We start from the raw sequence: 57,076 nt of genomic DNA, 5'->3' as shown, positions 1-57,076 counted from the left end.
TATAGGCTGGCTGATGCACAAGCGCTGGGGCGGTATCGTTGCCGGCGCACTGTTTGTGCTGCCTTCGCTGTTTATCCTCGTACTTTTGTCCTGGCTATATATTGCTTTTGGCGAATTGACTGTGGTGGCAGGCCTGTTTTATGGCATCAAGCCCGCCGTCACTGCGATCGTGCTGCAGGCCGCCCACCGCATAGGGATGCGTGCTTTGAAAAACGCATGGCTGTGGTCTATCGCGGTGGCCGCCTTCGTTGCGATCTTCGCGATCAACCTGCCTTTTCCGCTGATTGTGGCTGCTGCTGCCATCGCCGGTTATGTGGGCGGCAAGCTGGCGCCTGAAAAATTTACAGCCGGCGGCGCGCATAGCAAGGGTAAACAGCATTTTGGCCCAGCATTGATCGATGATGATACGCCGACACCTCCGCATGCTGTTTTTTCATGGACAGGATTAGCCGGGGTGATTGTCGCAGGCGCTCTGCTGTGGGCTGCCCCGATGAGCATTTTGATTTTGACTTGGGGCTGGGACCATGCCTACACCCAGATGGCCTGGTTTTTTACCAAGGCAGCTTTGCTCACTTTCGGTGGTGCGTATGCAGTGCTGCCTTACGTGTACCAGGGTGCTGTCACACAGTACGGCTGGCTGTCTGCAACGCAGATGATGGATGGGCTGGCTTTGGGTGAAACAACTCCCGGCCCGCTGATCATGGTCGTGGCCTTCGTCGGCTTTGTCGGCGGCTACCTGAAAGCGCTGCTGGGTCCGGACGCATTGTTCCTGTCAGGGGCCCTGGCCGCACTGCTGGTGACATGGTTCACCTTCCTGCCTTCCTTCCTGTTCATCATGGCGGGTGGACCCCTGATCGAGAGTACGCACAAGGATCTGAAATTTACTGCGCCTCTGATGGCGATCACCGCTGCCGTCGTCGGTGTGATCTTGAATCTGGCTCTATTCTTTGGCTATCACGTGCTGTGGCCGACGGGTTTTCAGGGCCGCTTTGACTGGATATCTGCGCTGATAGCGCTGGCCGCCGCGCTAGCCTTGTTCAAGCTCCAGCGCAAGGTCACGCATGTGATTGCCGTATCTGCGTGCATTGGATTGCTCGTCAAAATCTTGGGGTTTGCATAAAGAAACCCGTTATCTGGAAATAAGACCGGTTGGCAAAAACTGAAGGCATGAAAAAATCCGGCGCATCGCTGCACCGGATTCGATATGTCTGGCTATGTGCTTGTGCGTAGGCCGTCTGTCAGCGCGGCTGGACGAAATGCCACAAAGTCAGCGTCAGCGTAATCAAGGCGATCGCAATCGGGAACACCGCTGCCCAGGGTACGCGCCTCCCGGAATGTCCGTGCAATTTATGACTCATGATATGACCTCTATTCAGTGAAGAATGCTATTAATAACGTCGCGCCGACTGGTTTGGTTTACATCGTGCTGCATCATGCTTGGTGCATTTGATGATGTTTTGTAAAACAAAACCGCCGGCTTCCGGATTTTTATACTTTAGTAGCTTCTTTTAAGCATATATCATGCCTAAAAGCATGTATTTTCCGCCGCGTGTTTCAATAACAAGGCCGGGGGCGTAAAACGGTCCCCATAGCTTTTTTGTAATTCTTCTGCCCGTTCCACGAATTTCTTGATGCCTACGTGGTTCACAAACTGGATCGCTCCGCCGGTCCATGCGGGGAAGCCTATGCCGAAGATGGAGCCTATATTTGCATCACGTACCGATTCCAGCACGTTTTCCTGCAGGCAGCGTATGGTTTCCAAAGCCTGGATGTATAAAATACGGTCCCTGACATCTTCATAGGGCAGGCTGACTTCCGGTTTTACGTAGTGCCTGGTCAGTTCGGGCCACAGGTATTTCTTGCCGCCGTTGACCTTGGGATCGGTAGGATATTCATAAAAACCGGCGCCTGCGGCTTTGCCCGCGCGCTTATATTCCTTGACCATTTGCTCGATGATGGTGCCGGCCGGATAGGGCGGCAGTGGTTTGCCCTCGGCTTCCAGATCCGCGCGGGTCTGGCTGGCGACATGCAAAGACAGGCTCAGCGACACTTCATCCTGTACCGCCAGTGGTCCTACCGGCATGCCGACCGACAGCGCTGCGTTTTCTATCAGCGCAGGCGGCAATCCTTCGGCCAGCATGCTGATGCCTTCATTGACGAAGGTTCCGAAAACACGGCTAGTGAAAAAGCCGCGTGAATCATTGACAACGATGGGTGTCTTGCCTATCTGCTGCACATAGTCATAGGCACGTGCCAAGGTCTCCGCACTGGTGTCGGCTCCCTTGATGATTTCCACCAGTTGCATTTTTTCTACCGGTGAGAAGAAATGCAAGCCGATAAAATTGGGCTGGTTGGCAGATGCTTTTGCCAGGCCGGTAATCGGCAGGGTAGAGGTATTGGATGCCATGATGCCGTTGGCAGCCAGATAGGGTTCCGCTTCCTGCGTTACCTTGGCCTTCAATTCGCGCTGTTCATAAACGGCCTCGATGATCAGGTCGCAGCCGGCGAGGTCCTTGGCATCACCAGTCGCCTGTATCAGCGCTAGTTGTGCTGCCGCCTTGTCTGCTGCGAGGCGACCCTGTTTGACTTTTTTCTCCAGGCCACTCGCGGTTGCCTGCTTGCCTTTTTCTGCCTGTTCCTGGCTGACATCTTTCAGCACGCAAGCGATGCCGCGCGCTGCCGTCACGGCGGCGATGCCTGCCCCCATCATCCCGGCCCCCAGCACGCCGACCTTAGCTGCTTTCCATTTTGGCACGTCTTTCGGGCGGCTCTTGCCGGCGCTGATTTCCTGCATCTGGAAGAAGAAGGTGCCTATCATGTTCTTTGCCACTTGCCCTGTTGCCAGATGTGTGAAGTAGCGTCCTTCTATCTTCAGCGCATTATCAAAGTCGACCTGCGCGCCTTCCACCATCGTCGCCAGGATGGCCTCTGGTGCGGGGAAGTTGCCGCGGGTTTTTTCGCGCAGCATGGCCGGTGCAATCATGATCATTGGCAGCAGCTTGGGCGAATTAGGCGCGCCACCCGGCAGTTTGTAGCCGTCGGTATCCCAGGACTGTTTTGCTTGCGGGTTGGCCAGTATCCAGCCTGCCGCCTGCTGCAGCATTTGCTCGCGGTCGCTGGCGATGGCATGAATCAGGCCTGCTTTCAGTGCGGCGGCTGGTCCTATCTGCTTGCCCTCCAGCAGATAAGGCATGGCTTCCTGCAGTCCCAGCAGGCGCACCGTCCGGATCACGCCGCCGGCGCCCGGCAGCAGGCCCAGAGTCACTTCCGGAAAGCCCAGTTTTGTCTTTGGATTATCCAGCGCTACACGGTAGTGGCAGGCCAGTGCTATTTCCAGGCCGCCACCCAGTGCGCTACCGTTGATCGCCGCGACAACCGGTTTGCCCAGAGTCTCCAGCCTGCGCAGGATGGCCTTGTTTTGCTCGACCATCGCAAAAAACTCCTGCGCCTGCCCGGGCTGCACCTTGACCAGCTCGCGCAGATCGCCGCCTGCGAAGAAAGTCTCCTTGCCGGAGGCGATGATAATGCCGGTGATACTGTCTTTTTCCTGTTCCAGTTGCGTCACGCTGCTATTCAGTGCGGCCTGGAAGGCCGCATTCATCGTGTTGACGGACTGGTTAGGCATGTCTATTGTCAGAGTGACGATGCCGCTGGGGTCTTTGCTGTAGTTGATCATGTTTGTCTCTGTTCGAATTGTTTGATTGGCTTTGCCGAAAGCAGGGGCGGTACTACACCCGCTCAATAATCGTCGCGATACCCATGCCGCCACCCACGCACAGCGTGATCAGGCCGCGCTTCAATTGCCTGGCTTCCAGCTCATCCACCAGATTGCCCAGCAACATGCAGCCGGTGGCGCCCAAAGGATGGCCAAGCGCGATGGAGCCGCCGTTGACGTTCACCTTTTCTTCCGGTACGCCCAGATCCTTCATGAACTTCATGACTACGGCAGCAAATGCTTCGTTAACTTCAAACAAATCTATATCCTTGATCGTCAGCCCGGCCTTGGCCAGGGCCTTGACCGTTGCCGGGCCGGGGCCGGTCAGCATAATGGTGGGATCTGTTCCCGTGACAGCCGATGCAACGATGCGCGCGCGTGGTGTCAGGCCCAGGCGCTTGCCCATCGCTTCGCTGCCTATCAGCGCCAGCGCTGCGCCATCGACAATGCCGGACGAGTTGCCTGCGGTATGTACGTGATTAATGCGCTCGACTTGCGGATACTTGCGTATCGCCACGCTGTCGAAACCCATCTTGCCCGGCATTTCAAACGAGGCTTTCAGCCCGGCCAGTGCTTCCATCGTGGAGTTGGCCTTGATGAATTCATCTTGTGCCAATACCGTCAGGCCGTTGATATCGGTTACCGGGCGCACCGATTTGAAACGGCCGCCGGCACGCGCGGCGGCGGCCTTTAGCTGCGAGCGCAGTGCAAAGGCATCGACGTCTTCACGCGAAAAACCTTCCAGCGTGGCAATCAGGTCCGCGCCTATGCCTTGCGGCAGGAAGTCAGTCTGCAGGCTGGTCTCGGGATCTGCTGCCCAGGCGCCACCGTCGGAACCCATGGGGATGCGCGACATGGACTCTACGCCGCCGGCGACAACCAGATCTTCCCAGCCGGAACGCACTTTCTGTGCTGCCAGGTTCACCGACTCCAGGCCGGATGCGCAAAAACGGTTCAGTTGTACGCCGGCGACTTTCCAATCCCAGCCTGCGGCCAGCGCCGCAGTCTTGGCGATATCCGCGCCCTGGTCACCAATGGGGGTAACGCAGCCGAGCACGACATCGTCGATCAGTGCCGTATCCAGGTTCAGGCGGTGCTGCATGTCGCGCATCAGGCCCGCCAGCAGGCTCACCGGCTTGACGGTGTGCAGGGAGCCGTCTTTCTTGCCTTTGCCGCGTGGGGTACGGGGGGCGTCATACAAATATGCTTCGGTCATTCTTGTCTCCTGTTTTTGGCTGTTTTTATGCTGGCTGAGTCGTTGTTTTATTCCTGCGGGCAAGGCCAGATGCAAGCTTCATGCGCTTTAATGCTAGAGGGCATGGCCCGTTTTTCAAGGACTTATTGGCTTATCTTAAAGTTTTATACTTTACAAAGCAACTGCTTGGTTAGTAGAATGATTCCAGCCTAAACTACCCGTTTCCCCTCCTGGAGAGAGAAAGATATATGGCATATAGAACAATATTTCGGCCGGATTTACTGGCCGGGCAGGCCGTCATCGTGACTGGCGGCGGCTCTGGCATAGGGCGTTGCACCGCGCATGAACTTGCAGCCCTGGGCGCAAAAGTGGCGCTGGTAGGCCGCAAATTGGAAAAGCTGGAGATCGTGAGGGACGAGATTGCCCAGGCCGGTGGGGTTGCAAGCTGCCATGCCTGCGACATCCGGCAGGAAGAGGCTGTAGCCGAGACTGTGCGCGAGGCCCTGGCAATGCATGGACGCATTGATGGCCTGGTTAATAACGCTGGCGGCCAGTTCCCGTCGCCTTTGCAGCATATCTCGCTAAAAGGCTGGGAAGCAGTGGTGAAAACCAATCTGACCGGCGGCTTCCTGATGGCGCGCGAATGCCTGAACCAGTGGATGCAAAATCATGGCGGCAGCATCGTCAATATCGTGGCCGATATGTGGGGCAGCATGCCGGGAATGGGGCATTCGGGCGCTGCGCGTGCCGGCATGGTCAGCTTTACCGAAACGGCAGCACTGGAATGGGCGCATTACGGCGTCCGCGTGAATGCGGTGGCGCCGGGCTATGTCGCTTCCAGCGGCATGGACAGTTATCCTCCCGAAATGGGGCCCATCCTGCGTGGCGCGGCCAAGGGCGTGCCGCTGAAACGCATGTCTACCGAGGCCGAGATTTCGGCAGGCATCGTCTACCTGCTGTCGGAGGCAGCCAGTTTTATCACCGGAACCACGCTGCGCATAGACGGCGGCAGGCCGCAGATGCGGGCGGGTTGGGCCGCGGGGCAGGACGAGATTGCCGCTACCGCCGCAGTCCAGGCCTACAACGGATTTCCACTGGCGATAGTGCCCAAGGTATTGCAGGAAAAATAGGCCGCAATAGATCGCAACGGCGGCAAGAAACCGATACAAGGCTGGCCACCAGAGCCAATAACAAAGTATAAAAACATGGAGACCATATGCAATTCACTCACGACCATCAGGAACTACAGCGCAGCCTGAAGCGCTTCATCGATACTGAAATCAATCCCTATGTCGATCAATGGGAAGAGGCCGAGATATTTCCCGCCAAAGAGCTGTTCAAGAAAATGGGCGACCTCGGTTTTCTGGGCCTGTGCAAACCCGCTGAATACGGCGGGCTCGGCCTGGATTATTCGTATTCGCTGATGATGGCGGAAACGCTGGGTCACATCCATTGCGGCGGAGTGCCCATGGCCATAGGTGTGCAGACTGATATGTGCACGCCGGCGCTGGCGCGTTTCGGCTCCGATTCGCTGAAGAAGCAATTCCTGGCGCCTGCCATCAGCGGCGACATGGTGGGCTGCGTCGGCGTGTCGGAAGCATCCGGCGGGTCGGACGTGGCATCGATCAAGACGACCGCGCGCAAGGACGGCGGCGACTATGTGATCAACGGCAGCAAGATGTGGATCACTAATAGCCTGCAGGCCGACTGGATGTGCCTGCTGGCCAACACTTCTGACGGCGCGCCGCACAAGAACAAGACGCTGATCATGGTGCCTATGGACACCAAGGGTATCAGCGTAGCGAAGAAGATCAAGAAGATAGGCATGAACTCGTCCGATACCGGCCTGATCTATTTTGATGAAGTGCGCGTGCCGCAGCACTATGCGATCGGCCAGGAAGGCATGGGCTTCACCTATCAGATGATGCAGTTCCAGGAAGAGCGCATGTGGGCGGCGGCCAATTCCATCCAGTCGCTGAGCAACTGCATAGAGTGGACGATAGACTGGGCACGCGAGCGCCAGATGTTCGGCGGACGCTTGCTGGACAATCAATACGTGTATTTCAAGCTGACGGAACTGAAGACCGAAGTAGAGAGCTTGCGCGCACTGACTTATCGCGCTTGCGAACTATATATCCAGGGGCAGGACGTCACTGAGCTGGCGTCCATGGCCAAACTGAAAGCCGGGCGGCTGATGCGCACCGTGCCGGATGCTTGCCTGCAATTCTGGGGCGGCATGGGCTATACCTGGGAAAACCTGGTGTCGCGCATGTATCGCGACGGACGTTTGGCTTCGATAGGCGGCGGAGCAGATGAAGTGATGATGGGGATCATTGCCAAGACCATGGGCATACACCCGGGAAAATCGAAATAGGCGGGGTTGGCTGCTGCCTGCTGTTTCGGAACCTGTAACGGCACCGAACGGTTTTTCCGTTCCTATCCTTGCTCATTTGGCTTACATCATGAAACCCAACCCAGCTTATTACAGCCCCGCCCACGAAGATTTTCGCCAGATGCTGCGGCGTTTTGTGGACAAGGAAATTGCGCCCTTTGTGAATGATTGGGATGAGGCGGCCTCCTTTCCAAGGGAGCTATATCAAGAGGCTGCCGCAGTCGGCCTGCTGGGCCTGGGTTTTCCGGAGCAATACGGCGGGGCTCCGGACGTGGATGCTTTTTATCATCTTATCGCGTCGGAAGAGCTGGCAAGGGCCGGTAGCGGTGGCGTGATTGCATCGCTGATGTCGCACAGCATAGGCGCCCCGCCGCTGATGTATGCCGGAAGTGAGGCACTGAAGCGGCGCATATTGCCCGACGTGATAGCCGGGAAAAAGATTTCTGCTCTGGCGATTACCGAACCCGGCGGCGGGTCCGATGTCGCGGCCCTGAAGACTACAGCGGTGCTGGACGGGCATGAGTACGTGGTGAATGGCGAAAAGACCTTTATCACCTCCGGCATGCGGGCAGACTATTTTACGGTTGCCGTGCGCACCAATCCGGACATCAGGGGTGCCGGCGGTATTTCATTATTGCTGATAGAGCGTGACAGGGTCGGCTTTAGCCGTATAGAACTGAAAAAAATGGGTTGGTGGGCATCCGATACCGCACAGCTGCATTTCAACAACTGCCGAGTACCGGCAGCCAACCTGATAGGAGTAGAAGGCCAGGGCTTTCGCACGATTATGCGCAACTTCAATACCGAGCGCTTCGGCATGGCTGCCGGTGCTTATGGCTTTGCCAAGGTCTGCTATGAAGATGCGCTGGCATGGTCGCGCGAGCGCCAGACCTTTGGGCAGCGCCTGCTGGAGCACCAGGTGGTCAGGCATAAGCTGGTGGAGATGGCGACGCAGATCAGTACGACCCGCGCTTTGCTGGAAGACACTGCGTACAGAATGAGCGAACCTGAGCAGCAGGGCAATGAACTGGTGGCGCAAATCTGCATGCTGAAGAATGTAGCGACCCGCACTATGCAGTTCTGCGCCGATGCGGCGGTGCAGACACTGGGAGGCATGGGCTTCATGCGCGGCACGCGTGTGGAGCGGATTTACCGCGAAGTGAAGGTGAACATGATAGGCGGCGGCGCGGAAGAGATCATGAAGGATCTTATCGCAAGGCAATTGGAATACTGATGACGAAAACAATCATAGACAACCCCGAATTTCAGGGCATGCTGAAGCATGTGCTGGAAGAGAAAATTCCCTTTTGCCACTTGCTGGGCATCAAGCTGGAATCCTTCGACCCCGACCACCCACAAATCAGTATCGCGATGCGTGAGCAATTGCTGGGCAATTTTTCGCAGGGCATGCTGCATGGCGGCGTGATCGCGTCCGTGCTGGACAGCATGGCAGGCTTTGCGATCTTGCTGAAGATGGCGCAGCAAAGTCCCAAGGATGACGTGCTGTCGCAAATGAAGGAGTTCTCGCACATGAGCACGATAGATTTGCGCATCGACTATCTGCAGCCGGGGCGGGGCAAGAAATTCTTTGCCACTGCAGAGGTGACGCGGCTGGGCAAGCGGGTGGCAAATGTATTGATGGATTTGAGAAATGATAGCGGCGACAGGATAGCGACCGGGGCGGCGGCTTTCATGTTGCACACCAAGAGCAGCTAGCTTAAGCGACTGTCTTTCATCATGGCTGGCCGGTCTGGAAAAGTTTTCGTCAAAGCAATTGGGGTAAAAAATAAAGTCCATATGACGCTGTAGCCGCATGCCAATAATTGCTGCGTTGCAAAGAGCATAGGTTAGAGAGGCGGTCTTTATCTCTTCCATAGAAAAATGCTGCATCGCTTACAAGAGGGCAGCACAAGATAGGCTCACCAAGCATTTGCTTTTTTGATTTTCGCGAACTAGCATGAATAGAAACTTCCGAGAAACTTAGATCGCAACCTGACATGGAGGAGACAGATTATGGCAACCCATTTGACGAAGGATAAGGGCCTGGCGACGATAGTGTTCGACTATCCGGCGAAATTGAATGTGATGGGGCTCAACGAGATCCGTGAGTTTAGCCGCGTCACTCAGGAGATTGCCGATGATAGCAGCGTCAAGGTAGTGCTGATCAGGGCCAACGGCCCTATCTTCGGTGCCGGCGGCGACCTCGGCAGTTTCGGACCTGATTGCTGCGATCCTCCTGAAATACTGCGCGAAATCGGTAAGGAACTCAATCCTACGATCCTGCGCTTGCGCGGCATGCCGGCCATCGTCGTGGCCGCCGTGCATGGCGCTGTGTCGGGCGGCAGTATGGGGCCGATGAATGCTGCCGACATGGTGATCGCGGCAAAAGGCACCCGTTTCAATACCGCCTATGCGCGGGTTGGCGCAAGCCCCGATGCGGGCAGTACCTGGTTCTTGCCGCGCATTGTCGGTGCGCGCAAAACGATGGAGCTGATGCTGCTGGCTGATAATTTCGATGCTGACACCGCATTGCGCCTGGGTTTGGTGAACCAGGTGGTGCCGCCGGAACAACTGCGCGACGTCACCGATAAACTGGTGGCGCGCCTGCTGCATGGCCCGCATGAGACTTATATCCGCATGAAGCGCCTGATCCACCAGTCCTGCTCTACATCGCTGGCGCAACAACTGGATGATGAGATAGAACATTTTGCGACGGTATCGAAAACCAGGGATTTCGAGGAGGGCATCAGTGCTTTCATGAATAAGCGCGCCCCTCATTTTGGTGCGTGAAGCTTAGACGGAGACCTTGCATCGACAAATCAGCAAGGTGGCCCAAAGAGAGTTGCGCCAATGACCGCAACGCGGTATCCGAGATATCCGGCAGCGCTTGTCGCCGGGCGGCACTGAACATGCGGTTTCAGTGCCGCTTGCCGTTATAATGGCACCCGACCATGAAGACCACACTCGACTCTCAACAACATATAGAACCTGCTGCTCCGCTGAGGAAGCGTACGGTTCGCTCGCGCCCACTGGCTACTGTTACCGATGAGGACGGCAATCGCCGCGCTGACCTGGTGCGCGTGTCTGCCCGCCTGTTCCGTGAAAAAGGTTTTGACGGCACGACAGTGCGTGATATCGCCCACGCCGTAGGGATGCGCTCGGGCAGTCCTTTTTACCATTTCAAGAGCAAGCAGGAAATCCTCGCTGCGGTAATGGAGGAAGGCTTGGTTGCGGGTCTTGGCGAAGTCGAGCGTATCGTTGCCAGCAGCACTCCGCCGCTGGAAAAATTCCGCTCCCTGGTCCGCGCCCACCTGGAAACGGTGTTGGGCGAAGGCCATGATTTTATTCCGGTGCTGCTGTATGACTGGCATGCTTTGACCCCAGACTTGCAGGAACAAATTATTGGCCTGAAAGACAGGTATGACCAGCTCTGGCAAAAGACGATTTCCGAGCTCAAGGACGCAGGCCTGATACGCTCGGACAGTAAGGTAGTTCGCCTGCTGCTGCTGGGCGCGATCAATTACAGCGTGCAGTGGTATAAGCCCGGCAAGGGGCTGAGCCTGGACGAGCTTTCTGAGCAAACCGTGGAATTTTTCCTGGGCACCTGAAATTCGGTAAAATAACTGCCGATTTAAGCTGATTTTATGTGTTTTGCGAGAAATTTCCTGTTTTTACAACAGCCTTGGTGAACCCGGGAAATAGTGTAAACACCTGAAATTGCAGGGAAATACAAAAAAAATGCTGTTTTGAACGGCACAATGATTGCCGCAGCACTGATTTTTTCTTTTAATTTTACTTACTGCCGGATTTATGCCTTATAATTATTTAGTCGTTGAGATTCTAGGTGGTAGTGCAGTATCAGTCTGTCATTCCTTACTTGGTTGAAACGATTTACCGGGCATTTGCCCACCTTAACTGAAATAGGAAATTGTAATGGCAACAGGTATTGTTAAATGGTTCAATGATTCAAAAGGTTTCGGCTTCATCACTCCAGATGAAGGCGGTGAAGATCTGTTTGCTCATTTCTCCGCAATCCAATCCAATGGCTTCAAATCTCTGAAAGAAAACCAACGCGTTTCTTTCGAAGTGACAACTGGCCCTAAAGGCAAACAAGCATCCAACATTCAAGCAATCTAATAAAATTGATAAGCTGAATGTGACTTGTTAAAGTTGCACTAGAAAATCCCCGAGAAGTCGGGGATTTTTTTTGCCCGCTTATTTTATTTCCTTTGTGTCCTTTGTGTTTTTTGTGAAGAAAGACACTATCTTTAACGATTTTCCCCAGATTAACTTTGTTTTTTCTCTCTATTCAGTCAATTATCCTTGTAGCAATGCTTGGAAATCGAATGATTCGTGTCCCTGGAAAAGCCGGTGGCTAACTGTAAAAAGCTCATGGCATGCCGGTTTTTTCTTTGTTTATATAATAAACAACGTTTCGTGGCAGCTATTTTGTATCCAGTGACTATACTGAAACAAGCAGTTGATATTCGATTGATGTCTCACCTCGATACGCGAGGTCATCCAAGCTAAAACAACTAATGGGAGAAGTCAGATGTTGAATCTCACAATCAGGCTGCGCCTTATTGCCACCATGAGCTTCATGGGAATCCTGTTGATCATCATCGGGATCATGGGCATCGCCGGCGGTCAAGCCAGCAACAATGTCGTCAAGGATATCTTCACCAACCAGCTGCCATCCACGATCGCCATTGGCGACAGCCGTGCGCATACCCTGCGTGCCCGGGTGGTGATAGACCGGGCCGTCGCTCATCCCGAACTGGCGGATGTTGCCGACATCGTCAAGCGTGCGGAGAAGTTTGCCGATGAATCCGAAAAAGCATGGAAGCGCTACCTGGCACTGCCGTCCGATTCCGATGAAAAGAAGATCTCGGATGAAGTCGGCATCAAAAGAGCCGCTTATCTGAATGACGGCTTCCTTCCTTTGCTGGCTGCGATCAAGGCGGGTGACAAGGATGCGGCGGACAACATCAACATGACCAAGCTGCCCAAATTGTTCTCGGCCTATTACGACAAGACCGATGAGCTGGTTGCTTACCAGTCCAAATCCACTGAGGGCATGTTCAATGCCAGCCAGGATAAATTTTCCACCTTCCGCTGGACAGCAATCCTGATGATCGTGGTCGGTATTATTGCCGTATCGGTCTCCGCCTTCTTCTTGCTGGGTGCAATCGCCGGCCCATTGAAAAAAATGCTGGAGCACTTTGATGAAATTTCTGCAGGCGACCTGACCAAGCCGGTAGTGGCTACTTCGCGCGACGAGATGGGGCAGCTATTGTCCGGCCTGGAAAAAATGCGTGTCAGCCTGGTGGATACAGTGGCCAAGGTCAGGCACGGCAGTTCTTCCATCGCGACCGCAACGGACGAAATTGCGAAGGGCAACCTGGATCTGTCCGGCAGGACAGAGCAGCAGGCTGCCAGCCTGGAAGAAACCGCATCATCGATGGAGCAGCTGACTTCCACGGTGAAGCAAAATGCGGATAACGCCAAGCAGGCCAATACCTTGTCGATTACCGCTTCCGAGGTCGCTACACGTGGCGGCGCGGTAGTGGGTGACGTAGTGCACACGATGAACTCCATCAAGGACAGCTCCAAGAAAATTGTCGACATCATCAGCGTGATAGACGGCATCGCTTTCCAGACCAATATCCTGGCCTTGAATGCGGCAGTGGAGGCAGCGCGTGCCGGTGAGCAGGGCAGGGGCTTTGCGGTGGTCGCCAGCGAAGTGCGCAACCTCGCGCATCGCTCCGCCAGCGCAGCGAAAGAGATCAAGGAATTGATCGGCGATTCTGTGGAGAAGGTAGAGGCCGGCAGCAAGCTGGTTGACGATGCTGGACGTACCATGCATGAAATCGTCAACTCCATCCAGAGCGTGGCGGACATCATGGGTGAGATCACTGCTGCCAGCGCCGAGCAAAGCGCGGGGTTGGATCAGATCAATACCGCTGTCGTCAAGATGGATGAGGCCACGCAGCAAAATGCGGCTCTGGTGGAAGAGGCTGCGGCTGCTGCCGGTAGTACGCAGGACCAGGCCAAGCGCTTGCTGGATGCTGTCAGCGTGTTCAAGATCGACGAGCGCAGCCAGCAATTTGTCGCCAGTGTCACTGCTGTCCCTCCCGTCAGGACGGCTCCCGCCAAACCCGTCGGCACCCGGCCGGCCAGCACTTCCAATGTAAAAGCCATCAACCGGCCCAAACCTGTAAAAGCCAAGGAAAGCATGGCGCCAGCGGGGCAGGACGATTGGGAAGAGTTTTGAGATGTATTAGGCTTCAAATGAACGGCACCTGCGGGTGCCGTTTTTATTACAGCTCTTCCTGTATGTCGGAGACTTGTGCTCATGAGGGCAAGCAGTTAAGCTCAGCGGCATTGACTGAACGCATCGCCGGGGAATAGGCAGTATGGAGAATATTTATGTGTTACGCGGATTCGGTTTATTCATTCTGACGGCCATCGCCGAATTGTTGGGCTGCTACTTACCCATGCTGTGGTGGACCGGTAAAGCACCCGCCTACGTACTGCTGCCGGCGGCGTGCAGCCTGATTGCTTTTGTCTGGCTGCTGACCTTGCATCCTGCTGCCAGCGGCAGAGTCTATGCAATGTATGGCGCGGTGTATATCGCCACCGCACTGGCATGGCTGTGGCTGGTGGACGGCGTCGCGCCTAGCTGGAACGATTATCTGGGAGTAGCGCTGGCCCTGGCGGGCGCGGGTATTATCGCGGTGGGGCAGAGGGCCGCGTGAATTGCTGCTCTATCATTTCCTTGCCCCACTGGCTGGCAGCTTGCTGCTGCACCAGTTGGAAGCCTGCTGTCTCATACAGCTTGCGCGCTACATCCAGGCCGCTGAAGGTCCATAGCTGCGTCTCGGCAAATTGCTGCTGATCGCAAAAGTCGATTGCAGCCGACAGCAACTGCTTTCCAAATCCGCCGCCGCGCAAGCTGTCATCGAGGATGAACCAGCGCAGGTGCGCCACGTTCCCGCCCAGGTCTTCGCCGTCAATCGCGATTGAACCTACTATGGTGTCGTTTTGCACCGCAAGCCACAGGCCGTTGCGCGGATGTTCAAGGCGTCCGGTAAATTCAGCCAGGCCGGCAGCAACCTTGCTTTCAAAGTATTGGCCGAAACCGACCGTGCGCGCATAGTAGCGTGCGTGCATTTCGGTTATGCGGCCTATCGCGCCGGGCAGGTAGCCGCGATGTATCTGCGCAGAGCCGGGGTGGACGGGGTCTGTCATGGGATCAGGTCCTTATGCTAGCCCTGGGATTGTCCCCAGTAATTGGGTTTGCTGTAAGCATGCCTTAAAAAATCGACGAAGGCGCGTATGCGCAGCGGCAGGTGGCGCCTTTGCGCAAAAATGGCATAGATATCGTTGCCCGGTGCGGTAAATTCATCCAGCACGGTAACCAGTTTGCCGGATTCAATCTCGGATCCCACTTCCCACATCGAGCGCCAGGCCAGGCCTTTGCCGGAGATGGCCCAGTCATGCAGCACTTCGCCGTCGTTGCAAACCATATTGCCTTCCACTTTCAGCGTCACATTCTTGCCGTTCTGGCGGAAGGTCCAGCCGCGCTGGCTGCCGTCGCTGCTGAAAGCCAGGCAGTTATGGTTGCTCAGTTCGTCCAGCGAGCCCGGTGTGCCGTGGCGCTTGATGTAAGCCGGTGAAGCCACTACCACGCGTTTATTGTCCGCCAGCTTGACGCCGATTAGGTTGGAATCGGTCAGCGAGGCGATTCGTATCGCCACGTCTATGCCTTCGCCGATCAGGTCCACCACCCTGTCGTTTAGGCTCAGCGTCAGCTTGACATCGCGGTGTTCGGTCAGGAAAGACGGAACCAGCGGAGCAACGTGCTGGCGACCGAAGCCGGCCGGGGCAGATACCGTCAATTGCCCGCTGGCGCGCGCACTGCGCTCCGATACAGCAGTTTCGGCCTCTTCCAGCTCGGCAAGTATGCGCTGGCAGTCTTCCAGGAAAGCGGTGCCCTCGTTGGTCAGTGCAATCTTGCGCGTGGTGCGTTGCAACAGTTTAACGCCCAGCCGCTCTTCCAGTGCATCCAGGCGGCGGCCTATCATTGCCGGTGCAACGCCTTCTGCGCGCGCAGCCGAAGACAGGCTGCCGCGGGTGGCTACCTCGGCAAAGGTGGAAAGTTGTTTGAATTGATCCATGATTCCTGGCAATAGTGCAGAAATGCATTTGTTACTGGCATAGTCCAAATGCATTCCGAAAAGTAAGAATACACGCCATTTAAGGCGACTATTTTTACTAATCGTAATAAATTGTATCGTTAAGTCTGATCACCTTTAACTAAAACGCAAAAATAAAGTGATAAAACGTCATATTTATAAACCCTGATATTGAATATACTACTAATCGTATATTTAAGTTGCCCGCCTTCACTGGAACTTGTGCTGTGCTGCAATAAACCAAAGAGGACCATGTCGATACAAGCCATTGCTTTTGATGCCTACGGTACGCTGTTTGATGTGTACTCGATCAGGGAACTGGGGGAGAAGTTATTCCCCGGCCGCGGCATGGCATTGGCGGAACTCTGGCGCGACAAGCAGATTGAATACACGCGCCTGCGCACCATGTGCAGCATGTACAAGCCCTTCTGGGAAGTGACCCAGGATGCGCTGGTTTTTTCCTGCAACAAGCTGGGCCTGGCGCTGACGCTGGATGCACAAAATGCCTTGATGGGCCAGTACGCGAGATTGCAGGCATTTCCCGAAAACCTTGGCGTGCTGCAGCAACTGCGCGCCAGCGGCCTCAAGTTGAGCATCCTATCCAATGGCAATCCGCATATGCTGCAATCGGCGGTCGATGCGGCTGGCATGCAAGGCTTGTTCAGCCACTTGCTGTCGGTAGAAGCCGTGAAAAAATTCAAGACCGCACCGGAAGCCTACCAAATGGCGCCGGATGTGTTTGGTCTGCCCGCAAAGAATATCTTGTTCGTTTCCAGCAATTGCTGGGACGCATGCTGCGCAACCTGGTTCGGCTACACCACATTCTGGGTGAACCGTGCTTCTGCGCCGCTGGAAGAATTGGGCGTAGTGCCGCATGGACAGGGGCGCTCGCTAACCGATGTTGTCGACTTTGTAGAAAAAAACCGCTAGCAGGTCCCGCATACCCGGGCCTAAGATTATTAGATTAATTTGGAGAAGAAAATGACTCAACTCACACTGCCGGCCGGCATGGAAATCAAGGGCGAAATCAAGCCTGGCTTTGAACAAATCCTGACACCTGAAGCACTGGCCCTGGTTGCCAAGCTGAGCCGCGCATTTGAACCACGCCGCCAGGAACTGTTGGCCGCCCGCGTAGAACGCGCCAAGCGCCTGGACGCCGGCGAGCAGCCGGATTTCCTGCCAGAGACCAAGCATATCCGCGAAGGCGACTGGAAAATTGCCCCTATTCCAAAAGCGCTGGAATGCCGCCGCGTGGAAATTACCGGCCCGGTAGAACGCAAGATGGTCATCAACGCCTTCAACTCCGGCGCCGACAGCTACATGACGGACTTTGAAGATTCCAATACGCCTAACTGGGACAACCAGATCACCGGCCAGATCAATATGCGCGACGCAGTACGCCGCACGATCAGCCTGGAACAAAATGGCAAGAGCTACAAACTGAACGACAAGATTGCGACCCTGGTTGTACGCCCACGCGGCTGGCACCTGGATGAAAAGCATGTGCTGGTGGATGGCAAGCGTATTTCCGGCGGCATCTTTGATTTCGCGCTGTTCCTGTTCCACAACGCCAAAGAGCAACTGGCACGCGGCGCCGGTCCTTACTTCTACCTGCCGAAGATGGAATCCCATCTGGAAGCGCGCCTGTGGAATGACATATTCGTGATGGCGCAAAACGAGATTGGTCTCGCACAAGGAACCATCAAGGCAACCGTACTGATCGAAACCATCGTAGCTGCCTTTGAGATGGATGAAATCCTGTATGAACTGCGCGAACACAGCTCCGGCCTGAATGCCGGCCGCTGGGATTACATCTTCTCCTGCATCAAGAAATTCAAGAACGATAAAGACTTCTGCCTGGCAGATCGCGCCAAGGTCACAATGACCGCGCCGTTCATGCGTTCTTATGCGCTTTTATTGCTGAAGACCTGCCACAAGCGCAATGCGCCGGCAATCGGCGGCATGGCTGCACTGATCCCTATCAAGAACGATCCTGAGAAGAACGATATCGCAATGGGCGGCGTACGCACAGATAAAGCGCGTGACGCAACCGACGGCTACGATGGCGGCTGGGTTGCCCACCCAGGCCTGGTAGAACTGGCGATGACTGAATTCAAGAAGGTCTTGGGCGACAAACCTAACCAGATTGAAAAACAGCGTCCTGACGTTGAAGTTACCGCAAAAGACTTGCTGAACTTCCAGCCTGAAACACCGATTACCGAGGCTGGCCTGCGTTATAACATCAATGTCGGCATCCACTATCTGGGTGCCTGGCTGGCAGGCAACGGCTGCGTACCTATCCATAACCTGATGGAAGATGCTGCAACCGCAGAAATCAGCCGCTCGCAGGTATGGCAGTGGATACGCTCTACTAAGGGCAAGCTGGAAGACGGCCGCAAGGTCAACGCAGAAATGGTGCGCGCGATGATCCCTGAGGAATTGGTCAAGGTCAAAGCAACTGCCGGCACGGGCCCAACCTACGACCGTGCCGCGCAGATCTTTGAAGAAATGTCCACATCGGAATCCTTTGCCGAGTTCCTGACTCTGCCTTTGTACGAAGAAATTTAATGTTTTAATGCGCTATGTTTCCATAGCGCTCAAACGCAAAGCGCCCTGCATAAGGGCGCTTTTTTTTGCAGGTTTGAACAAATTTTGCAGCCGCTGTCTGAAGCTATAACTTTTTTGCATAGCATCAGGGACTAATTTCAACATCCTGCCCGCGATTTTATGCAAACATAGCGAAGTCCAAGGATAAGCAATACAGCTATACATAAAACAGGGAATAGAGATGAAACTGATTACCAACCAGCAAGTTGCAGAATTGATTAATGCCGATGATTCCATACAGGCGATGCGCGAGGCTTTTCGCACGATGGATCAAGGGGCGCAGCAGGCGCGGGTACGTACTTCCGCTGCCGGCGTCATGCTGTCAACCATGGGAGCGATCGTGCCGGGCGCCAAAGTCGCCGGAACCAAGGTATATACGACGATCAACGGTAAATTTCAGTTTGTCATCGTATTGTTTTCCGCCGAGACAGGCGAGCCGCTGGCAACGATAGAAGCAGACACGATGACTGCATTCCGTACTGCTGCAGCGACAGCAGTAGCGACCGATGCGCTGGCCAGCGTGCAGGCAAACACCTTGTCCGTGATCGGCACGGGCGTGCAGGCAAGATCGCACATAGAGGCTTTGCTGAAAGTGCGCAGCTTCAAGGAGATCCTGGTCGCGGGCAGGGCTATCCCCCAGGAGTTTGCAGCGCAGATTGCCGCGCAAACCGGCGTGGCCACCAGGGCCGTGGCAATGCTGGATGCAGTGGCCGCGGCAGACGTGCTGGTAACGGTCACCAGGGCGCAGACGCCTTTGTTTGACGGCAAACAGCTTCCAAAAGGCGCTTTCGTTGCTGCGGTCGGCGCCAGCAAAGCGACTGTCAGGGAATTGGACGATGCCGCGATCGCACGAGCAGCAGCCATCGTCGTTGAATGGAAGCAGCAGGCCCAGCAAGAAGCAGGAGACCTGGTGATGTGCGCCCCCGGTACTTTTGACTGGGATAAAGTGTCCGAGCTGGGGCAGGCCCTGAATGGCAGCATGGACTATGCGGCCAAACCGGACGATATCGTCATTTACAAATCCATCGGTGTCGGCCTGGAAGATATCGCCATGGCAGGCATGGTGTATCGCAAGGCTTGCCAGAAATACGGCTGGTGACCACTGAGGCCTGCGTTCTTGTCAGGACGCTAAGGTCTGAAAGTGAGGGGTAGCGGTACGCCATTCGGTATAATGGCGCATGAGCTTCCTATCCCTCCTTGCCCGTCAAAAAATTGCGGTGGCCCTGTTGTTCGGCGCGCTTTTCTGCACGTCATCGCAGGCGCAACTGGTCTTTGCGGTATCCCTGGATCAGGGCCCCAGCGCCCTGATGGCCCAGCGTGTTTTGCTCGAGGCCTACAGGCAACTGGGTATCAGCCTCCGGTTTGAAGCGCTTCCCAATCCGCGCATCGTGGGTGGAGTCAATGCGGGAAGTATCGACGGTGTGGATTTCCGTATTGCGAATACCCAGTTGGGCGATCTGCAAAAGATTGCCGTCCCGATTGCATATGAAGAGCTGGTCGTGTTTTCGACTGGGAAGCGCTTCAAGGTAGCGGGTTATCACAGTCTGCAAGCGTATTCGATTGGCTACCTCTCCGGAGCCAAAATCTTTGAAGAAAAGCTCAAGGGCATGCATATTGATGCCGCGCCTAATCTGGAGTCCCTGTTCAATAAGCTGGATGCCGGCCGCACCGACGTTGCGGTGGATGCGCGCGCCAGCTATTGCAAGGCCAGGAAACTGGGTCTGAATAAAGTCATCATCCTGGAACCCTCGCTGGAAAAAATTCTTGCTTATCATTGGCTAAGCAAGCGGCATGAAAACCTGATGCCGAAGGTGGAAGGCGTGCTGAAAAAAATGAAGCAGGATGATGCAATCAGAAAAATTCAGGAAGAAGTCTGGCAAGAATTTAACGCCCACTGCGGAGCGTGAACGGCCAGGTAAGTGCGCATTGAGTTCACGCGCCTCTATTGGTCGTCAAATGGATGGGCATCACCCCTGAACCATTTCGCCAGGTTGGCAACGAAAGTCTGCGCGCCATTTTTCTCCCCTGTTTTTAAGGCGTGGCTGGCATTTGGGTACACGATAAATTGAAAGTCTTTTCCCGGATGCGATTGAAAATATCGTTCCAGTACTTTTCCTGATTCCAATGGTACGCTGTCATCGTTCTCTCCCATCGCTGCGACCATGGGAATATCCAGCTTGCTATAGGCATCGATAGGATTGTGGAATAAATGGCTGCTCCAGTAGCGGTAGGTCTGTCCGAAAAATTCCTTGCTCACGCTGTCCGGATTCTTTTTGATGCCTGCATATTCCCGCAAAAAATAGGCACGTGAAAATGGTTTTGCATAAGGCTCTATGCCATGGTCCGCAAAATACAAAAACTCGTCCTTTTGCAGCATGCCGCCGCTACCGGCTGTCGCCAGCCAGCCTATCTTGTCGCTTTTAGTGGCTATGACAGGTGCGATACTGCCGCCCTCTGAAAAACCTAACACAGCCACGGAGTGTTTCCCTAGTTTTTTCAAGGAAGCTTGTTTCTCAAGAAATTCAATATTGTCGGAAACCCGACGCTCCAGGTAATTCGCCTCTTGATATTGTGCCGAACATTTTTTTCCGTCATCCCCCTGGCTAATGCCCTTTTTTTCCAGGAAGTAGACGTCCAGCGGCGCCGGATATTTTTCAAAAAAGCTGGGAAAGCGCGAGCCGAAATCACCGCAACCCGAGCCACTGATCAACAGGATGACCGGTCCCTGGTGCTGAGGCTCGGTGTCATACACGCGAAAATACTGCCGTGTTTCGCCATGGATGCTTATCACGTCTTTTTCTATCAGGCGCTCGGCCAGGGCCATTGAAGATAGTGATACCAGTGGCAGTGCCAGCAGTGTAAGCCGAGTGAATTGGGAGAGTGGGCTGAGCAGCATTTAATTTCCGTGGTCTTTTAAGGGATCGATTATTAATGAAAGGAACTATTATTTAATGATTGTTAAATTGAACAAAAACAAAGAAAATATAACAACTTTTAACAGTGATGCAACATTTGTTTGAGATAGTATCTCGGCAGTGTTTGCGGTACCTGCTTGAAAGCTCGGTTCTGCAGATTCCGTTGACGACAATCTGGCCGTTTTCAGGGCGGCTGTTTTTCAGGAAAAGAGAAAACAAATGAAACAATATGGCGCTGAATTTTTTGGGACCTTCTGGCTGGTATTGGGTGGCTGCGGTAGTGCGGTACTGGCGGCGGCATTCCCTGGCGTGGGCATAGGCCTGCACGGCGTATCGCTGGCATTTGGCCTCACTGTGCTGACCATGGCCTATGGCATAGGCCATATTTCGGGTTGCCACCTGAATCCGGCTGTTTCTGTCGGTTTGTGGGCGGGCGGCCGTTTCCCGGCATCCAAGCTCTTGCCTTACATCGTGGCTCAGGTGCTGGGCGGCATCGCGGCAGGCGGCGTGCTTTACCTGATCGCCAGTGGCAAGGCGGGCTTTGACGTGTCTGCCGGTTTTGCATCCAACGGCTATGGTGAGCATTCCCCAGGCGGTTACAGCTTTCAGGCTGCGTTGATTACCGAAGTGGTGATGACGGCATTTTTCCTGATCGTCATTCTGGGTGCGACAGACAAGCGTGCACCGCAAGGATTTGCGCCTATCGCTATCGGCTTGTGCCTGACCCTGATCCATCTGATCAGTATCCCCGTGACCAACACTTCGGTTAATCCGGCGCGCAGCACTGGCGTTGCAATCTATGTCGGCGGTTGGGCAACAGCGCAATTGTGGCTGTTCTGGGTGGCGCCTATCGCAGGCGGTGTACTGGGTGCAGTGATCTACAAGTTTATTGGTGGCGAAGAGAAATAAGCCAACTCAGCCTTAATCAGCGCCGTGTGGCTGTAGTGGCTGCACGGCGTTTTTGTTTGGAGCAGAACACGGCAGTATTTCCAGGTGGAAGCTGCCGGCAGTTTCCAAACCTGACATGCTGTTTCTGTGACCGTGATATGCTTCGGATGCCGCTGCTTCCGGCAGTTTTTAGCAAGGCTGAAATCCGTTTTTGCTCCACTTTTCAAGAATGACCATGACCGCACCTTTCATTAGCCCAGCAGATATCGTTGCCGCAACCCAGACCTGGTTGGAAAAAGCGGTCATCGGCCTCAATCTTTGCCCTTTCGCCAAAGCGCCTTTCGTCAAAGAGCAGATCCGCTACGTTGTCAGCCAGGCCCGTACACCGGAAGACTTGCTGAAGGACTTGATCAGCGAACTGGAGACTCTGGCAGAGGCGAATCCGGAACAGATAGAAACGACGCTGCTGATACACCCTGCAGTGCTGCTGGATTTTTTGGATTACAACGATTTCCTGGATGTGGCCGATGGGGCATTGGAAGATCTGGATTTGGATGGACAGATACAGGTTGCCAGTTTTCACCCTGACTACCAGTTCGCCGGCACGGAAGTGGACGACATCGAAAATTATACCAATCGCTCGCCATTTCCCATGTTGCACCTATTGCGCGAAGAGAGCGTGGACAAGGCGGTGCTGTCTTTTCCAGATGCAGATGCAATCTACGAGAAAAATATGGAAACCATGCGCACGCTTGGTCACGAAGGCTGGCGCAGATTGTTTTCCACGCACGGCAAAAAATAAACCGTCGCTTTCCCCGGCCAAAGATTGCCCCAGAGATTTTTTCTGGGGCATTTTACATTTGGCGTCTTTACCTAACTTTACACCCCTGGCACTTCATTAATTGCATGCCATACCGATATGAATCTTAAGATCAAGATTTAAGGAGTATTGATATGGTTAGCGCAATTGGGGCATCCACGTCCGCAGCGAGTGCAGTCAGTTCCACCAGTAGCGACGCCCAGATGGCTGCGCTGGAGAAGCAACTGGCAGCCTATGAAAAGCAATTGACCGAGGCCGAGAAGAATGCCACGACGGACGCAGGCAAGGCCGCCGTCGATACGCTCAACCGCCAGATTGCCGCAGTACAGGCAAAGATCGATCAGTTGAATGCGCAGAACAATGCGGCCAGCACTTCTTCTACGGCATCTGCCTCTTCCTCTTCGAGTACGCAGCAGGCCTCATCCGGCAATCAGACTACGCTTGCTTCTGCTTCGACCAAATCCACGGATTCCGCTTTAGGTAATTCAGTGGATGTCTACGTCTAGTATTAGCAAAGCTGAACTTTGCAGCAACTTGCAGCCTGATGCCTTAGAATTGCTCATTCCCGATTGGAAGAGCAATTCTTTTTAAGGCGGCCCATGTACAAAAAATCGAATGTATTCCCCTTGCTGCTCAGTCTGGCAATCGCTTCTGGGTTCGCTTCCGGACTTGTTCATGCTGCCGAGGAAACGGCACCGAATAAACGGCCGGTCAAAGTCATTGCCGATTCCCGGATTGAGGTAGGCGCGCCGTCCGGGAATGCGGCACTCCCTTTGTATGTGTCGCGTGACTGGACTGTTCCACAGCCTGGCGTGACGCGCGCGGTGCTGGTATTTCATGGCCGCTTGCGCGATGCCGATGTGTATTGGCGCTCTGCTCAAAAAGCCTTGAAGGCATCCGGCGATACAGAGCACACGATGATGATTGTGCCGCAATTTCTGGCTGATGCAGATATTCCTGCACACCAGTTGCCGGAGAATGTCCTGCATTGGGAGTGGGAAAGCTGGATGGGTGGAGAGAGCGCCAATGGCCCGGCGTCGCTGAGCTCCTTTGACGCCATCGATGCGATATTGATGCAATTGTCGGACCGAAAACGCTTCCCCAATCTGAAAGATGTGGTTATCGCAGGCCACTCCGGCGGAGCGCAGGTGGTGCAGCGCTACGCGGTAGTGGGCAAGGGGGAGGAAGTGCTGAGCAAGCTTGGCATGCACGTGCGTTATGTGGTGGCTAATCCCTCATCCTATCTGTATTTCAGCGAAGACCGTCCTCAGCCAGCGGCGGCCAGTTGCCCGCAATTCAACCAGTGGAAATATGGCTGGCCCGGTGCGCCGGCTTATGCCAAGCTCAAGACACCTGCCGCATATGAAGATGCCTATGCGGCACGGGATGTCGTTTATCTGCTTGGTACTGCGGACACCAATCCCAAACACCCGGCTCTGGATAAATCCTGCTCCGCCGAAACGCAAGGGCCGTATCGCTTTGCGCGCGGCAGTTCCTACTTTGCCTATATGCAGCAGAGGCATCCGAAGATGGTTGCGCAGCGTCTGCTGAAAGTGGAGGGTGTAGGGCACGACGGCGACGCGATGTTCACATCGGCCTGCGGCGTAGCCGTGCTATTCGACAAGGGCACTTGCGAGCAGGCTGGCGGCCAATAGCGGAGTTTGCAAAAGAAAAATCCGCTCAAATTTGGCAGCTTGAAGAATGAGGTCTTCGTTGTTTTTCGCGGCTAACGGGCTCCCTGGCCGCTCATTAGCTGTGAAGCGAGGGCAGCATTTATTTCCGTGGCGGCTCGCTGCAGCAGCGGTAAGTGATGATTCAGCATTTGCTCAGGCGAGTTCCTGTGCACATGTCCGGCAACGTTCATCGCTGCTATTACCTTGCCGGATCTGTCTCTCAGCGGCACGGCAACTGCGGTCAAGCCGTATTCCAGTTCTTGCGAAACAAATGAATAGCCGGCTGTGCGCACTGAGGCTATGGCTGCGAGCAGGGCTGCGCGTTCGGTGATCGTATTGACGGAATGTTTTGTAATTTCACTTTGCTCAAGCACTGCCAGAAGCTCGGCCTCTTCCAGGCTGCTTAGCAGCACCCGTCCGGTTGCGGTAGGCCAGGCCGGTAGCCGTGTCCCTATCGACAAATTGATGGTCATGATTTTCTTGGTCGATGCCCGCGCAATATAGACCACGTCCGAACCATCCAGCACACAGACCGAGCACGACTCACCGGTTTTTTCCGCAACATCGACGACATAGTGTTCGACGATGTCAGTCAGGGCCTGGCCCGACAAATAAGCATACCCCAGCTTCATGACTTTTGGCGTTAGCCGAAAGCTGCGTCCACTCGCATGTACATAGCCAAGATGCACCAGCGTCGATAGCAGGCGGCGGGCGGCAGCACGGCTAATGCCGGTGAGTTCGGCGACTTCAGAGAGCGTCAGTTCTGGCCGGCTTGCGTCGAATGCGCAAATGACCGACAGGCCGCGCGCAAAGGCATCTACGAACAGTTCCGGATCGGGTGGAGGGGAGGTACTCATGACAAGTTGATATGTTGGCTAAGGTGGCAGACTTTAGCATGCGGCTTTTATCGCAGCAATCGGTTGACCCCAAACTGGCTAGCGGATAATATATTCATAAATCGAACATATGTTCGCTATGCGAACAAATTTATATGCCCCAAATCATCTCCCATCCCTCCGTTACCGCAAATGCAAGCGGCATAGTCGGCGGCGTTGCCTACCAGTCTTTCGGTTCAGCCGGTTTGCCTGTACTCCTTTTCGGCAACTCGCTTGCTACCGACACGCGCCTGTGGACCGAACAAGTCGCAGCATTGCAGAGCCGCTATCGGATTATTGTTTTCGATTATCCAGGGCATGGCAGCCCACTCTGGCCCGATGCGAACACTATGCGGCAGTTTGCCGAGAGGCTGGCCCTGCTGCTGGATGCCCTCGGCATAGAATCTTATCGCTATTGCGGCCTGTCCATGGGCGGTGCGCTGGGCATGGAGCTTGCGCTGCTGCATCCGGCCAGGATGCAAAAATTAGTACTGAGTAATACCGCTGCCCAGTTCGGGGCGGCGGATTTCTGGAACCGGCGCAGCGCGACCGCGATGGAGCAAGGCATGACAGCACTGGCTGACGCGACGATAGCGCGCTGGTTCACGGCAGAAGCGGCCCTTGCTTATCCGCTCAACCTCGCGTTGGCAAGAGACATGTTCTTGTCCACACAGGCTGATGGCTACGCGCAGTGCTGCGCTGCTATCAGGGATTTCGACTTTACCGCTCGGTTGCCGCAGATCCGCGTGCCGACGCTGGTGATTGCCGGCACCAGGGACATGGCGTGTACAGCTGAGCAGGCGCGCGTGCTGGCTGACAGCATACCCGGCGCCCGATATAGCGAGCTGCCGGTCGCGCATCTCGGCAATCTCGGTGCCGGAGCGGAATTCACTTCGGCACTGTTCTCCTTTTTAACCAGCCTTTGAATAGAGCACAGCAATGACTGACCAGCGACAACAGATACACAGCGCATGCATGGAAACCCTGGACAAGTTCATGGCCGCACTGAACGCCTACGATGCGGCAGCCATGGATGCCACCATGCACTTCCCGCACCTCCGATTCGCCGGAGGCAAGATGAAAATATATGAAACAGCGGGCAGCAATCCCATGGACCTCTTCAACAAGCTGCGCCTGGAAGACAACTGGAAATACAGCAGATGGGAGCAGCGTGAGCTGATCCAGTTTAACGAAAACAAGGCGCACTATGCATTGAGCTATACGCGCTACCGAGCTGACGGCTCGGTCATCGGTGTCTATGAATCCCTGTACATCATGACCCGTGCCGACGGTGACTGGCGAATCCAGGCACGCTCCAGCTTCGGCCCCTGAAGATGCGATATTCATCCAGCGATTCAAATCTATACCATTGGAAGAGACAATATATGCAAACCTCATTACAACAAAGCGTGTCACTCGATGAACAGGCTATCTTCAGAAAAATAGGCTGGCGCCTGGTACCGTTCCTGTTTCTTTGCTACGTCATTGCGATGATGGACAGGCTCAATGTCGGCTTCGCCAAATTGCAGTTCATCAGTGACCTGCATTTGAACGAAGCGATCTATGGCCTGGCCGCCGGCTTCCTGTATTTTGGCTACATCCTGTTCGAGGTGCCGAGCAACCTGATGCTGCACCGGCTCGGTGTCAGGAAAACCCTGCTGCGCATTATGCTGCTATGGGGAGTGTTCACGATCGCACTGGCATTTGCCTCCACCAAGCTGGAGTTTTATGCGCTGCGTTTTTTAGTAGGCGCGGCCGAAGCCGGTTTTTTCCCGGGCGTACTGTTTTATTTCACTTACTGGTTTCCTGAACGCATGCGTGGCCGCGTAACCAGCCTGTTTGTCATGGCTTTGCCGGTGTCCGGCATTATCGGCGGCCCGGTAGCGGCGTGGATCATGACCGATTTCGATCAGGCGGGCGGCATGCGCGGCTGGCAGCATCTGTTCATTCTGGAAGGCATTCCCGCGCTGGTGCTGGGAGTGCTGGCTTACTTTTATCTGGCCAATCGTCCCGAAGAAGCCAGTTGGTTGTCGGATGAGGAAAAGCAGGTAGTCAAGAAAATCGTCAACCCCGATTCTGGTGCATTGGCGCCGCGCGGCCCCTCCAGGATGCGTGAGGCGCTGGGGGACAAGGTGGTGTATACCCTCGCCATTTGCTACTTCGCATTTTATTGTGTGGAAAATGCCTTGCTGTTATGGATTCCGACCTTGCTGAAAAGCGTGGGCGTTAGCAGCCTGATGAATATCGGCTGGCTGAGCGGCGGCATATCGGTCCTGGCGACCGCAGGCATGTTGACGGTCAGTTTCAGTTCCGATCGCCTGCTGGAGCGCCGCTGGCATGTAATCGGATGCGGCATCGTCTCGGCGCTGTCGTTCATGCTGCTGCCTTTTGGCGCACACAATATTGCGATCACAGTCATATTGCTGATACTGGCAAGTGCGGCAGTGTTCGGCTTTCTGGCTTTATTCTGGACCATACCCGGTGCCTATTTCAAGGACCAGGCCGCAGCAGGAGGTATCGCCCTGATCAGTTCCGTAGGCGCCATCGGCGGTGCCGTCAGCCCGGTCTTTATTGGCTGGGTGCGGGAAATGACCGGCAGCTATTACTATGCGCTCGGCACGCTGGGAGCCTGTTTCCTCGCCAGCCTGATCCTTTTATACTTTTCCATTCCGCATCCGCGTGCAGGTCGCCAGGCCTGAGCATGCAGCCGTGTTGCTGGCTGATAAAGACAGCAAGTTGATGATGAGTGCGAGGTATGGCAGGCCGTCTTGCAGGCTATACTGATGGCCTGCAAGCTTCAAGATCTCGCCAAAAGAAAAAGCCGCTTAAATTTACATTAAGCGGCTTTTAGCATTGCTGGTGGAGACTGAGGGACACGCCTACAACCTACGTTCCACAGGCCGCGGAATCGCTTGCAAGCGATTCCCTTCGAATCCCGCGGCAAGCCATACTAATGGCTTGCTAGTCTCCACATCTCGCCAAAAAGAAAAAGCCGCTTAACTTTTACATTAAGCGGCTTTTAGTATTGCTGGCGGAGACTGAGGGATTCGAACCCTCGATACAGGTTTAAGCCCATATGCTTCCTTAGCAGGGAAGTGCCTTCGACCACTCGGCCAAATCTCCACACTGTCTTTTGCAGCGTCGTTACCTCTGCTGCAATCGAGAACCGAGATAATAGCCGCTTGCGCGGCTTTGGTCAACAGTAACTAGCGCCAAAATCTTGCTTTTTGCACTCGTGGCGAGCAGGGGTTTGCTGTCGCCGCGATTTTGCCGGGGCCGGACGCGTATTAAGCTGATTCCAGGCCGAAAGCCTTGTGCAGTGAACGCACTGCCAATTCCATGTATTTTTCGTCAATCAATACGGAAATTTTGATTTCAGAAGTAGAGATCATCTGGATATTGACGCTTTCGTCGGCCAGGGTGCGGAACATTTGCGATGCAATGCCGACATGGCTGCGCATGCCTACGCCGACTACGGAGACTTTCGATACCTTGGGGTCGCCGATGATGTTGCCGGTGCTGATGTGTTCCTTGACGCTGGCTTCCAGCACCTGCATGGCCTTGGTATATTCGCCGCGCGGTACGGTAAAGGTGAAGTCGGTCTTGCCGTCTACAGACTGGTTCTGGATGATCATGTCGACTTCGATGTTCGCATCGGCGATAGGGCCCAGGATCTGATAGGCGATGCCTGGCTTGTCCGGTACGCCGAAAACGGTGATCTTTGCTTCATCACGGTTAAACGCGATGCCGGTGATGGTAGCTTGTTCCATGTGTGTATCTTCCTCAAACGAAATCAGGGTGCCGGAATTGGCTTCTTCTTCCAGCGGTATCATTGGGTCGGTCAGCGACGACAGTACGCGGGTAGGCATGCGATAGTTGCCGGCGAATTCCACCGAACGTATCTGCAGAACCTTGGAACCCAGCGAAGCCATTTCCAGCATTTCTTCAAATGTCACTGTTTTCAGGCGGCGCGCATCAGAGACCACGCGCGGATCGGTGGTGTAGACACCATCCACGTCGGTATAGATCAGGCATTCCTGTGCCTTCAAGGCAGCGGCAACGGCCACGGCAGAGGTGTCGGAGCCGCCACGGCCCAGGGTCGTGATATTGCCGGCGTCATCCACACCCTGGAAGCCGGTAATGATGACTATCTTGCCCGCATCCAGATCAGCGCGCACCTTGGTGTCGTCGATCGATGCGATACGTGCCTTGGTATACGCGGAATCTGTTTTGATCGCGACTTGCCAGCCGGCGTAAGACACAGCCTGCTTGCCGATAGCCTGCAAGGCCATCGACAGCAGGCCGACAGAGACTTGCTCGCCGGTGGAGGCGATCATATCCAGTTCACGGGGATCAGGCTGGGCCATAATTTCTTTGGCCAGGCCGATGATACGGTTTGTTTCGCCAGACATTGCTGACGGCACCACAACTATCTGGTGACCGGCATCATGCCATTTGGCAACGCGTTTGGCGACATTCTTGATGCGTTCTGTCGAACCCATCGAAGTACCGCCGTATTTGTGGACGATTAAAGCCATAGATGTCAAAAAAGTAATGCCGGAGACCCGATAAGCCAACAAGCCGCGCGTAAAGTAAAGATACGATGCGTGAAGCAAATGATTTATGCAGGCCGCCTGAAGCAGGGGTGAGAAAAGCGGAAAATCAACCCCTTACTCTACATGCTGCTACGCAAAATAACAAGTTGGGGTTGCCTAATTTTTAAGCAATGACGGAATGAAAGTTTGGTTTTTACTGAAAAAACTGACGAAAATGTGTCGTTGCAGGCAAGGAAATTGTAGGCTGGGGAGCGTACGCAAACGCAGAGGGCTGCAAATTGCCGGTGTGACATGAGGCTGCTGCACTCCAATAAAATCAGGAGTATGGCAATAAATACATGCAAGAACGCCAGCAATGGCGGACTCCGGATTCAAACAAGCTGCCTATACTCTATGGAGTATAGGCAGGCATCAAAGGCGAAGTGCACGGTTTTTACGCCGTAGCGCCGGGACCGCGATGCGGCCAGTAATGACATTTTCTAATTACTAATTTGCATATTGATATAAGAAATCGATTGCAGGCATTGCACGCGCTACGTTTTCTAAGAAGAGGTGCGTTTGCTTCTTGCCTCGTAGGATTTCAGATGCGTGTACACCAACCGTAGCAATGGAAGGGCGGGTTCCTTCAAGCCAAGTTGCTGGCCGCGCTCTATCAGGTTGCCGATGATCTGATCCGCTTCTATGCGGGCGTGGTTTTCAATGTCACGAAACATCGACGCGGTCAGCGGCGATCCTGCCGTAGTCAGCAAGGTGCGCAGCTGGTTGAAGAAGCCCGTGCCGGGTGCATGGCCGGCAGCCGCGGCTACGCTGCTGCATTCTGCCAGCACGTCCAGCACAAATTGCTGGCCGCCGGGGGCTTCCATGATGTCGCCAATGGCACTGCGCATCAGGCTGGTACTACCGGCCAGGGAGGCCAGCAGTACCCATTTTTCCCACATTGATTGCAGAATGTTTTCGCTGGCCACTGGATCGAACCCAGCGCCGGACATGGCAGCCAGCACTTGCTTGATGCGTTCCGACATCGTGCCGTCGCGCTCGCCAAAGGTCAGCGAGTGCGAGGGCGCCAGGTGCAGGATGGCGCCTTGTGCATTCACGGTTGTCGATACGGCACACTGGCCACCCAGCACATTGGCTTTGCCGAAGCGGTCTTCCAGTGCATCCAGATGGCGCATGCCGTTCAACAGCGGCAGTATCATGGTTTTCTCGCCGACTGCCGGCGCGAAAGAATTGATGGCGTCGTCCAGGTCGTAAGCCTTGCAACTGACAATGATCAGATCGTAATCCGGTTTCAATTGGGTGCTGAGCACGGTGGGTGGCGCCGCCAATGACAAATCACCCACCGGGCTTTTGATCACAAGGCCGTTTTGTGCCAGCAACTCGGCGCGTTTGGGGCGCACCAGAAAAGTGATATCCCTGCCGGCAGCCAGCATCCTGCCTCCGAAGTATCCTCCCACAGCACCAGCACCGACGACGAGTATGCGCATGTTTGTCCCCTTTGTTTTGGCCTATTGGCCGAGCGAATTTTTAGCAGGAAACGATTATTGCACAAAATGATGATCGTCATTTATTTGAGGATTTTCCTCGAACCAATGCTGTTACGGAGCTGCGCTCTCGTAACCACGTAGAGACGAAAAATGAGTTGGAAATGAAACTGCGACGGCACAGTGCGTCACCTTTTCCTACACAAACTGGTATCCGCATCTTACGGCCATCCTACAGCCGTTTCATAGCGAGATTGCTACCATGGTTCTCTGTGTATTCAAGGAGAATTTCATGAACTTACATGCACTTTCCCACTCCCGATTCATGTACAAACCTTCCAGAAAATCCATGTTGCTCATCGTTGCGGCAGGCATTGCCTTGATAGCTGGCCTGGCGGCAGCATCGGGCTCTTACGCAGCAGCAAAGGATGCGGAAGCGCAACTGGGTGCAAACGATAAACAATTCCTGATGACTGCGGCGCAGGCTGGCAATGCCGAGATAGTGGCAAGTAAAACTGCATCGGGAAAAGCCAATTCGGATGCCGTGAAAAAATTCGCGGCAGAAATGCTGGCCGACCACGGCAAAGTAGCAGACGAGTTGAAGAAACTTGCTGCCGGCAAAGGGCTGAATGTGCCTGATGAGCCCAGTATGAAACAGCAAGCCCTGATTGCGAAACTGAACGTGCTGGACGGCGCGAAATTTGATCAGCTATATGCGGCAGAAATAGGTGTCGCCGCGCACAAGGAGGCGGTAGCCCTGTTCCGCAAGGCGGCGGTTAGTGCCAAGGATGCGGATGTGAAGGCGTTTGCGCAGCAAAACTTGCCGGCGCTGGAACATCATCTGCAGATGGCGCAGAACCTGAAGACGGCGGTTGGCGAATAGCGGCCGGACGAAATTCCAAGCAAGGGGAAAATCATGCAGCGAGCCCTCTGGAAAGGTGCGATCAGCTTTGGCCTGGTCCACATACCGGTAGAACTGTTTTCCGCCGTAAAACAGCATGAGCTGGATTTGACCATGCTGGACAAGCGTGATTTTTCTCCCATAGGTTTTCGCCGCTACAATAAGCGTACGGGCAAGGAAGTGAAATGGGATGACATTGTCAAAGGATATGAATACAAGGATAGCGAATATGTCGTGCTGTCGGATGAGGATCTGAAGCGCGCGAATGTAGAGGCAACGCAAACCATAGATATTCTTGCCTTTGTCGATGCGGCCGAGCTTCCGCTGATCTACTATGAACAACCCTATTATCTGGCCCCTGATCGCGGCGGTGACAAGGTGTACGCCTTATTGCGCGAGACGCTGCGCCGGGCAGATAAGGTTGCCATTGCCCAGGTGGTGATACGCACCAAGCAGCACTTGGCAGCATTGCTCTGCGTTGGCGACACGATAGTACTGAATACTTTGCGATACAACGATGAGATTCGCCCTTCGAAAGATCTTGAGCTGCCGGCGAAAGCTTTGAGAAGTGCAGGCATCAGCGACAAGGAAGTGCAAATGGCATTGTCGCTGGTAGAAGGAATGACGGAGCAATGGGACCCCTCCCAGTATCACGACAGTTATCGTGAGGATGTGCTGGCGCTGGTGAAGAAAAAGGTAAAAGCCAGGCAAACCAAGACCATTACCGAACCGGAACCTGAGACACCCAAAGCCAGTGCGGGTAACGTGATTGACCTGATGGCTTTGCTGAAGCAGAGTCTAGGCAAAAAAACTCCGGGAAAAGGGAGCAGTGCGAATGCAGGAACGGCCTCTGTTGAACCGATAGCGAAGCGCAAAGTGGCACCCGCTTCAGCAAAAAACAGAAAAACTACGGCAGTAAAAAGAGCATCTGCTGCAAAGAAAACGCCGGATAAGAAAACTCCCGCCAAGCGCTCACCCGCTCCGCAGCGGGCGCGCGCCTGACAGTTTTCTCGTCCGCAATGCAAGGAGGATTCCCGATGAGCCTGGAAAAATACTGGGAAAAGCGCGATTTCAGCGCTACGCCTGAGCCAAGGGGCAAGCCGGGACCCAGGCCCACCGCTCTGCGCAGTCCCTTGCGCTACTTTATACAGCGGCATCATGCGCGCGCATTGCACTATGACTTCCGGCTTGAGCTGGAAGGCACGCTGAAGAGCTGGGCGATACCGAAGGGCCCCAGCCTGAATCCGGCTGAGAAGCGCCTCGCTGTTCACGTTGAAGATCACCCGCTATCGTATGGCAGTTTTGAAGGCATTATCCCCGCTCGCCAGTACGGCGCAGGAGAAGTCGTGCTATGGGATGCAGGCTATTGGTTGCCGATAGGGGATCCAGAGCATGGATACAGGAAAGGACGTCTCAAGTTTGAGCTACAGGGAGAAAAATTATCAGGCACCTGGGCATTGGTGCGCATGGGGGCTGCGAAGCAAGAAAAGGAAAACTGGTTATTAATCAAGGAAGATGACGACTCTGCGAGAACCGGCAATGACGCCAATATCACTACTCTAAGGCCCGAGAGCGTGCTTGATAAGCTGCAATCCCGCAAGCAGGCCGCGCGGCAGCAATCTGCGCGCGAGGATAGCCGCACGCTGGACGGTATTCCTGACCTGGATGGAGCGGTGAAGAAAAAAATGCCGGCGTCGGTGATGCCGCAATTGGCGACCCTGGTCGATACGGCACCCGATAGCGAAGGATGGGTATCGGAAATCAAGTTTGACGGCTATCGCGCGCTGAGCCGTATAGACGGCAAGAAGATACAGTTGTTGAGCCGCTCGGGCAAGGACTGGACTTCAAAATGGCAAGCGGTCGCCGATGCACTGGCTCAGCTAAAGTGCAGACAGGCCTGGCTGGACGGAGAAATGGTCGCCATTGATGCCGATAGCAATATCAGTTTTCAGGCCCTGCAAAATATGACCGATGGAGAGGACGGACAGGAAGGGTTTCATCTGGCTTATTATCTGTTCGACGTGATTTATCTGGATGGCTACGATCTCAGTGAAATGGCTCTCATTGACCGCAAGCTTTTATTGAAGCAGTTAATTGGAAATTATCAGGGCGACCGCTTGCTGTACAGCGAGCATATGGACGCCAAAGTTGCGGATGTAGCAAAGCAGGCATGCAGGCATCAGATGGAGGGCATCATCATCAAGAGCGCCGATGCAGGCTATCGGCAAAGCCGTAGTCGGAACTGGCTGAAGCTGAAGTGCAAGAACCGGCAAGAGTTTGTATTGGGCGGCTACACCGACCCAGCCGGCAGCCGCGAGGCATTTGGTGCTGTGCTGGTCGGCACATACAACGACAAGCGGGAACTGGTCTATGCCGGGCGGGTTGGCACCGGTTTTGACGGTGGAACGCTGAAAGAATTGATGAAAAAATTCTCGGCAATCGAGCAGGCGGATAGCGCCTTCTTATCACCTCCATCCGGCGTTGCTGCGCATGGCGTGCATTGGCTAAAACCTGTGCTGGTTGCCGAAATCGAATTTGCGCAATGGACCGAGTCAGGCACCTTGCGGCATGCGTCTTTCATCGCCTTGCGCGACGACAAGAAGCCCGGCGATATTCACAGGGAGAACCCTGCTAAGCTTGGCCAGGTTGAGGAAGAAGATCCCTCCAAAGAAGGCGGTGAACAGGAGGTGGCCGGCGTCAGGCTTACGCACCCGGATCGGGTGGTATTTGCCGGCACAGGGCTGAGCAAACATGACCTGGCGCTTTATTATGAGACCGTGCAAGAATGGATATTGCCGCATTTGAAGAAGCGCCCGTTGACCATAGTCAGGTGTCCGCAAGGCGGCGAGAACAAGTGTTTTTTCCAAAAGCATGCCGCAGAGACTATACCGGACGGCATTGGCCGCATAGCGGTACCAGAGAGCGAGGGCACTGCCGTCTACATGATGGCCAATACCCTGGAGGCACTCGTTGCGCTGGTGCAGATAGGCGCTTTGGAACTGCATACCTGGGGCTCGCATCAGCGGGCCTTGATGAAACCGGACCGCATCACCTTTGATCTCGATCCAGCGCCCGGCCTGCAGTGGCAGCGGACCGTAGAAGCCGCGCAACTGATGCGGGGCCTGCTGACCGAGGTCGGCCTGCAAAGCTTCGTAAAAACTACCGGCGGCAAGGGGTTGCATGTAGTCGTCCCCATTGTCCCCGGTTATGGATGGGATGAGCTGAAAGCATGGTCGCACAGTATTGCAGATTATATTGCCGACATCCTGCCCGCGCAGTTCACATCCAATAGCCGCAAGTCTAGCCGCGATGGAAAAATTTTCCTGGATTACCTGCGTAATGGGCAAGGGGCAACGGCGGTTGCTGCCTACTCTCCGCGTAACCGCGAACATGCGCCGGTATCTACTCCTTTGTTCTGGGAAGAGCTGGATGAAGGCGTCCGTTCCGACACATTTACCATCAAAAATTTGCCTGGCCGCTTGCAGCAGTTGCAGCAAGATCCCTGGCAAGATTATTTCACGCTGAAGCAGAAAATCAGCAGCAAGATGCTGCGGCTGTTCCAGCGTGGCGAAACAGCATAACTGGATATTTTTTATTGGGAGGCACTATGACTATCGACATCACTCAAAACCGCACGAATATTTTCAGTATCTATGCCAGTCGCCAAGCCGACGGCACTTACCTCGGCCACGTCAGGCATCAGATAGAAGGGCGGCCTGAAATGGACCGTGTGTACGACTCAGGTGTTTCCGGCACGGAGAAAGAGGCATTGGAAGAAGCGCACGCGTATGCGGCCAAATACATAGCCGAGCACAATTATGACGATTTGCTGGACGCGGATATGCTGTCGAGAAGCGGTAGCTAGGACTGCTGCTTTTGGGTATGCGCCTGCGTTTTCTGTAAACGCAAAACGCTACCCACTCGCTATGGATCAGGGGACGTAGAAGCGGGTGCCTGAACTGAATTTACCGCCAGTCAGATTCGAACAGATAATCCTGCTTGTGCAAATCGCGGTAGGCCTGATACAGGAACATCAGGATGCCGAAGACGACAATAAGCAGAGACAAGGTCCACAGCCACGGCGGTAACTCCTCCCGGCATAGGCCCGTGTAGTTGCAGACGGACGCCTGGGAGACCCGTAAAAAGTTGGCGACTGCAAGCACGATAATGGAGAGAAAAAAATACTTAAAGCAGCGATATTTGCTAGGGATTTTACGCATTTTGGTTCCTCCTTCAGGATCAAGATAGCGTAAAAGTGGAATGCAGTGGTGTAAAAAAATGTGAAAAAAAAGCTAGGTTTTTACTTGATTTTTTATGGGCCATTTCAAATCATTGGCTTAAGACTGCAAGTTAAAGCTTTACCTCAGATTAAATTTTTTCTTTCGTTCCGGTAATGTTGTTATGGCGATGCCTGGCATCGGGGCGCATCATTTTTGTGCAATTTGTAGTCTACATCCTACAGTGCTTCAGGCAGAGTGCTGCTGGCAAATCTGTGGGCAGGGAAATATGATGGAGACCAATAAGTCGGGTGCCAGCATGTAAAATGTCGGCACCGGCTTTGCAGCATATTCAAGTTAGAATGGGTGCCGCCGCTATTGCACCTGGCTTGAAATTTCCTGGTACAGAAAAGCATTGCGCTAATTAAAAATATAAATCTCTTCAGCTCTCTCGGCCATTATGCAAGCTAATCAAAACGATTTAAGTGTCGGCGACAGTGGATTGCGCATCCTCGTTGTCGAAGACAACGGCAATTTGAAAGACATGTTATGCGACATGCTGGAATTGCTGGGACATGCTCCAACCGGAGTGATCAATGCGGAGGACGCTTTGGCGCTGACGCAGCAGAATGTTTTCGATGTATTGCTTACCGATGTCAGCCTGCCCGGAATGTCGGGTATAGAGCTGGCAAAGCAATTAGTTGAAAAGCAGCCAGGCGTGCACATTGTTTTTGCGTCAGGCTACGGCGCCCAGATGGTGCAGCATCTCAAATTTAAGAGCCACGTGCTGCCCAAACCTTATGACGTAGAGCAGATACAGCAGTTACTTGCAGAGGTATCTTCACTGCGCGTGCGATAGCATGCACATGATCGTTAATGCGAGTATGGGTGCGCCAAACAGCACGGCTACGGCAAGTTTTTGCATGCTACTCTCCTTTCATATGAGATAAATCGTATTGCTCCGCCTGTATTCAATCAGGAATTCCTGCGACCGGCTATATACACCAGGCTTTAAGCCGGATTGCGGGCATTTTTAGCAGTCTAGCCTTCTGCTATCCAGCAAGATGCTGAGAATAGAGCCGCGAAACTGCGTTTATTTAATTGCGTTCAAGCTAACTGCGTTCAAGCTACCTTGCAGAAAACCTGCTGCATTCCAGACAGGTACTCCCGAACACCATTTCTCATCCGCGACTGTCGCTGATGCTGCGGCCGGGATGGCTTCTGCCCATCCGCATAGGCGAGCGTGTCAACGCCTGGCTCTTTCCATCGTTATTGCCTATATAGCTTGTCTGTCCATCGGCTGGCTGGGATGGTGCCTCAGTGCCACGCGACAGCGGTTTGTCAGAAAATTTGTCGCCAGGTTTACGAACGGTTTCCATCATGCCCTCGCAATTCGTTCAGTTGGTTCTCGTGCTGCTCGTATTTGTCAGCGTTCTTTGGTGCCTGTTTCAAATTGTAAGTGACTTGGTTCTGGTTGCCTGCCGGACGAAAACTTTGCACGGTGTAGGATGAGTCCGATGAAATTGGATTGCTTGTGAGCATAGTAAAAGAGCAAGCCGGCGACACGGCAATGTGTCTCTTTCATGCAATTGGGCAGCAAACTAATCGGCTGATTTGTTGCCTCTCTTGTAAGCTTGAGGTAAATTCAATGACACAGAAATAATTTTTAGCCCGGGCAGACGCAGGGGAGAGCAATAAGTCTGCCTCCAAATAAGAAAAATCCCCTTACCAGCATCAAGAGTTTGGCGGGGAATCTATTGAAGTAAGTTTGTTCAGACCGGTGGCCGGTGGATTTGAATGAGCGAGTTTGGTAGCCGGTCGAAAAAAACGATTGCAATATCAATGGTGTATTGTTCGGCAATGGATTTTGATCCTGCTGGGCAATGTGAAGACAATAAGGGAGACTTATGATGAAAAAATTATTACTGGTTCTGGCACTTCCACTGGCAGCAATTTCTGCGCAGGCTCAAACATCGTCGGCTAGCGCTTCAGCGTCGGCATCTGCTCCTGCCATGGGCAAAACCCGCGCAGAAGTAAAAGCGGAAACACGCGCAGCGAATAGCAAAGGTGAATTGAACAAGAATCTGGATCTGGATCCAATTCCTGTCAAAGCCAATAAGAGCAGCGGCAAACCACGCTCCGAAGTGAAGGCAGAAACACGCGCAGCCAATACCAAGGGCGAATTGAACAAGAACCTGGATCTGGATCCGGTACCTGTCAAAGGCGACAAAACAACTGGCAAGACTCGCGCTGAAGTAAAAGCTGAAACCAAAGAAGCCGGCAAAGCAGGCGAATTGAACAAGAATATCGATCTGGACCCTATTCCTGTTTCCAACAAAAAGAAATAAGCTTCAGGCCGGTATAGATAACAAGCGTATCGATGCCGGCAGCAGAGCAAGAAAATGGGCCGCAATCGTGGCCCATTTTTACTTACCCTGTCTTTTACCCTTGTCTCTTGCAATAGCCGCTACAATAATTCTTCGGGTGCAAATGGATCCAACAGGCGCAGCGCGAGTTTCAGGAAAAATCCTGCGCCAGGCTCGTCATCCAGTATCTCTTCCTTATTCTCATCCAGGTCCAGCGAATCATTGCCTATCCATTCTATGCCTGCGGCTGTGATTGATGGCCGCAGCAGGAAGGTCGCCTTGGGGCCGTCCTTGTGCATCAGGTCCAGGATCTGCCCCGCCATGCGGCTATCCTGAATAATCACGCCCATCTCGGTATTCTGGCGGCTGGAGCGCGGGTCGCTGTTCATCGAGCCTATGAATACCTGCTTGCGGTCGATGACGGCGATTTTTGCATGCAGCATCGCTTGTGAGTTGCCGAAGTCCAGCGAGCGCTTGTCGTCCTTGCTGCGCATGGGGTTGATCTCATGAATTTCCACGCCCAGCTTGATCATCTCCTTGCGGTAGCGGGAATAACCTATGTGCACCAGCGGCGAATCTGTTGATGCCAACGAATTGGTGACCAGCACCATCCTGACCTTTCTTTCGCTCAGCCCGCGTATCCCCTCCATGCCGGTCTTGCCCGGGATGAAGTAGGGTGAGATGACTATCACTTCCTGCTGCGCGCTGCGCATGATTTGTGTGATGCTGCTATGCACGGTCATGTGCATGCTGCCTTCGGTCAGGCCGGCAACCTTCATCGGCGAATCCGCAAATACCGTCGCGGGCGCCCACAGCAAATCCAGCTTGCCGCGCTCCAGTTCTACCGCGAGGGGCGGATAATCCAGGTCGTCACGGAGCGTAGGCGGCAGTGGAGCACGGGTGCTGGAGATGCCGAAATCCGGTGCGTGCGGAAAGTTCGGTGCATCATCGCGCCTGTAGGCGCTAATGATCTGGTCTGCAGGATAGACGTACAGGCTGTTCCAGTAACGGTCAAACACTTCGGACAAGTCCCGCACAATATCGCCGATGACGAAGGTATCCAGGTCGATGAAATTGGCCGCTTTCGCGAACATGAAATATTCATCGCCGATATTCCTGCCGCCGACAATCGCCATCGCATTGTCGGCAACGAACAGCTTGTTGTGCATGCGGTGATTGACGCGGTGGAAGTCGTTCAGCGAAAACAGGAACTTGCTCCATAAGCTGGTGCGTCCCGCAGGAAAGGGATTGAACAGGCGCACCTCCACGTTCGCTTGCTGCGACAGGTTCAGCAAGCTTTGATCCTGCCCGACGGTAAACAAGTCATCCACCAGCATGCGCACGCGTACGCCGCGCGCGGCTGCCGCTGCCAGTTCCTTGAAAACGGTGCGGCCCGATTCATCGCTGCCTATCACGTAGTACTGCAGGTCTATCGTGTGTTGCGCGCGCCGTATGAGCTCTATCCTGGTATCAAAAGCGAAGGCTCCCAAAGGCAGCAGGCGGAAACCGGATTGCTCCGTTTTTCCTTCCGGCGTGGACGCGAGCGCAATCTTGCCCAGATTGGTTTCATAGGGGGATGGGTAAGCCAGTGAGACCGGATTGATACCGGCAGGGGGCAGGCCGGCGCAGGCAGTAAGAGAAACGATCAACACTGTGGACAGGATCGCGGCAGTCAGGCGCAGCCAACGCCGAATGGGGAAAAATGGTGTGGAAGTGACCGGGGGATAGCCCATAGACATCGTTCTCCAGGGAGTTGAGGTGGGTGAGCTTGCTTCATTTTACTGTTTCCCTAAGGTATGCGGTGCTTAATGTGATGGCCCTGTGGCAGGACTGCATCAGCGATTGCCGGCAAAACCCCCAAAAATAAGCGCTCCAAGCATATCTTGAAAAACCGAACTATAATTCTATATATCGAGATATTCAAATATATAGATTTATAAAAGATCCACACGAGACATCCATGGACATTGACGAAATTATCAAAGCGCTCTCCAACCCGGTACGCAGGGAAATCCTGGTATGGCTGAAAGACCCGGTGACCAATTTTCCAGAGCAGGAGCATGCGCTGGAGCTGGGGGTTTGCGCCGGCAAGATCAACCAGCGTTCCGGCTTGTCGCAATCCACCATTTCTTCGCATCTGGCGGTACTGCAAAGAGTGGGCCTGATTTCCAGTCATCGCATGGGCCAGTGGGCATTTTTTAAACGCAATGAAGAGGCTATCCAGGCTTTTCTGGATGAGATGAACAAGCAGCTTTAATGCTGCAAGCAGTAACAACAAGCGCTTGGGCCTCCGGCGGTGCCGGAGCAGGGGTTGTCCTGGCAGCCCTGGCAAGTGCGGCAATAACAGTCTGACAGTGGCACCAGCAGTATTTAACTTTTCAATCGGAGAAATTTGAACATGTCTGACATTTTTGACCCTATCACCATCGGCGAATTGCAACTTTCCAACCGTATCATCATGGCACCGCTTACTCGCTGCCGTTCCAGCGAAGGCCGTGTGCCGAATGACCTGATGGCGCAATATTATGCACAGCGTGCCAGCGCCGGCCTGATTATCACCGAAGCGACTTCCGTAATGCCTATGGGCGTTGGCTACCCGGACACTCCAGGCATCTGGTCCGATGCCCAGGTAGAAGGCTGGAAAAAAGTCACCAGCGCGGTACACAAGGCTGGCGGCAAGATCGTTATGCAATTGTGGCACGTTGGCCGTATCTCGGATCCTAGCTTGCTGAATGGCGAACTGCCGGTTGCTCCTAGTGCCATCGCGGCCAAGGGCCACGTCAGCCTGCTGCGTCCTGAGCGCGACTACGTTAGGCCACGCGCACTGGAAACCGATGAGATTCCAGCGATCATCGAAGCCTATCGCAAGGGTGCGGAAAACGCGAAGAAAGCCGGTTTTGACGGCGTGGAAGTACACGGCGCCAATGGCTACTTGCTGGACCAGTTCCTGCAAACCAGCACCAACCACAGGACAGACCAATACGGAGGTTCACTGGAAAACCGTGCACGCCTGATGCTGGAAGTAACCGATGCCTGTATCTCGGTCTGGGGCGCTGGCCGGGTCGGTATGCATCTGGCTCCGCGCACGGACGCGCACACGATGGGCGATCACAATCCTCTGGAAACCTTCAGCTATGTCGCGCAGCAACTGGGCCAGCGCAAGATCGCCTTTATCTGCGCCCGCGCATCGGAAGGTGACGATAAGCTGGGCCGCACGCTGAAAGACCTGTTCGGCGGCGTTTTCATCGCCAACCAGGGCCGTACCAAGGCGAGCGCGCAGGCATCACTGGACAACGGTGATGCAGATGCGGTGGCTTTCGGCGTGCTGTATATCGCCAATCCGGATCTGACCCGCCGTTTCGCTGCCAATGCGGAATTGAACAAGCCAAATCCGCAAACCTTCTACCCTATGGGTACGCCTGTTGAGGTCGGCTATATCGACTATCCAACAATGGAAGAGGCAATAGCGGCCTAAAGCCGGGCAGAGAGTCTCTGCCTTCAGCTTTGTTTTTGCAGCAAGCAAACGCTGCCCTGTCGGAATATGCCGCAGGGCAGCGTATCAATATAGAAAACCTGATTTTGAAGCCCGTTGCAGCGCGAGGGTTTGCCGGTCAGGAACAAGGAAAACCATGAGTTCACTCCCTGGGCAGGCAGAACACACCGACATCAAGATGACGCGCGGCATGGTGTTGCTGTTTGCATTCTGTTGCGGTGCCATCGTCGCCAACATCTACTATGCACAGCCCATCATAGAATTGATCGCGCCGGACATAGGATTGTCTGCGCATGCGGCCAGCCTGATTGTGTCGCTGACCCAGATCGGTTATGCCTTCGGCCTGTTCTTCCTCGTGCCATTGGGGGATTTGCTGGAAAATCGCCGCTTGATGGTTACGACCGTGCTGGTTGCCGTAGTCAGCCTGATAGGCGCTGCATTTGCCGGCCATGCCAATAGCTTCCTGATCGTTTCCCTGCTGATAGGCTTCAGTTCGGTGTCGGTGCAAATGCTGATACCGCTGGCTGCCCATCTGTCGCAAGAAGAGTCGCGCGGGCGAGTAGTGGGCGGCATCATGGGCGGCCTGCTGCTGGGTATTTTGCTGGCTCGTCCGGTCTCCAGTTTTGTGGCGGACCACTTCGGCTGGCGCGCCGTGTTTGGCGGAGCCGCCGCACTGATGGCGATGATTGCTATCGTGCTGGCAACGACAATGCCCAAGCGGCAGCCTCAGCACACTGCAAGTTATGGAGAATTGCTTGCGTCCCTGGGCAGCCTGTTCAAGAAAATGCCGGTATTGCGCCAACGGGCGTTTTACCAGGCTTGCATGTTTGCGTCCTTCAGCCTGTTCTGGACTGCAGTGCCGCTGGAACTGGCGCGCCGCTACGGCCTATCGCAATCGCAGATTGCCTTGTTTGCGCTGGTGGGTGCCACCGGCGCCATTGCTGCGCCTTTTAGCGGACGTCTTGCCGATGCCGGCCATACCAAAGTGGCGACCCGTTTCGCACTGTTGTTTGGCGCACTCAGTTTTGCGCCTGCGCTGATCCATCCGGCCTTCGGCATTGTCGGCCTGGCTGTCACCGGCGTGGTGCTGGACTTTTGCGTGCAGATGAATCTGGTGATGGGCCAACGCACGATTTACGCACTGGATGCGGCTAGCCGCAGCCGGCTGAACGGTTTGTATATGACCAGCATCTTTGTAGGCGGCGCGATAGGTTCGGCGCTGGCAAGTATCCTGTATGACAAGGGCGGCTGGTTCTGGATCGCGATCGCGGGAGCGGTGTTTCCTTTGCTGGCGCTGGTGCGCTTCATGCTGGAAACGGCACAGGAAAAAATCGGTGTGCAGGCAGGGTAGACAATCCAAATAAGCTGCACTTATTGCCGCGCCATTGCCAAAATTTATTCCGGTCCATTATTGTCATTTGTAGCCGGCAGATATTGCGCTGCCGGTTTTTTTATTTCCACCGCTCACCGCCGTTCACCGCCCATTTCTCCCAATATACTGCGCATGGCGGCCAGTATCTCGTCCGATAATTCAGGGTCGGCCTTTGCCGTTGCGCGCGCCACGGCAACACAACCTATCATCCCGGTGACTATCGCCAGCGCACGCTGGCGTGCAGTAGCCGTGGAATGGGATTCCCCCAGTGTGGCTTGCACCGCGGCCACCAGCTCTATATAGCCATCCATAAAGCTGGCGCTGGTATTGCTGTCCTGCCTTCCTATTTCGCTGGCGGACGCGCCCATTGAGCAACTGGCGGCTATATTGTCCCTTTGCTGCGCCGACATGTAATAGTCCAGGTAGTCGCCCAGACCAGGATTGCCGTTTTCTCCCAGGGTCTTCATGAACGCATTGCCGCGGCCTATGCCATACGCCAGTGCTTCCGCAGCCAGCGCCTCCTTAGTGGGGAAGTGTGCATACAGCGCCCCGTGCGTCAGTCCGGCGGCCTTGCTGATTTCGGCAACACCGACGCCATCTATGCCCCGCTCACGAAACAATCTTGCTGCTGCCTGAACCAGTGCCAGACGATTTTCTGCCGCTTTTTCCTTGGTAATCCTCATTGCAGGTCTCCATGCGCGATAAAAGGCGCTTGACTCAAAAATTGATGTTCACTACTATGGCATACATTGATTGCAATCGCAATTAATAAGGTCAGATTCGCAATGAATACTCGTTGCGCTGATTACTGGGGCCGTCGCACCGGGTTTTGCCGGCCATCGAACTCGCCACTCTCACAATTGCAAATAAAGGATGACATTATGCGCGCTGCCCAACTCATAGCCTACGGCAATCCGGCCGACGGACTGCAATTTGCTGAAGTCGCTGAAGTTTCTGCTCCTGGTGCCGGCGAGGTATTGATTGCCGTCGAATATTCGCCGGTCAACCTTAATGACCTGCTGGTTGCGCGGGGCCTGTATCCCCTCCATCCAGAGCTGCCGAGTGTCATCGGCAATGAGGGTGCGGGCACTGTCATGGCCACCGGCACAGGGGTTGTTAACGTCAAGCCAGGCGACAAGGTTCTGGTTCCCTACTATAGCCTTGCATGGACTGAGCGTGTCGTCGTGCCCGCAGCAGATTTGTTCCCATTACCGCCAGATGCAGACATGCAGCAGTTGGCGATGCTGGGCATCAATCCACCGACGGCGGCGCTGATACTGAGCGAATATGTTGACCTGAAACCCGGCGACTGGGTAGTGCAGAATGCCGCCAACTCTGGTGTTGGCAGGGCGGTCATCGCGTTTGCCAAGGCGCGTGGCCTGAAGACGATTAACCTGGTCCGCCGCCCCGAACTGATCGCTGAACTGGAAGAGGCGGGCGGCGATCTGGTATTGCTGGATGCACCGGAAGCTGCAGAGGCGGTCAAGAGTGCAGTTGGAACCGCGCTGCCGCGCCTGGCCATTGATGCTGTCGGTGGCACATCTACGACGACGCTAGCGTCGATAGTGGCGGCGGGTGGGACTATCGTTTGCTATGCGGCACTGGGCCGCGCACCGCTGGCGCTGCGATCTATCGATGTGATCTTCAAGCGCATCACCCTGCGCGGCTTCTTCCTGTCCGCGCCGGAAATGGCGTCAAAAATCCGGCCGGCGCTGGAAGAGGGTGCTGCTCTGATCAGTGCGGGCAAGCTGCATGCGCCAGTGTCCGGTATCTATCCCTTGTCGGCGATCAAGGAAGCAGTGGCCCATGTCGAACGCGGGGGCAAGGTGCTGATGGACATTAAGGCAGTCTAGCTTTCCCATCGCCATCGCTCCGCTTCGGTTTGTACTGCAGCCGGAGCGTACCTGCTACGTGATTCAATATTGTCTGTTAAGCTATTTGAAAAAATAGGAGACGAGACAGATGAATCAACATGAACTGGCCATAGAAGAAATGCTGGCCAAGGATTTTGGCACTATCCCGGAGCTGATACGCGCGCACGCCCGCTTCAGGCCTGAGCACCCGGCCTTCATCCAGGATGGTATTAGCCTGAGCTATCGCGCGCTGGATCAGCGCATGGATCAGGTGGCAGCAGCCTTGCAGCGCGATGGCGTCAAGGCGACTGAAGCAATCGCCATATGCGCGTACACGTCTATAGAGTATGCCGTTGTGTTTCTTGGCAGCTTGCGCGCAGGCGTGACGGTGGCCCCGCTGGCGCCTTCTTCCAGTGCCGAAAGCCTGGTCGCGATGATGACCGATGCCGGCGCCAAAAAACTTTTCCTGGACCAGACTGTGGCCGAATTGCTGGCGCCGGTCGGCAGCCAGATAAACATTCCCGGCATCAGGATCGATGCAGCCGACGGTAACAGCAGTGAACTGGATGCCTGGCTGGCTGAAGGGTCTGCAGCATTTTCTCCGGTAGACATCCAGCCTGGCTGGGCCTTCAACACTATCTACTCTTCCGGCACGACAGGCACGCCCAAGGGCATCATGCAGCCCAACTTCATGCGCTGGGGCCATGTACAGCGCGGAGCTGCACATGGTTACGGGCTGAACGCGGTCACGCTGTTATCCACGCCGCTGTATTCAAATACGACGCTGGTCAGTTTTTTTGCGACGCTGGCACTGGGCGGCACCGTGTTGTTGATGGCTAAATTTGAAGCGAATGCTTATCTGGCGCTGGCTGAGAAATATCAGGCAACGCACACCATGCTGGTGCCGGTGCAGTACCAGCGCCTGATGGCGGTAGCCGATTTTGACAGTTACGACCTGTCTTCCTTCCATATGAAGTTTTGTACCAGCGCTCCTTTTTCTGCCGTCCTGAAGGCTGATATCTTAAAGCGCTGGCCGGGCGGATTGATCGAGTACTACGGCATGACGGAGGGCGGTGTCAGTTGCATCCTGGTTGCGCATGAGCATCCGGACAAGCTGCATACGGTAGGCGTGGCCTTGCCCGGAGGTGAGATACGCCTGATCGATGAACAGGGCAAGGAAGTGGCAGCGGGAGAGCCGGGCGAGATCGTCGGCTATTCGCCATCGATGATGACGGGTTACCATAACCAGCCTGCCAAAACCAGAGAGGCGGAATGGTATGACCCTTCCGGGCGTCGGTTTATCCGCTCCGGCGATCTGGGGCGTTTTGATAGCGATGGCTTCCTGCTTTTGTTTGATCGCAAGAAGGATATGGTTATTTCCGGCGGCTTCAATATTTATCCCAGCGATCTGGAGGCCGTATTGCGCCAGCATCCGCAAGTGGCTGATGCCGCAGTGGTCGGCGTGCCGTCCGAACGCTGGGGCGAGACGCCGGTTGCCTTTGTCGTCGCCAAAAATGACGCAACACCGGTTGCTGAGGATTTGCTGGCCTGGGCCAACGAGCGCCTGGGGAAAATGCAGCGCCTGAGCGCAATGGAATTGGTAGACGTCTTACCGCGCAGTGCGATCGGCAAGGTACTGAAGCGCGAATTAAGGGATGCCTACCGCGGTACGGTTGCCTGAAAAGGAGATTTAAAAAGGGTTTTTTTTGAGAAGCAGGCTGGCCGCAATATGCCAGCCTGTTTTCTTTTGGCCGACGCATATTCTTCGCAATATCCGGCAATTGGACGGCCTCAGATTGCCTTGCGGAAATAATGATAAAATCCAATATATTAAGCCGAAAAATCAATGGCGTAACAATGGCTTAATACAGATCTTTACCCCTTCTGACTTCCGAGAGCTGATGATGAAATGGTTTTATGATTTAAAAATGGCAACAAAGTTGCTGATTTCCTTTGTTGCTGTGCTGCTGCTGACTGCCTTGCTAAGTGTTTTTTCCATGGTTGAGTTGTCAAAAGTTAACCAGAATGCCGTAGAAATGCGCACCAACTGGCTGCCTAGCGTGCGCTCCATATTGGGTATGAAGAGCGATCTGGCCTTGTTTCGCTCGCAAGAGTTGCAGCATCTGATCTCAACCACTGATGCCGACTGGACCGCTTATGAAAAGAAAATGGCAACCACGCTGGAAAGCTTTCAGAAAAATCGTGACATCTATCAAAAGCTGATCGATACCAAAGAAGAAAAGGACACTTACGCGGAATTCAGCGCTACCTATGACCAGTTCATGGCGGATCATGCCAAGATTGTCGCCTTGTCGCGCGCGGACAAGCCGGATGAAGCGAAAGAGCTGAGCCGCGGCCACTCCACCAAAATGAATTCGGATCTGCGCGCGCAGATTGAAAAGCTGATCAAGATTAATATGGATCAGTCTGATGCTTCCGGCGATATTGCAGACGCCGTGTATGCCAGCGCCCGCACCTGGATTGTCGGTCTGCTGGTAGCGTCTATTGCGCTGGGCCTGACCCTGGCATTCTGGATAGCCCGGATCATCTCCAAGCCCTTGAGCGATGCCGTGAAAATCGCACAGACAGTTGCCTCCGGCGACCTGACCAGCCATATCGAAGTGAAGTCGAAAGATGAAACCGGACAATTGACGCAAGCCTTGAAAGACATGAACCAAAGCCTGGTAGATATCGTCGGCCAGGTTTCCAGCGGCACAGGTGCAATTGCGACGGCTTCCGGCCAGATCGTCGCTGGTAACCTGGACCTGTCTGCCCGCACGGAACAGCAGGCCAGCTCGCTGGAAGAAACCGCATCATCGATGGAAGAACTGACTTCCACAGTCAGGCAAAATGCCGACAACGCACGCCAGGCCAATCAGCTTGCCGTGTCTGCTTCCGAAGTGGCAGAGCGCGGCGGTGCAGTGGTAGCACAGGTAGTGGATACCATGGATTCCATCGACCAGTCGTCGAAGAAGATTGTCGATATCATCAGCGTCATCGATGGCATTGCCTTCCAGACCAATATCCTGGCCTTGAACGCAGCGGTAGAAGCAGCGCGTGCCGGTGAGCAGGGGCGCGGCTTTGCAGTCGTGGCGACCGAGGTGCGCAATCTGGCGCAACGCAGCGCCAGCGCGGCAAAAGAGATCAAATCGCTGATCGGCGATTCGGTGGAAAAAGTCGAGTTCGGCGGCAAGCTTGTATCGCAAGCCGGCAAGACCATGGATGAGATTGTTGCCAGCGTCAAGCGGGTCACCGACATCATGAACGAGATCACCTCCGCCAGCCAGGAACAGACTGCCGGTATCGAGCAGATCAATCAGGCAGTCACCGAAATGGATACGGTAACGCAGCAGAATGCCGCACTGGTGGAAGAAGTCGCGGCCGCAGCGGAAAGCATGCAGGGACAGGCGAATAATCTGGCACAGGTGGTCGGTGTATTTAAACTGCAATCCAGCCATTCCGCATATAGCCATCTGCAGGCAGTGCCGGTACAGGCCAGGCGGGTTGAAGCACAGGCAAAGCCTACCAGCCGCGCAACGCGTGCCTTGCCTTCAGCCAATGCCGCACGCCCAGCATCGCGCGCGGCTTCAGCCAGCCAGGCAAGAAACATTCAGGTAGAAGCAGTGGGCGAATGGGAGGAATTTTAAGCTACCCGACGCACTCAGCCTGAAAGCAAAGAGCCCGCCAATGCGGGCTTTTTTTTTCAGGTCGGGCTGGTACTTGCCAGGAAAGCCGGATGCTTATGGCCGGATTATTTGGGTGCGCTGACCGTACATATGCTGCTTTTGGTCATGCTCCTGTTATACATGCCCTTGCGCGGAAATGCTATATTACCGGGATGAATTTATGCCAGAGCAATTATTTTTCCGGGAGCCAGAATGTCAGATAAATCCACATCCAGCCAACACAGCGAGCAGCAGCAATCCGATCTTCCTGCCGATCCATCCCGCAGGCGGATATTGCAGGCCGCGGCGGCTGCGGGCGTTGCGGGCAGCGTTCCACTGATAGCCGAGGCGGCAGTACCCAAAGCCAAAATCGTCGCCGGTTCGCTGGATACGAAGCTGAAGGCGCACATCAAAAATGTGGTGGTGATCTATCTGGAAAACCGTAGTTTCAACAATTTGTTCGGCAATTTTCCCGGTGTGAAACAGCCGCTGGCAGATGTGCCCGCGGCTGCCTATACGCAAAAAGACAGGAATGGCTCAGTGCTGCCTGCTTTGCCAAAAATGTGGGGTGGCCTGGTTCCACGCAGCCAGAATCTGGGCGGCAAGCATTACATGATTGCAGAAGACAAGATCAGCGGCTTGCCAAATGCGCCGTTTGCACTGAAGGATGCCGAAGGCCTGCCATTGCCGGAGTCGGTCATTACTCGCGACCTATGGCATCTGTTTTATCAAAATCAGATGCAGATCAACGGCGGCAAGAATGACCAGTTCGTTGCCTGGGCGGACTCGGGTGGCCTGGTGATGGGTTACTACGGCGAGACCCACAAGAACCTCGACCTGTGGAAGATTGCGCAGCAATACACATTGTGCGACAACTTCTTCATGGCAGCGTTTGGCGGCTCTTACATGAACCACCAGTTCCTGATATCCGGACGCACGCCTGAGCACTTTGATGCTGCCAACGGCCCGGCCAAAAAGAAAATCGCAGTGACGGAAGACGGCCCGACAGGCAGTCGGCTGGCACTGGCTGCGGATGGTCCTGCATCGGCGCTGGAGGGAAAACCGAAGTTTGTCAACGACGGCGCGATCACGCCGGACGGTTATGCTGTGAATACCATGGCGCCGCCTTACCAGCCAAGCTATATCAAGCCTGCACCGGGTGGTGACAGCACATTGGCTGATCCGCAGGATCCGAGTACGCTGCCTCCGCAAACCTATAATACGATAGGCGACCTGCTGTCGAAAAAAGGCGTGAGCTGGGCCTGGTACGGTGGTGCATGGCAGGTTGCACTGGAATACAAGGGTGGCGGCGAGAAGCCCAACTTCCAGTACCACCACCAGCCGCTCAATTACTTCAAGCAGTTTGCTCCCGGTACGGCGGCGCGCAATGAGCATTTGCGTGACGGCGGCCTGGGCGATAGCCCTATCTCGAATAAATTCCTGGCGGACGTCGTGGCCGGAAAATTGCCTGCGGTGACTTTTTACAAGCCACAGGGCAATCTGAACATGCATGCCGGATATTCGGATGTAGAGTCGGGTGATCAGCACGTTGCCAACGTGCTGGAACATTTGAAGAAGAGCCCGCAGTGGAAGGATATGCTGGTCGTTATCACTTTCGATGAAAATGGCGGCTGGTGGGATCACGTCGCTCCGCCCAAAGGCGATCGCTGGGGCCCTGGCTCCAGGATTCCCGCCATCATCGCGTCTCCGTATGCAAAAAAAGGAAATGTCGATCACAGCTTCTATGACACGACATCCATCCTGCGCTTCATTACGCGCTTGCATGGCTTGCCGTTATTGGAGGGCCTGAAATTGCGCAATGATGCCTTTGCTGCGAACGGGGCATTGCCGCCGGGCGACCTGACCGGTGCACTCAGCTTTGCCTGAGGTTGAGGCTGATCGTTTTGGAGTAGATGGAATGGCTGCGCAAGCAGCCATTTTTTATGGTGAAATAAATTTGCAAATATTGTGCGTAGATGCAACGAAAATTTAGCGCAGGTCAAATCGCGGTCGCATATAATTGTTGTTAAATTATAAAACCGAGAGGATGCAAGCGATGCGAATTTCTGACTGGAAAATAGGTACCCGCCTCGGGCTGGGATTTACTGCGGTGCTGGCCCTGATGGCGCTGATGATCGTTGTCAGTATCTGGCGTCTGCAAGCGGTAGGAACGGCAACCGACAATATGGTGAAGGCTGACCTGGTCAAGGAAAGGCTGGCGTCGGAATGGCTGAAGTCGATAGAAACCAACGGGGTTCGTACGTTGGCGGTCGTCAAAAGCGCTGAGGTCGAGGATCAAGAATATTTCCAGAAACAGATAGATGGCCAGAAAGAGCGCGTTACTGAAATCCAGAAGCAACTGACTGAAATGATAAAAAGCGATGAAGGCAAGCGTTTGTTTGCCGACGTCGGCGAACAAAGAAAAATATACAGCGCCATTCGCGACAATATCTTCAAGATGAAGAAGGCCGGCGACGAAGCTGCAGTAAAAAGCGAAACAGCCGCAAAGATGGTGCCGGCGATGAACGCCTATGCAGAGAGCGTCAGCAAGCTGGTTGATTATCAAAAGCAACTCATCAACAATACCGCGAATGGCATCAATGAAAATTATTCCTCAGGCCGCATCCTGATCATTGCGCTGGGGCTGGCAGCGATTGCTGTCGGAGCGATTTTTTCATGGAGGCTGGCGGCTGGCATCACCAAGCCGCTGGGCCGTGCGGTGAATGCGGCAGAAGCAGTCGCCTCCGGCGACTTGACCACGGTGCTGAAAGTGCGTTCCCAGGATGAAACGGGACAATTGCTGCTGGCGCTGAAAACCATGAACGACAGCCTGCTGAAGATCGTCACTGAAGTAAGAACCGGCACCGATGCCATTGCCAATGCTTCCGCAGAGATTTCAACCGGTAATCTCGATTTGTCTGCCCGCACTGAACAGCAGGCCGGATCACTGGAAGAAACCGCGTCTGCGATGGAAGAGCTGACTTCCACAGTCAAGCAAAATGCCGACAACGCACGCCAGGCTAATCAGTTGGCAGTATCAGCATCCAGCATCGCCGTTGACGGTGGAAATATCGTCAACGAGGTGGTGACGACCATGGGTTCCATCAATGCCTCTTCCAAGAAAATCGTCGACATCATCAGCGTGATCGACGGCATCGCCTTTCAGACCAATATCCTGGCTTTAAATGCAGCGGTAGAAGCAGCGCGTGCCGGCGAGCAGGGGCGTGGCTTTGCGGTCGTGGCCACCGAGGTACGCAACCTAGCGCAGCGCAGCGCTGGCGCGGCCAAAGAGATCAAGCATTTGATCGATGACTCGGTTCATCAAGTGGACGCAGGCACCAAGCTGGTAGAGCAGGCTGGTGTGACCATGGCTGAAGTCGTTGCCAGCGTCAAGCGTGTCACCGATATCGTGGCCGAGATCAGTGCTGCCAGCCAGGAGCAAAGCACCGGCATCGAAGAAGTGAATCGTGCGATAGTCCAGATGGATGAAGCGACGCAGCAAAATGCTGCGTTGGTGGAACAAGCTGCGGCTGCAGCTCAGTCTATGCAGGATCAGGCGGCCAATCTGGCGCAGGTGGTCAGCGTGTTCAAATTGGATCTGGCGCAAACGCAGGCAAAAACACCGGCGCGCGCTGTAAGGCCTGTGGCGGTAGCAAGCCAGGCCAGGGCGGCAACACCGGCCAAGCCAAAGGCTATCGCAGCGACCAGGGCTGCGGCTTCAAAGCAAAGTAATGCGGATTGGGAAGAGTTTTAACAGAGTTTTAATTTAGCCAAATCAGATCAGATCTGATCTGAAAGGCCTGGCCGTGACAGGCCAGGCCTTTTTTTTTAAGCCAGCTTTGGAATTTGCATTCCGCGCTGTACGGCAGGCCGCTCACCTATTTCCTTGAGCCAGCGCTGTATGCCTGGCTTGCTTGCCAGGCTCTCGCCCAAGATATCTTTCAGGAAGGTGGACGCTGCAATAGTCCACGGGTAGGTCGCCATATCGGCGATAGAGTAATTATCGCCGGCAAGGTAGCGGCTCACCGCCAGCCGTTTTTCCATTACGCCGAGCAGGCGTTCGCTTTCTTCGGTAAAGCGCTGTATGGCAAGAGGTGCTTTTTCGCTGCTGCGTACGCCGAAAAAGCCCAGTTGTCCCAGCATGGGGCCGTAACCGCCAATTTGCCAGTGCAGCCACTCCAGCGCCTGGTAGCGTTCCGGGCCGGAAGCGGCCAGGAAGCGTCCGCTCTTCTCTGCCAGGTAAGTCAGGATCGCGCCACTTTCAAAGATAGACAATGGTCCGCCTTGGGCTTCGTCATCGACAATTGCAGGGATTTTGTTATTGGGCGAAATGCTCAGAAATTCAGGTGAAAACTGTTCATTCTTGCCGATATTGACGGTCTTGATCTCATACGGCAGGCCCAGTTCTTCGAGCATGATGGAGATTTTGCGGCCGTTTGGCGTAGTCCAGGTGTGCAGGGTAATCATTTATTCTTTCCGGTATAGGTTGCAGCAGCCTTTCAAAGGCCGATGGCAAGATCGTTGGCCGCAAATTGCGGCCGATCAGTGATTATACCGGCGTTCCGTTTTCGCTATTCGGCGGCCAGTTCGGCCAGGGCCTTGTCGCTTGCGGCCAGTATCTCGTCTGCCAGTTCGGTGTCGGCGCTTGCACGCGCAAGCGCCATTGCGCCCACCAGCAGGGACAGCGCAGCGAGGCCGCGCTCGCGCCGCTTTTTCTTGTTGAAACTGGCCGGCATCAGTGCAATCAATAGTTCGCCTAGGCGCCGGGTGCCGGTGGTGAATGCCTGGCGCAAAGGTCCTTGCTGGTCCTGGCGCATGGCGTCGGCCGCCATGGTCGGCATCACGCAGATGTCGCTCAAGCTGCAATCTTCTTTCTTGTGCAAATAACGATGGGCGATTTCATGCAAGGCAGCGCTTCTGTCCCCACCGTTGCGCTGGATCGTCGCTTCCCAACTGGAAGATGATTTATCGAAGGACAGGCCGCAAGCCTCTGCCGCCAGTGCGTCCTTGGAGGCAAAGTGTCCATAGAAGCCGCCGTGCGTAACGCCAGCCTCCGCCATCAAGTCTGCCACGCCTATGCCGTTCAGGCCATGCTCCTTATATAGTCTTGCCGCCACTTCAACAATATGCTGGCGATTCAGCGCTGCTTGCTCTTTGGATACTCTAGGCATGGTGAACCTCTTTGCCTCTGGTAAAGGAATGGAAAAATAATACATGACAATCGTCATTTATTCAAATAAAATGACGATCATCATTTATTTTGAGGTGATGCTCTCACCGCAAAGAAAAAAATCTTGCGTAGAGTCTACCTGTTGCGGCGCAAAGCGCTGACGCCATGGCTCTGGGGCGTTTGCTATTCTCAACCGGGCAGGGCTTGTCCCATACATCCTGTCTCTTCAGGTAAGTTATTTATTACGATTGGCCTTTTATCATGACCACTATCGCAAAATCCATTTCTGCCAGTACTTCGCACCGCTTCAACTATGCGTGGCTGGTACTAGGTCTCATCTTCCTGGTCTTGCTGGCTGCTGCCGGCATCCGGGCTACGCCGGCTGTAATGATCGTTCCGCTGGAACAGGAATTCGGCTGGAATCGCTCTACTATTTCGTTTGCGATTTCGGTCAATATCGCGCTGTATGGGCTGATAGGTCCGTTCTCAGCCGCAGCGATGCAGCGCTTTGGCGTGCGCCCCATCGTCCTGGGTGGCCTGGCCCTGCTGTCCGCGGGTACCGCATTGAGTACCTTCATGCATCTGCCTTGGCATATGGTGCTGACCTGGGGCCTGCTGGTAGGCGCGGGCAGCGGTGTGGCGGCAACCACGCTGGCTGCAACGATAGTCGGCCGCTGGTTTGAAACGCGCCGCGGCCTGGCGATGGGCCTGCTGACCGCGAGTTCTGCCACCGGGCAAATGGTATTCCTGCCGCTGATGGCATCGATGGTTGGCAATTATGGCTGGCGCTCAGTCGCATTTTTGGTGGCGACAGTCGCAGCACTGGCGATTCCGCTGATCGCGATCTTCCTGCCGGAGCGGCCAAGGGACCTGGGTCTGAAAATGTATGGCCAGGTCGAGGAAACCGACGCGGCCACGCTGGCTGCGGAATCAAGCAAGAAAAATCCTTTCATGATCGCGATCGATGCCTTGCGCAGCTCGCTGAAGATGCGTGATTTTTGGCTGCTGTTTATCAGTTTCTTTGTGTGCGGCATGAGCACCAACGGTTACATCGGCACTCAATTTATTGCGATGTGCGGCGACTACGGCATTACCGCAGTCGGTGGCGCCAGCATACTGGCTGCGATGGGCATGCTGGATCTGGTCGGGACCACGATGTCCGGCTGGCTGACGGACCGCTACAATGCCCGTGTGCTGCTATTCTGGTACTACGGCCTGCGTGGACTGGCCCTGTTGTTCCTGCCGCATGCATTCGGCCTCGGTTACTACGGCTTGCCTATCTTTGCGATCTTTTACGGCCTTGACTGGATCGCCACGGTACCTCCTACCGTGCGCCTTGCCAATGACGTGTTCGGCCGCCTGGCAGCGCCTATCGTTTTCGGCTGGATCGCTGCCGGCCATCAATTGGGTGCAGCGTTCGCCAATTTCCTTTCCGGCAGCCTGCGTTCCAGCCTGGGGACCTATACCGCATCGTCGATGCTGATGGGCGCGGTCTGCATCGCTTGTGCGGTAATGGTTTTGCAGATCAAGGGGCAGCAGGGCAACAAGGGTTTGCCGGCAGCGGCCTAATCAGCTTAAATTAAGCAGCCGAAAAAAAAGCCTGCACATCACGCTTCACGTGGCAGCAGGCTTTGTAAGACCATCTTCAGGGAGAATCTGCTCGGCATGGCCGGCGATGGACTGGACAGGCCGTCAATGAAATGCAGATTGCGGGCGAGAGTATGCGCGCCGGCGCTGCAAATTCAAAGTGAGAAATTTACCGCTCTACCATCAAATATTTCGAAAATTGGTGGCAGACATTCTTCCTAGCTTTTGACGTTAAAACGGCCCTCTTACCTTGCAGGTGCGAGGGCCGCTTTATGATGGCTGTACTTTTATACTAAGCTGTGACCAGTTCGCCGATAGCCTGGCGAGAGCCGGCAATTGCTTTGGCAACTGCTTCTTCACCCATTGCTACGCCTTCGCTGTGGATAAAAGTGACGTCGGTGATGCCGATGAAGCCCAATACTGCGCGCAGATAGCTTTCCTGGAAATCCATTGCTGCAGCAGGGCCTTCTGAATACACACCGCCACGGGAAGTAAATACATAAACTTTTTTCCCTTGCAACATGCCGACGGGGCCGTTGGCTGTGTACTGGAAGGTGACACCGGCACGTGCTACGTGATCAACCCAGGCCTTCAGCGTGGAGCTGATGCCGAAGTTATACATAGGGGAGCCAATCACAATGATGTCAGCTTCCTTGACCTGCGCAACCAGGCGGTCGGACAAGGCGATAGTCTGTGCCTGTTCCGCAGAACGCTGGTCAGCAGGAGTGAAGAATGCACCCATCATTTGCTCGGTCAGATGTGGCACTGGAGTGGCTGCCAGGTCCAATGTAGTCGCTGTGTCGCCTGCATGGCTGGCTTGCCATTTATTTAGGAACTCCGTGGTCATCTGACGGGAGATGGAACCGTTGCTGCGTACGCTGGTGTTGATATGTAAGAGCTTGCTCATGATATGTCTTTCAAAAATGGAATGATTAAATGTGTAATGCCAAAGTTCGTTGCTAGATCAGCTGTCAACTATGCTGTTTTGACGGCTTGTTTTTCGTTCAGGTAGACCAGGACCAGGCCGCCGAAGATCGCCAGGTTTTTCAGGAATTGCGTGAACTGGTTCTGGAAGCTTGCCGTGTCAGCGCTCCAGAATGCATGGAAGGTCGCCGTGACAGGTATCAGGAATAGCGC

At 54.6% G+C, this 57,076-nt stretch carries 52 protein-coding genes and 1 tRNA gene (2 of these 53 running past the window's edge); 36 read left to right on the top strand and 17 right to left on the bottom strand.

The features are described from left to right. Positions 1-1,120, top strand: the 3' portion of a protein-coding gene (gene chrA / locus IEW12_RS07985; protein ID WP_188565384.1) for a chromate efflux transporter. The gene continues 254 nt to the left of window position 1, outside the view; 1,120 of the gene's 1,374 nt are visible here — the last part of the coding sequence; its start codon lies off the left edge, out of view; its stop codon occupies positions 1,118-1,120. A gap of 405 nt (positions 1,121-1,525) precedes the next feature. Here chrA and IEW12_RS07980 read toward each other — a convergent pair whose 3' ends face one another. Together IEW12_RS07980 and IEW12_RS07975 are read right to left on the bottom strand one after the other, a co-directional pair. Continuing rightward, positions 1,526-3,676 carry a 3-hydroxyacyl-CoA dehydrogenase NAD-binding domain-containing protein gene (locus IEW12_RS07980; RefSeq protein WP_188565383.1) on the bottom strand — a complete coding sequence of 717 codons (2,151 nt, stop codon included), beginning with the start codon at positions 3,674-3,676 and terminating at the stop codon, positions 1,526-1,528. 52 nt (positions 3,677-3,728) lie between these two features. Next, on the bottom strand, positions 3,729-4,931 hold the full coding sequence (locus IEW12_RS07975) for an acetyl-CoA C-acetyltransferase (RefSeq protein ID WP_188565382.1): 1,203 nt from the start codon (positions 4,929-4,931) through the stop codon (positions 3,729-3,731). A 227-nt stretch (positions 4,932-5,158) separates the two neighbouring features. Here IEW12_RS07975 and IEW12_RS07970 point away from each other — a divergent pair, with 227 nt between their 5' ends. The 9 genes from IEW12_RS07970 (at position 5,159) to IEW12_RS07930 (ending at position 14,060) form a co-directional block, all read left to right on the top strand. Beyond that, positions 5,159-6,040, top strand: coding sequence for an SDR family oxidoreductase (locus IEW12_RS07970; RefSeq protein ID WP_188565381.1), 882 nt, complete (start codon positions 5,159-5,161; stop codon positions 6,038-6,040). Between the two features lie 86 nt (positions 6,041-6,126). After that, the gene (locus tag IEW12_RS07965) at positions 6,127-7,284 is read left to right on the top strand and encodes an acyl-CoA dehydrogenase family protein (RefSeq protein WP_188565380.1); all 1,158 of its coding nucleotides are present in this window, start codon (positions 6,127-6,129) and stop codon (positions 7,282-7,284) included. Between the two features lie 88 nt (positions 7,285-7,372). Beyond that, positions 7,373-8,536 carry an acyl-CoA dehydrogenase family protein gene (locus IEW12_RS07960; protein ID WP_188565379.1) on the top strand — a complete coding sequence of 388 codons (1,164 nt, stop codon included), beginning with the start codon at positions 7,373-7,375 and terminating at the stop codon, positions 8,534-8,536. Then, a complete protein-coding gene (locus tag IEW12_RS07955) occupies positions 8,536-9,018 on the top strand; it encodes a thioesterase family protein (RefSeq protein ID WP_188565378.1) in 483 nt (160 codons plus the stop codon). The genes IEW12_RS07960 and IEW12_RS07955 overlap by 1 nt, the downstream gene beginning before the upstream one ends. Positions 9,019-9,315: 297 nt before the next feature. Next, complete coding sequence (locus tag IEW12_RS07950) at positions 9,316-10,092, top strand: enoyl-CoA hydratase/isomerase family protein (protein ID WP_188565377.1); 777 nt, start codon at positions 9,316-9,318, stop codon at positions 10,090-10,092. Between the two features lie 161 nt (positions 10,093-10,253). Next, positions 10,254-10,910, top strand: a complete 657-nt coding sequence (locus tag IEW12_RS07945) for a TetR/AcrR family transcriptional regulator (RefSeq protein ID WP_188565376.1) — start codon at positions 10,254-10,256, stop codon at positions 10,908-10,910. A 325-nt stretch (positions 10,911-11,235) separates the two neighbouring features. Then, positions 11,236-11,439 (top strand): cold-shock protein, encoded by a 204-nt coding sequence (locus tag IEW12_RS07940; RefSeq protein WP_007878889.1) that lies wholly within the window; start codon positions 11,236-11,238, stop codon positions 11,437-11,439. A gap of 415 nt (positions 11,440-11,854) precedes the next feature. Then, the gene (locus tag IEW12_RS29070) at positions 11,855-13,576 is read left to right on the top strand and encodes a methyl-accepting chemotaxis protein (RefSeq protein WP_308789118.1); all 1,722 of its coding nucleotides are present in this window, start codon (positions 11,855-11,857) and stop codon (positions 13,574-13,576) included. Between the two features lie 142 nt (positions 13,577-13,718). Beyond that, positions 13,719-14,060 carry a YnfA family protein gene (locus IEW12_RS07930; RefSeq protein WP_188565375.1) on the top strand — a complete coding sequence of 114 codons (342 nt, stop codon included), beginning with the start codon at positions 13,719-13,721 and terminating at the stop codon, positions 14,058-14,060. Here the strand turns inward: IEW12_RS07930 and IEW12_RS07925 are convergent. Beyond that, the gene (locus tag IEW12_RS07925) at positions 14,032-14,553 is read right to left on the bottom strand and encodes a GNAT family N-acetyltransferase (RefSeq protein ID WP_188565374.1); all 522 of its coding nucleotides are present in this window, start codon (positions 14,551-14,553) and stop codon (positions 14,032-14,034) included. The genes IEW12_RS07930 and IEW12_RS07925 overlap by 29 nt on opposite strands. Before the next feature lie 17 nt (positions 14,554-14,570). Next, a complete protein-coding gene (locus IEW12_RS07920; protein ID WP_188565373.1) occupies positions 14,571-15,482 on the bottom strand; it encodes a LysR family transcriptional regulator in 912 nt (303 codons plus the stop codon). 270 nt (positions 15,483-15,752) lie between these two features. Between IEW12_RS07920 and IEW12_RS07915 the strand changes: the two genes are divergently transcribed. The 4 genes from IEW12_RS07915 to IEW12_RS07900 all read left to right on the top strand — a co-directional run bounded on the left by IEW12_RS07915 (position 15,753) and on the right by IEW12_RS07900 (position 20,014). Further along, positions 15,753-16,430: a haloacid dehalogenase type II gene (locus tag IEW12_RS07915; protein WP_188565372.1), complete on the top strand. Its 678-nt coding sequence runs from the start codon at positions 15,753-15,755 to the stop codon at positions 16,428-16,430. Between the two features lie 51 nt (positions 16,431-16,481). Continuing rightward, on the top strand, positions 16,482-18,068 hold the full coding sequence (gene aceB, locus IEW12_RS07910) for a malate synthase A (RefSeq protein ID WP_188565371.1): 1,587 nt from the start codon (positions 16,482-16,484) through the stop codon (positions 18,066-18,068). Between the two features lie 220 nt (positions 18,069-18,288). Further along, complete coding sequence (locus tag IEW12_RS07905; RefSeq protein WP_188565370.1) at positions 18,289-19,206, top strand: ornithine cyclodeaminase family protein; 918 nt, start codon at positions 18,289-18,291, stop codon at positions 19,204-19,206. Between the two features lie 79 nt (positions 19,207-19,285). Continuing rightward, a complete protein-coding gene (locus IEW12_RS07900) occupies positions 19,286-20,014 on the top strand; it encodes a substrate-binding periplasmic protein (protein ID WP_188565369.1) in 729 nt (242 codons plus the stop codon). A gap of 35 nt (positions 20,015-20,049) precedes the next feature. Here the strand turns inward: IEW12_RS07900 and IEW12_RS07895 are convergent, their stop codons facing one another. Next, the gene (locus IEW12_RS07895; protein WP_188565368.1) at positions 20,050-21,003 is read right to left on the bottom strand and encodes an alpha/beta hydrolase family protein; all 954 of its coding nucleotides are present in this window, start codon (positions 21,001-21,003) and stop codon (positions 20,050-20,052) included. A 238-nt stretch (positions 21,004-21,241) separates the two neighbouring features. On the opposite strand from IEW12_RS07895, the gene aqpZ reads away from it, so the two are divergent. From aqpZ to IEW12_RS07875, 4 genes are all read left to right on the top strand, one after another. Beyond that, positions 21,242-21,931, top strand: coding sequence for an aquaporin Z (gene aqpZ / locus IEW12_RS07890; RefSeq protein WP_188565367.1), 690 nt, complete (start codon positions 21,242-21,244; stop codon positions 21,929-21,931). Positions 21,932-22,139: 208 nt separating this feature from the next. Then, positions 22,140-22,712 carry a DUF1415 domain-containing protein gene (locus tag IEW12_RS07885; RefSeq protein ID WP_371874504.1) on the top strand — a complete coding sequence of 191 codons (573 nt, stop codon included), beginning with the start codon at positions 22,140-22,142 and terminating at the stop codon, positions 22,710-22,712. Positions 22,713-22,864: 152 nt separating this feature from the next. Then, positions 22,865-23,236 carry a FlxA-like family protein gene (locus IEW12_RS07880; protein ID WP_188565365.1) on the top strand — a complete coding sequence of 124 codons (372 nt, stop codon included), beginning with the start codon at positions 22,865-22,867 and terminating at the stop codon, positions 23,234-23,236. A gap of 93 nt (positions 23,237-23,329) precedes the next feature. Then, positions 23,330-24,385, top strand: coding sequence for an alpha/beta hydrolase (locus IEW12_RS07875; protein WP_229750981.1), 1,056 nt, complete (start codon positions 23,330-23,332; stop codon positions 24,383-24,385). 71 nt (positions 24,386-24,456) lie between these two features. Here IEW12_RS07875 and IEW12_RS07870 read toward each other — a convergent pair whose 3' ends face one another. Continuing rightward, entirely contained in the window at positions 24,457-25,260 is an 804-nt protein-coding gene (locus tag IEW12_RS07870; protein ID WP_188565364.1) for an IclR family transcriptional regulator domain-containing protein, read from the bottom strand. 134 nt (positions 25,261-25,394) lie between these two features. On the opposite strand from IEW12_RS07870, the gene pcaD reads away from it, so the two are divergent. The 3 genes from pcaD to IEW12_RS07855 are packed head-to-tail and all read left to right on the top strand — an operon-like array spanning position 25,395 to position 27,977. Further along, positions 25,395-26,204, top strand: a complete 810-nt coding sequence (gene pcaD, locus IEW12_RS07865) for a 3-oxoadipate enol-lactonase (RefSeq protein ID WP_188565363.1) — start codon at positions 25,395-25,397, stop codon at positions 26,202-26,204. 13 nt (positions 26,205-26,217) lie between these two features. Further along, on the top strand, positions 26,218-26,610 hold the full coding sequence (locus IEW12_RS07860; RefSeq protein ID WP_188565362.1) for a DUF6841 family protein: 393 nt from the start codon (positions 26,218-26,220) through the stop codon (positions 26,608-26,610). A gap of 53 nt (positions 26,611-26,663) precedes the next feature. After that, the gene (locus IEW12_RS07855) at positions 26,664-27,977 is read left to right on the top strand and encodes an MFS transporter (RefSeq protein WP_188565361.1); all 1,314 of its coding nucleotides are present in this window, start codon (positions 26,664-26,666) and stop codon (positions 27,975-27,977) included. Between the two features lie 330 nt (positions 27,978-28,307). On the opposite strand, the gene IEW12_RS07850 is transcribed toward IEW12_RS07855, so the two are convergent. From IEW12_RS07850 to panE, 3 genes are all read right to left on the bottom strand, one after another. After that, a tRNA-Ser gene (locus tag IEW12_RS07850) sits at positions 28,308-28,401 on the bottom strand. A gap of 164 nt (positions 28,402-28,565) precedes the next feature. Next, positions 28,566-29,816: an aspartate kinase gene (locus IEW12_RS07845; protein WP_188565360.1), complete on the bottom strand. Its 1,251-nt coding sequence runs from the start codon at positions 29,814-29,816 to the stop codon at positions 28,566-28,568. A gap of 560 nt (positions 29,817-30,376) precedes the next feature. Continuing rightward, complete coding sequence (gene panE / locus IEW12_RS07840) at positions 30,377-31,318, bottom strand: 2-dehydropantoate 2-reductase (RefSeq protein ID WP_188565359.1); 942 nt, start codon at positions 31,316-31,318, stop codon at positions 30,377-30,379. Between the two features lie 289 nt (positions 31,319-31,607). Between panE and IEW12_RS07835 the strand changes: the two genes are divergently transcribed. The 4 genes from IEW12_RS07835 to IEW12_RS07820 are packed head-to-tail and all read left to right on the top strand — an operon-like array spanning position 31,608 to position 36,081. Further along, entirely contained in the window at positions 31,608-32,198 is a 591-nt protein-coding gene (locus IEW12_RS07835; RefSeq protein WP_229750980.1) for a DUF4142 domain-containing protein, read from the top strand. A gap of 33 nt (positions 32,199-32,231) precedes the next feature. After that, a complete protein-coding gene (gene ku / locus IEW12_RS07830) occupies positions 32,232-33,218 on the top strand; it encodes a non-homologous end joining protein Ku (RefSeq protein ID WP_188565358.1) in 987 nt (328 codons plus the stop codon). Between the two features lie 35 nt (positions 33,219-33,253). Beyond that, positions 33,254-35,797, top strand: coding sequence for a DNA ligase D (gene ligD / locus IEW12_RS07825; RefSeq protein WP_188565357.1), 2,544 nt, complete (start codon positions 33,254-33,256; stop codon positions 35,795-35,797). A 26-nt stretch (positions 35,798-35,823) separates the two neighbouring features. After that, a complete protein-coding gene (locus IEW12_RS07820; RefSeq protein WP_188565356.1) occupies positions 35,824-36,081 on the top strand; it encodes a hypothetical protein in 258 nt (85 codons plus the stop codon). 100 nt (positions 36,082-36,181) lie between these two features. Here IEW12_RS07820 and IEW12_RS07815 read toward each other — a convergent pair whose 3' ends face one another. Next, positions 36,182-36,436: a hypothetical protein gene (locus IEW12_RS07815; RefSeq protein ID WP_188565355.1), complete on the bottom strand. Its 255-nt coding sequence runs from the start codon at positions 36,434-36,436 to the stop codon at positions 36,182-36,184. Positions 36,437-36,893: 457 nt separating this feature from the next. On the opposite strand from IEW12_RS07815, the gene IEW12_RS07810 reads away from it, so the two are divergent. Then, on the top strand, positions 36,894-37,292 hold the full coding sequence (locus IEW12_RS07810; RefSeq protein ID WP_188565354.1) for a response regulator: 399 nt from the start codon (positions 36,894-36,896) through the stop codon (positions 37,290-37,292). Positions 37,293-37,614: 322 nt separating this feature from the next. On the opposite strand, the gene IEW12_RS07805 is transcribed toward IEW12_RS07810, so the two are convergent. Beyond that, positions 37,615-37,815 (bottom strand): hypothetical protein, encoded by a 201-nt coding sequence (locus IEW12_RS07805; protein ID WP_188565353.1) that lies wholly within the window; start codon positions 37,813-37,815, stop codon positions 37,615-37,617. 525 nt (positions 37,816-38,340) lie between these two features. Here IEW12_RS07805 and IEW12_RS07800 point away from each other — a divergent pair. Then, a complete protein-coding gene (locus IEW12_RS07800; RefSeq protein WP_188565352.1) occupies positions 38,341-38,781 on the top strand; it encodes a DUF4148 domain-containing protein in 441 nt (146 codons plus the stop codon). 119 nt (positions 38,782-38,900) lie between these two features. On the opposite strand, the gene IEW12_RS07795 is transcribed toward IEW12_RS07800, so the two are convergent. Then, complete coding sequence (locus tag IEW12_RS07795; RefSeq protein WP_188565351.1) at positions 38,901-40,538, bottom strand: phospholipase D-like domain-containing protein; 1,638 nt, start codon at positions 40,536-40,538, stop codon at positions 38,901-38,903. 221 nt (positions 40,539-40,759) lie between these two features. Between IEW12_RS07795 and IEW12_RS07790 the strand changes: the two genes are divergently transcribed. The 3 genes from IEW12_RS07790 to IEW12_RS07780 all read left to right on the top strand — a co-directional run bounded on the left by IEW12_RS07790 (position 40,760) and on the right by IEW12_RS07780 (position 43,643). Beyond that, positions 40,760-41,056 carry an ArsR/SmtB family transcription factor gene (locus tag IEW12_RS07790; RefSeq protein WP_188565350.1) on the top strand — a complete coding sequence of 99 codons (297 nt, stop codon included), beginning with the start codon at positions 40,760-40,762 and terminating at the stop codon, positions 41,054-41,056. A gap of 141 nt (positions 41,057-41,197) precedes the next feature. Next, positions 41,198-42,274 (top strand): alkene reductase, encoded by a 1,077-nt coding sequence (locus IEW12_RS07785; protein ID WP_188565349.1) that lies wholly within the window; start codon positions 41,198-41,200, stop codon positions 42,272-42,274. Positions 42,275-42,428: 154 nt separating this feature from the next. Further along, complete coding sequence (locus IEW12_RS07780) at positions 42,429-43,643, top strand: MFS transporter (protein ID WP_229750979.1); 1,215 nt, start codon at positions 42,429-42,431, stop codon at positions 43,641-43,643. Positions 43,644-43,756: 113 nt separating this feature from the next. On the opposite strand, the gene IEW12_RS07775 is transcribed toward IEW12_RS07780, so the two are convergent. Continuing rightward, a complete protein-coding gene (locus IEW12_RS07775) occupies positions 43,757-44,347 on the bottom strand; it encodes a TetR/AcrR family transcriptional regulator (protein WP_188565348.1) in 591 nt (196 codons plus the stop codon). A gap of 198 nt (positions 44,348-44,545) precedes the next feature. On the opposite strand from IEW12_RS07775, the gene IEW12_RS07770 reads away from it, so the two are divergent. The 5 genes from IEW12_RS07770 to IEW12_RS07750 all read left to right on the top strand — a co-directional run bounded on the left by IEW12_RS07770 (position 44,546) and on the right by IEW12_RS07750 (position 52,936). After that, positions 44,546-45,517 carry a zinc-dependent alcohol dehydrogenase family protein gene (locus IEW12_RS07770; protein WP_188565347.1) on the top strand — a complete coding sequence of 324 codons (972 nt, stop codon included), beginning with the start codon at positions 44,546-44,548 and terminating at the stop codon, positions 45,515-45,517. Between the two features lie 109 nt (positions 45,518-45,626). Further along, entirely contained in the window at positions 45,627-47,198 is a 1,572-nt protein-coding gene (locus IEW12_RS07765; protein WP_188565346.1) for a class I adenylate-forming enzyme family protein, read from the top strand. A gap of 223 nt (positions 47,199-47,421) precedes the next feature. Continuing rightward, complete coding sequence (locus IEW12_RS07760; protein ID WP_188565710.1) at positions 47,422-49,164, top strand: methyl-accepting chemotaxis protein; 1,743 nt, start codon at positions 47,422-47,424, stop codon at positions 49,162-49,164. Positions 49,165-49,395: 231 nt separating this feature from the next. Beyond that, complete coding sequence (locus tag IEW12_RS07755) at positions 49,396-51,069, top strand: acid phosphatase (RefSeq protein ID WP_188565345.1); 1,674 nt, start codon at positions 49,396-49,398, stop codon at positions 51,067-51,069. Positions 51,070-51,238: 169 nt separating this feature from the next. Continuing rightward, positions 51,239-52,936 carry a methyl-accepting chemotaxis protein gene (locus tag IEW12_RS07750; protein WP_188565344.1) on the top strand — a complete coding sequence of 566 codons (1,698 nt, stop codon included), beginning with the start codon at positions 51,239-51,241 and terminating at the stop codon, positions 52,934-52,936. Positions 52,937-53,010: 74 nt separating this feature from the next. Here the strand turns inward: IEW12_RS07750 and IEW12_RS07745 are convergent, their stop codons facing one another. Next, positions 53,011-53,649 carry a glutathione S-transferase family protein gene (locus IEW12_RS07745; RefSeq protein WP_188565343.1) on the bottom strand — a complete coding sequence of 213 codons (639 nt, stop codon included), beginning with the start codon at positions 53,647-53,649 and terminating at the stop codon, positions 53,011-53,013. 104 nt (positions 53,650-53,753) lie between these two features. Continuing rightward, positions 53,754-54,353 carry a TetR family transcriptional regulator gene (locus IEW12_RS07740; RefSeq protein ID WP_188565342.1) on the bottom strand — a complete coding sequence of 200 codons (600 nt, stop codon included), beginning with the start codon at positions 54,351-54,353 and terminating at the stop codon, positions 53,754-53,756. A gap of 260 nt (positions 54,354-54,613) precedes the next feature. Between IEW12_RS07740 and IEW12_RS07735 the strand changes: the two genes are divergently transcribed. Next, complete coding sequence (locus tag IEW12_RS07735; RefSeq protein WP_188565341.1) at positions 54,614-55,921, top strand: MFS transporter; 1,308 nt, start codon at positions 54,614-54,616, stop codon at positions 55,919-55,921. Positions 55,922-56,231: 310 nt separating this feature from the next. Here the strand turns inward: IEW12_RS07735 and IEW12_RS07730 are convergent, their stop codons facing one another. Further along, positions 56,232-56,846: an FMN-dependent NADH-azoreductase gene (locus IEW12_RS07730; RefSeq protein WP_188565340.1), complete on the bottom strand. Its 615-nt coding sequence runs from the start codon at positions 56,844-56,846 to the stop codon at positions 56,232-56,234. A 68-nt stretch (positions 56,847-56,914) separates the two neighbouring features. Further along, a protein-coding gene (locus IEW12_RS07725; RefSeq protein ID WP_188565339.1) for a DoxX family protein crosses the window boundary here: on the bottom strand, positions 56,915-57,076 show its 3' end. 231 nt of this gene lie beyond the right edge of the window; only the last 162 of its 393 coding nucleotides appear in the window; the start codon falls outside the window, past its right edge — the gene reads right to left on this strand; it ends in the stop codon at positions 56,915-56,917.

Source organism: Parundibacterium terreum (assembly GCF_014636315.1).
GTDB lineage: Bacteria > Pseudomonadota > Gammaproteobacteria > Burkholderiales > Burkholderiaceae_D > Undibacterium > Undibacterium terreum.
The sequence above is the reverse complement of the archived record's forward strand: the minus strand, read 5'-3'. Positions and strand labels throughout refer to the sequence as shown.

Coding starts and splice junctions, on each gene's coding strand:
- IEW12_RS07815 (WP_188565355.1), bottom strand. CDS start 36,436: ATGCGTAAAATCCCTAGCAAATATCGCTGCTTTAAGTATTTTTTTCTC.
- IEW12_RS07760 (WP_188565710.1), top strand. CDS start 47,422: ATGAAATGGTTTTATGATTTAAAAATGGCAACAAAGTTGCTGATTTCC.
- IEW12_RS07875 (WP_229750981.1), top strand. CDS start 23,330: ATGTACAAAAAATCGAATGTATTCCCCTTGCTGCTCAGTCTGGCAATC.
- IEW12_RS07940 (WP_007878889.1), top strand. CDS start 11,236: ATGGCAACAGGTATTGTTAAATGGTTCAATGATTCAAAAGGTTTCGGC.
- IEW12_RS07955 (WP_188565378.1), top strand. CDS start 8,536: ATGACGAAAACAATCATAGACAACCCCGAATTTCAGGGCATGCTGAAG.
- IEW12_RS07885 (WP_371874504.1), top strand. CDS start 22,140: ATGACCATGACCGCACCTTTCATTAGCCCAGCAGATATCGTTGCCGCA.
- IEW12_RS07905 (WP_188565370.1), top strand. CDS start 18,289: ATGAAACTGATTACCAACCAGCAAGTTGCAGAATTGATTAATGCCGAT.
- IEW12_RS07745 (WP_188565343.1), bottom strand. CDS start 53,649: ATGATTACCCTGCACACCTGGACTACGCCAAACGGCCGCAAAATCTCC.
- IEW12_RS07860 (WP_188565362.1), top strand. CDS start 26,218: ATGACTGACCAGCGACAACAGATACACAGCGCATGCATGGAAACCCTG.
- IEW12_RS07770 (WP_188565347.1), top strand. CDS start 44,546: ATGCGCGCTGCCCAACTCATAGCCTACGGCAATCCGGCCGACGGACTG.
- IEW12_RS07970 (WP_188565381.1), top strand. CDS start 5,159: ATGGCATATAGAACAATATTTCGGCCGGATTTACTGGCCGGGCAGGCC.
- IEW12_RS07945 (WP_188565376.1), top strand. CDS start 10,254: ATGAAGACCACACTCGACTCTCAACAACATATAGAACCTGCTGCTCCG.
- ligD (WP_188565357.1), top strand. CDS start 33,254: ATGAGCCTGGAAAAATACTGGGAAAAGCGCGATTTCAGCGCTACGCCT.
- IEW12_RS07900 (WP_188565369.1), top strand. CDS start 19,286: ATGAGCTTCCTATCCCTCCTTGCCCGTCAAAAAATTGCGGTGGCCCTG.
- IEW12_RS07975 (WP_188565382.1), bottom strand. CDS start 4,931: ATGACCGAAGCATATTTGTATGACGCCCCCCGTACCCCACGCGGCAAA.
- IEW12_RS07920 (WP_188565373.1), bottom strand. CDS start 15,482: ATGGATCAATTCAAACAACTTTCCACCTTTGCCGAGGTAGCCACCCGC.
- IEW12_RS07930 (WP_188565375.1), top strand. CDS start 13,719: ATGGAGAATATTTATGTGTTACGCGGATTCGGTTTATTCATTCTGACG.
- IEW12_RS07895 (WP_188565368.1), bottom strand. CDS start 21,003: ATGCTGCTCAGCCCACTCTCCCAATTCACTCGGCTTACACTGCTGGCA.
- IEW12_RS07965 (WP_188565380.1), top strand. CDS start 6,127: ATGCAATTCACTCACGACCATCAGGAACTACAGCGCAGCCTGAAGCGC.
- aqpZ (WP_188565367.1), top strand. CDS start 21,242: ATGAAACAATATGGCGCTGAATTTTTTGGGACCTTCTGGCTGGTATTG.
- IEW12_RS07845 (WP_188565360.1), bottom strand. CDS start 29,816: ATGGCTTTAATCGTCCACAAATACGGCGGTACTTCGATGGGTTCGACA.
- IEW12_RS07795 (WP_188565351.1), bottom strand. CDS start 40,538: ATGTCTATGGGCTATCCCCCGGTCACTTCCACACCATTTTTCCCCATT.
- IEW12_RS07810 (WP_188565354.1), top strand. CDS start 36,894: ATGCAAGCTAATCAAAACGATTTAAGTGTCGGCGACAGTGGATTGCGC.
- IEW12_RS07735 (WP_188565341.1), top strand. CDS start 54,614: ATGACCACTATCGCAAAATCCATTTCTGCCAGTACTTCGCACCGCTTC.
- ku (WP_188565358.1), top strand. CDS start 32,232: ATGCAGCGAGCCCTCTGGAAAGGTGCGATCAGCTTTGGCCTGGTCCAC.
- IEW12_RS07765 (WP_188565346.1), top strand. CDS start 45,627: ATGAATCAACATGAACTGGCCATAGAAGAAATGCTGGCCAAGGATTTT.
- IEW12_RS07950 (WP_188565377.1), top strand. CDS start 9,316: ATGGCAACCCATTTGACGAAGGATAAGGGCCTGGCGACGATAGTGTTC.
- IEW12_RS07925 (WP_188565374.1), bottom strand. CDS start 14,553: ATGACAGACCCCGTCCACCCCGGCTCTGCGCAGATACATCGCGGCTAC.
- pcaD (WP_188565363.1), top strand. CDS start 25,395: ATGCCCCAAATCATCTCCCATCCCTCCGTTACCGCAAATGCAAGCGGC.
- IEW12_RS07750 (WP_188565344.1), top strand. CDS start 51,239: ATGCGAATTTCTGACTGGAAAATAGGTACCCGCCTCGGGCTGGGATTT.
- panE (WP_188565359.1), bottom strand. CDS start 31,318: ATGCGCATACTCGTCGTCGGTGCTGGTGCTGTGGGAGGATACTTCGGA.
- IEW12_RS07785 (WP_188565349.1), top strand. CDS start 41,198: ATGTCTGACATTTTTGACCCTATCACCATCGGCGAATTGCAACTTTCC.
- IEW12_RS07755 (WP_188565345.1), top strand. CDS start 49,396: ATGTCAGATAAATCCACATCCAGCCAACACAGCGAGCAGCAGCAATCC.
- IEW12_RS07730 (WP_188565340.1), bottom strand. CDS start 56,846: ATGAGCAAGCTCTTACATATCAACACCAGCGTACGCAGCAACGGTTCC.
- IEW12_RS07960 (WP_188565379.1), top strand. CDS start 7,373: ATGAAACCCAACCCAGCTTATTACAGCCCCGCCCACGAAGATTTTCGC.
- IEW12_RS07740 (WP_188565342.1), bottom strand. CDS start 54,353: ATGCCTAGAGTATCCAAAGAGCAAGCAGCGCTGAATCGCCAGCATATT.
- IEW12_RS07790 (WP_188565350.1), top strand. CDS start 40,760: ATGGACATTGACGAAATTATCAAAGCGCTCTCCAACCCGGTACGCAGG.
- IEW12_RS07915 (WP_188565372.1), top strand. CDS start 15,753: ATGTCGATACAAGCCATTGCTTTTGATGCCTACGGTACGCTGTTTGAT.
- IEW12_RS07835 (WP_229750980.1), top strand. CDS start 31,608: ATGAACTTACATGCACTTTCCCACTCCCGATTCATGTACAAACCTTCC.
- IEW12_RS07800 (WP_188565352.1), top strand. CDS start 38,341: ATGATGAAAAAATTATTACTGGTTCTGGCACTTCCACTGGCAGCAATT.
- IEW12_RS07775 (WP_188565348.1), bottom strand. CDS start 44,347: ATGAGGATTACCAAGGAAAAAGCGGCAGAAAATCGTCTGGCACTGGTT.
- IEW12_RS07820 (WP_188565356.1), top strand. CDS start 35,824: ATGACTATCGACATCACTCAAAACCGCACGAATATTTTCAGTATCTAT.
- IEW12_RS07880 (WP_188565365.1), top strand. CDS start 22,865: ATGGTTAGCGCAATTGGGGCATCCACGTCCGCAGCGAGTGCAGTCAGT.
- IEW12_RS29070 (WP_308789118.1), top strand. CDS start 11,855: ATGTTGAATCTCACAATCAGGCTGCGCCTTATTGCCACCATGAGCTTC.
- IEW12_RS07870 (WP_188565364.1), bottom strand. CDS start 25,260: ATGAGTACCTCCCCTCCACCCGATCCGGAACTGTTCGTAGATGCCTTT.
- IEW12_RS07805 (WP_188565353.1), bottom strand. CDS start 37,815: ATGATGGAAACCGTTCGTAAACCTGGCGACAAATTTTCTGACAAACCG.
- IEW12_RS07855 (WP_188565361.1), top strand. CDS start 26,664: ATGCAAACCTCATTACAACAAAGCGTGTCACTCGATGAACAGGCTATC.
- IEW12_RS07780 (WP_229750979.1), top strand. CDS start 42,429: ATGAGTTCACTCCCTGGGCAGGCAGAACACACCGACATCAAGATGACG.
- IEW12_RS07980 (WP_188565383.1), bottom strand. CDS start 3,676: ATGATCAACTACAGCAAAGACCCCAGCGGCATCGTCACTCTGACAATA.
- aceB (WP_188565371.1), top strand. CDS start 16,482: ATGACTCAACTCACACTGCCGGCCGGCATGGAAATCAAGGGCGAAATC.